Annotated in this window: 55 protein-coding genes; 28 read left to right on the top strand and 27 right to left on the bottom strand. The window is 40.2% G+C overall.

Going from position 1 to position 57,367, the window contains the following annotated elements; genetic code table 11:
• Window positions 1-77: 77 nt before the first annotated feature.
• From KZZ04_RS16695 to KZZ04_RS16685, 3 genes are all read right to left on the bottom strand, one after another.
• On the bottom strand, window positions 78-299 hold the full coding sequence (locus tag KZZ04_RS16695) for a hypothetical protein (protein WP_219423346.1): 222 nt from the start codon (window positions 297-299) through the stop codon (window positions 78-80).
• A gap of 355 nt (window positions 300-654) precedes the next feature.
• The gene (locus tag KZZ04_RS16690; protein WP_219423344.1) at window positions 655-906 is read right to left on the bottom strand and encodes a Rho-binding antiterminator; all 252 of its coding nucleotides are present in this window, start codon (window positions 904-906) and stop codon (window positions 655-657) included.
• 10 nt (window positions 907-916) lie between these two features.
• Window positions 917-1,756 carry a DUF417 family protein gene (locus KZZ04_RS16685; RefSeq protein ID WP_219423342.1) on the bottom strand — a complete coding sequence of 280 codons (840 nt, stop codon included), beginning with the start codon at window positions 1,754-1,756 and terminating at the stop codon, window positions 917-919.
• Between the two features lie 475 nt (window positions 1,757-2,231).
• Between KZZ04_RS16685 and xdhA the strand changes: the two genes are divergently transcribed.
• From xdhA to puuE, 8 genes are read left to right on the top strand one after another with little or no spacing between them, the layout of a single operon-like run.
• A complete protein-coding gene (gene xdhA / locus KZZ04_RS16680; protein WP_219423340.1) occupies window positions 2,232-3,737 on the top strand; it encodes a xanthine dehydrogenase small subunit in 1,506 nt (501 codons plus the stop codon).
• Complete coding sequence (gene xdhB / locus KZZ04_RS16675) at window positions 3,724-6,063, top strand: xanthine dehydrogenase molybdopterin binding subunit (protein ID WP_219423336.1); 2,340 nt, start codon at window positions 3,724-3,726, stop codon at window positions 6,061-6,063. Before xdhA ends, xdhB begins: the two co-directional genes overlap by 14 nt.
• A complete protein-coding gene (xdhC, locus tag KZZ04_RS16670; RefSeq protein ID WP_219423334.1) occupies window positions 6,056-6,946 on the top strand; it encodes a xanthine dehydrogenase accessory protein XdhC in 891 nt (296 codons plus the stop codon). Before xdhB ends, xdhC begins: the two co-directional genes overlap by 8 nt.
• The gene (gene uraD / locus KZZ04_RS16665; RefSeq protein WP_219423332.1) at window positions 6,943-7,443 is read left to right on the top strand and encodes a 2-oxo-4-hydroxy-4-carboxy-5-ureidoimidazoline decarboxylase; all 501 of its coding nucleotides are present in this window, start codon (window positions 6,943-6,945) and stop codon (window positions 7,441-7,443) included. The genes xdhC and uraD overlap by 4 nt, the downstream gene beginning before the upstream one ends.
• Complete coding sequence (uraH, locus tag KZZ04_RS16660) at window positions 7,440-7,790, top strand: hydroxyisourate hydrolase (protein ID WP_257903657.1); 351 nt, start codon at window positions 7,440-7,442, stop codon at window positions 7,788-7,790. The genes uraD and uraH overlap by 4 nt, the downstream gene beginning before the upstream one ends.
• Window positions 7,791-7,792: 2 nt before the next feature.
• Window positions 7,793-9,157 (top strand): guanine deaminase, encoded by a 1,365-nt coding sequence (guaD, locus tag KZZ04_RS16655; RefSeq protein WP_219423330.1) that lies wholly within the window; start codon window positions 7,793-7,795, stop codon window positions 9,155-9,157.
• A 4-nt stretch (window positions 9,158-9,161) separates the two neighbouring features.
• Window positions 9,162-10,373: a urate hydroxylase PuuD gene (locus tag KZZ04_RS16650; RefSeq protein ID WP_219423328.1), complete on the top strand. Its 1,212-nt coding sequence runs from the start codon at window positions 9,162-9,164 to the stop codon at window positions 10,371-10,373.
• Between the two features lies 1 nt (window position 10,374).
• Entirely contained in the window at window positions 10,375-11,307 is a 933-nt protein-coding gene (gene puuE / locus KZZ04_RS16645) for an allantoinase PuuE (protein ID WP_219423326.1), read from the top strand.
• 87 nt (window positions 11,308-11,394) lie between these two features.
• Here puuE and KZZ04_RS16640 read toward each other — a convergent pair whose 3' ends face one another.
• On the bottom strand, window positions 11,395-13,896 hold the full coding sequence (locus KZZ04_RS16640; protein WP_219423324.1) for a S8 family serine peptidase: 2,502 nt from the start codon (window positions 13,894-13,896) through the stop codon (window positions 11,395-11,397).
• A gap of 507 nt (window positions 13,897-14,403) precedes the next feature.
• On the opposite strand from KZZ04_RS16640, the gene KZZ04_RS16635 reads away from it, so the two are divergent.
• The 4 genes from KZZ04_RS16635 to KZZ04_RS16620 are packed head-to-tail and all read left to right on the top strand — an operon-like array spanning window position 14,404 to window position 17,533.
• A complete protein-coding gene (locus KZZ04_RS16635; protein WP_219423322.1) occupies window positions 14,404-15,906 on the top strand; it encodes a curlin in 1,503 nt (500 codons plus the stop codon).
• A gap of 43 nt (window positions 15,907-15,949) precedes the next feature.
• The gene (locus KZZ04_RS16630; RefSeq protein ID WP_058404738.1) at window positions 15,950-16,345 is read left to right on the top strand and encodes a curli production assembly/transport protein CsgE; all 396 of its coding nucleotides are present in this window, start codon (window positions 15,950-15,952) and stop codon (window positions 16,343-16,345) included.
• A complete protein-coding gene (locus tag KZZ04_RS16625) occupies window positions 16,335-16,760 on the top strand; it encodes a curli assembly protein CsgF (RefSeq protein ID WP_006792599.1) in 426 nt (141 codons plus the stop codon). The genes KZZ04_RS16630 and KZZ04_RS16625 overlap by 11 nt, the downstream gene beginning before the upstream one ends.
• Window positions 16,760-17,533, top strand: coding sequence for a CsgG/HfaB family protein (locus KZZ04_RS16620; protein WP_219423320.1), 774 nt, complete (start codon window positions 16,760-16,762; stop codon window positions 17,531-17,533). Before KZZ04_RS16625 ends, KZZ04_RS16620 begins: the two co-directional genes overlap by 1 nt.
• A 78-nt stretch (window positions 17,534-17,611) precedes the next feature.
• On the opposite strand, the gene KZZ04_RS16615 is transcribed toward KZZ04_RS16620, so the two are convergent.
• The 4 genes from KZZ04_RS16615 to KZZ04_RS16600 all read right to left on the bottom strand — a co-directional run bounded on the left by KZZ04_RS16615 (window position 17,612) and on the right by KZZ04_RS16600 (window position 22,428).
• Complete coding sequence (locus tag KZZ04_RS16615; protein ID WP_219423318.1) at window positions 17,612-18,301, bottom strand: helix-turn-helix transcriptional regulator; 690 nt, start codon at window positions 18,299-18,301, stop codon at window positions 17,612-17,614.
• A 170-nt stretch (window positions 18,302-18,471) separates the two neighbouring features.
• Complete coding sequence (locus KZZ04_RS16610; protein ID WP_058404741.1) at window positions 18,472-19,974, bottom strand: trehalase family glycosidase; 1,503 nt, start codon at window positions 19,972-19,974, stop codon at window positions 18,472-18,474.
• Window positions 19,975-19,989: 15 nt separating this feature from the next.
• Window positions 19,990-21,228, bottom strand: a complete 1,239-nt coding sequence (locus KZZ04_RS16605) for a sugar MFS transporter (RefSeq protein ID WP_219423317.1) — start codon at window positions 21,226-21,228, stop codon at window positions 19,990-19,992.
• A 159-nt stretch (window positions 21,229-21,387) separates the two neighbouring features.
• Window positions 21,388-22,428 carry a LacI family DNA-binding transcriptional regulator gene (locus tag KZZ04_RS16600; RefSeq protein WP_268801452.1) on the bottom strand — a complete coding sequence of 347 codons (1,041 nt, stop codon included), beginning with the start codon at window positions 22,426-22,428 and terminating at the stop codon, window positions 21,388-21,390.
• A gap of 246 nt (window positions 22,429-22,674) precedes the next feature.
• On the opposite strand from KZZ04_RS16600, the gene KZZ04_RS16595 reads away from it, so the two are divergent.
• A complete protein-coding gene (locus KZZ04_RS16595) occupies window positions 22,675-24,924 on the top strand; it encodes a TonB-dependent receptor (protein WP_058404744.1) in 2,250 nt (749 codons plus the stop codon).
• Window positions 24,925-24,957: 33 nt separating this feature from the next.
• Here KZZ04_RS16595 and KZZ04_RS16590 read toward each other — a convergent pair whose 3' ends face one another.
• The 5 genes from KZZ04_RS16590 to KZZ04_RS16570 all read right to left on the bottom strand — a co-directional run bounded on the left by KZZ04_RS16590 (window position 24,958) and on the right by KZZ04_RS16570 (window position 28,902).
• The gene (locus KZZ04_RS16590) at window positions 24,958-25,479 is read right to left on the bottom strand and encodes a hypothetical protein (RefSeq protein ID WP_058404745.1); all 522 of its coding nucleotides are present in this window, start codon (window positions 25,477-25,479) and stop codon (window positions 24,958-24,960) included.
• A 67-nt stretch (window positions 25,480-25,546) separates the two neighbouring features.
• The gene (locus KZZ04_RS16585; RefSeq protein ID WP_219423316.1) at window positions 25,547-27,103 is read right to left on the bottom strand and encodes an EAL domain-containing protein; all 1,557 of its coding nucleotides are present in this window, start codon (window positions 27,101-27,103) and stop codon (window positions 25,547-25,549) included.
• A 130-nt stretch (window positions 27,104-27,233) separates the two neighbouring features.
• Entirely contained in the window at window positions 27,234-27,854 is a 621-nt protein-coding gene (locus KZZ04_RS16580) for an SGNH/GDSL hydrolase family protein (protein WP_219423314.1), read from the bottom strand.
• A complete protein-coding gene (locus KZZ04_RS16575) occupies window positions 27,854-28,363 on the bottom strand; it encodes a DsrE family protein (RefSeq protein ID WP_219423312.1) in 510 nt (169 codons plus the stop codon). Before KZZ04_RS16575 ends, KZZ04_RS16580 begins: the two co-directional genes overlap by 1 nt.
• Window positions 28,364-28,428: 65 nt before the next feature.
• Window positions 28,429-28,902 carry a flavodoxin family protein gene (locus tag KZZ04_RS16570; protein WP_219423310.1) on the bottom strand — a complete coding sequence of 158 codons (474 nt, stop codon included), beginning with the start codon at window positions 28,900-28,902 and terminating at the stop codon, window positions 28,429-28,431.
• Window positions 28,903-28,980: 78 nt separating this feature from the next.
• Here KZZ04_RS16570 and soxR point away from each other — a divergent pair, with 78 nt between their 5' ends.
• The 3 genes from soxR (at window position 28,981) to KZZ04_RS16555 (ending at window position 31,298) form a co-directional block, all read left to right on the top strand.
• On the top strand, window positions 28,981-29,442 hold the full coding sequence (gene soxR / locus KZZ04_RS16565) for a redox-sensitive transcriptional activator SoxR (RefSeq protein WP_138529665.1): 462 nt from the start codon (window positions 28,981-28,983) through the stop codon (window positions 29,440-29,442).
• A 139-nt stretch (window positions 29,443-29,581) separates the two neighbouring features.
• Window positions 29,582-30,223: a hypothetical protein gene (locus tag KZZ04_RS16560; protein ID WP_219423307.1), complete on the top strand. Its 642-nt coding sequence runs from the start codon at window positions 29,582-29,584 to the stop codon at window positions 30,221-30,223.
• The gene (locus tag KZZ04_RS16555) at window positions 30,213-31,298 is read left to right on the top strand and encodes a rhomboid family intramembrane serine protease (RefSeq protein WP_058404752.1); all 1,086 of its coding nucleotides are present in this window, start codon (window positions 30,213-30,215) and stop codon (window positions 31,296-31,298) included. Before KZZ04_RS16560 ends, KZZ04_RS16555 begins: the two co-directional genes overlap by 11 nt.
• A gap of 56 nt (window positions 31,299-31,354) precedes the next feature.
• Here KZZ04_RS16555 and KZZ04_RS16550 read toward each other — a convergent pair whose 3' ends face one another.
• On the bottom strand, window positions 31,355-31,741 hold the full coding sequence (locus KZZ04_RS16550; RefSeq protein WP_219423305.1) for a DUF1294 domain-containing protein: 387 nt from the start codon (window positions 31,739-31,741) through the stop codon (window positions 31,355-31,357).
• Between the two features lie 52 nt (window positions 31,742-31,793).
• Here KZZ04_RS16550 and KZZ04_RS16545 point away from each other — a divergent pair, with 52 nt between their 5' ends.
• On the top strand, window positions 31,794-32,324 hold the full coding sequence (locus KZZ04_RS16545) for a hypothetical protein (protein ID WP_219423303.1): 531 nt from the start codon (window positions 31,794-31,796) through the stop codon (window positions 32,322-32,324).
• A gap of 62 nt (window positions 32,325-32,386) precedes the next feature.
• Here KZZ04_RS16545 and KZZ04_RS16540 read toward each other — a convergent pair whose 3' ends face one another.
• On the bottom strand, window positions 32,387-32,929 hold the full coding sequence (locus KZZ04_RS16540; RefSeq protein ID WP_058404755.1) for a carboxymuconolactone decarboxylase family protein: 543 nt from the start codon (window positions 32,927-32,929) through the stop codon (window positions 32,387-32,389).
• Window positions 32,930-33,040: 111 nt separating this feature from the next.
• On the opposite strand from KZZ04_RS16540, the gene KZZ04_RS16535 reads away from it, so the two are divergent.
• The gene (locus KZZ04_RS16535) at window positions 33,041-33,628 is read left to right on the top strand and encodes a TetR/AcrR family transcriptional regulator (RefSeq protein WP_219423301.1); all 588 of its coding nucleotides are present in this window, start codon (window positions 33,041-33,043) and stop codon (window positions 33,626-33,628) included.
• 81 nt (window positions 33,629-33,709) lie between these two features.
• On the opposite strand, the gene KZZ04_RS16530 is transcribed toward KZZ04_RS16535, so the two are convergent.
• From KZZ04_RS16530 to KZZ04_RS16510, 5 genes are all read right to left on the bottom strand, one after another.
• Window positions 33,710-35,830: a methyl-accepting chemotaxis protein gene (locus KZZ04_RS16530; protein ID WP_219423299.1), complete on the bottom strand. Its 2,121-nt coding sequence runs from the start codon at window positions 35,828-35,830 to the stop codon at window positions 33,710-33,712.
• Window positions 35,831-35,933: 103 nt separating this feature from the next.
• Complete coding sequence (arsJ, locus tag KZZ04_RS16525) at window positions 35,934-37,151, bottom strand: organoarsenical effux MFS transporter ArsJ (RefSeq protein WP_058404757.1); 1,218 nt, start codon at window positions 37,149-37,151, stop codon at window positions 35,934-35,936.
• A gap of 29 nt (window positions 37,152-37,180) precedes the next feature.
• A complete protein-coding gene (locus KZZ04_RS16520; protein ID WP_219423297.1) occupies window positions 37,181-38,191 on the bottom strand; it encodes an ArsJ-associated glyceraldehyde-3-phosphate dehydrogenase in 1,011 nt (336 codons plus the stop codon).
• A gap of 38 nt (window positions 38,192-38,229) precedes the next feature.
• The gene (locus KZZ04_RS16515) at window positions 38,230-38,583 is read right to left on the bottom strand and encodes a metalloregulator ArsR/SmtB family transcription factor (RefSeq protein WP_058404759.1); all 354 of its coding nucleotides are present in this window, start codon (window positions 38,581-38,583) and stop codon (window positions 38,230-38,232) included.
• Window positions 38,584-38,760: 177 nt separating this feature from the next.
• Window positions 38,761-39,189: an organic hydroperoxide resistance protein gene (locus KZZ04_RS16510; protein ID WP_058404760.1), complete on the bottom strand. Its 429-nt coding sequence runs from the start codon at window positions 39,187-39,189 to the stop codon at window positions 38,761-38,763.
• 136 nt (window positions 39,190-39,325) lie between these two features.
• On the opposite strand from KZZ04_RS16510, the gene KZZ04_RS16505 reads away from it, so the two are divergent.
• On the top strand, window positions 39,326-39,784 hold the full coding sequence (locus tag KZZ04_RS16505; RefSeq protein WP_219423295.1) for a MarR family winged helix-turn-helix transcriptional regulator: 459 nt from the start codon (window positions 39,326-39,328) through the stop codon (window positions 39,782-39,784).
• Here KZZ04_RS16505 and KZZ04_RS16500 read toward each other — a convergent pair.
• Window positions 39,773-40,672 carry a LysR family transcriptional regulator gene (locus KZZ04_RS16500; RefSeq protein WP_257903656.1) on the bottom strand — a complete coding sequence of 300 codons (900 nt, stop codon included), beginning with the start codon at window positions 40,670-40,672 and terminating at the stop codon, window positions 39,773-39,775. The genes KZZ04_RS16505 and KZZ04_RS16500 overlap by 12 nt on opposite strands.
• 113 nt (window positions 40,673-40,785) lie before the next feature.
• On the opposite strand from KZZ04_RS16500, the gene KZZ04_RS16495 reads away from it, so the two are divergent.
• The 3 genes from KZZ04_RS16495 to astB all read left to right on the top strand — a co-directional run bounded on the left by KZZ04_RS16495 (window position 40,786) and on the right by astB (window position 44,823).
• The gene (locus KZZ04_RS16495) at window positions 40,786-41,796 is read left to right on the top strand and encodes a zinc-binding alcohol dehydrogenase family protein (protein ID WP_219423291.1); all 1,011 of its coding nucleotides are present in this window, start codon (window positions 40,786-40,788) and stop codon (window positions 41,794-41,796) included.
• 2 nt (window positions 41,797-41,798) lie between these two features.
• Window positions 41,799-42,902 carry an L-dopachrome tautomerase-related protein gene (locus tag KZZ04_RS16490; RefSeq protein ID WP_219423289.1) on the top strand — a complete coding sequence of 368 codons (1,104 nt, stop codon included), beginning with the start codon at window positions 41,799-41,801 and terminating at the stop codon, window positions 42,900-42,902.
• Window positions 42,903-43,476: 574 nt separating this feature from the next.
• The gene (gene astB / locus KZZ04_RS16485; protein WP_219423287.1) at window positions 43,477-44,823 is read left to right on the top strand and encodes an N-succinylarginine dihydrolase; all 1,347 of its coding nucleotides are present in this window, start codon (window positions 43,477-43,479) and stop codon (window positions 44,821-44,823) included.
• A gap of 74 nt (window positions 44,824-44,897) precedes the next feature.
• Here the strand turns inward: astB and KZZ04_RS16480 are convergent, their stop codons facing one another.
• Complete coding sequence (locus KZZ04_RS16480; RefSeq protein ID WP_219423285.1) at window positions 44,898-45,752, bottom strand: mechanosensitive ion channel family protein; 855 nt, start codon at window positions 45,750-45,752, stop codon at window positions 44,898-44,900.
• A gap of 281 nt (window positions 45,753-46,033) precedes the next feature.
• Here KZZ04_RS16480 and KZZ04_RS16475 point away from each other — a divergent pair, with 281 nt between their 5' ends.
• Both KZZ04_RS16475 and KZZ04_RS16470 read left to right on the top strand, forming a co-directional pair.
• Complete coding sequence (locus KZZ04_RS16475; RefSeq protein WP_219423283.1) at window positions 46,034-46,714, top strand: SDR family oxidoreductase; 681 nt, start codon at window positions 46,034-46,036, stop codon at window positions 46,712-46,714.
• Between the two features lie 240 nt (window positions 46,715-46,954).
• The gene (locus KZZ04_RS16470; RefSeq protein ID WP_219423282.1) at window positions 46,955-47,635 is read left to right on the top strand and encodes an SDR family oxidoreductase; all 681 of its coding nucleotides are present in this window, start codon (window positions 46,955-46,957) and stop codon (window positions 47,633-47,635) included.
• A gap of 133 nt (window positions 47,636-47,768) precedes the next feature.
• On the opposite strand, the gene KZZ04_RS16465 is transcribed toward KZZ04_RS16470, so the two are convergent.
• A complete protein-coding gene (locus KZZ04_RS16465; RefSeq protein ID WP_219423280.1) occupies window positions 47,769-48,920 on the bottom strand; it encodes a DUF4062 domain-containing protein in 1,152 nt (383 codons plus the stop codon).
• A gap of 237 nt (window positions 48,921-49,157) precedes the next feature.
• Between KZZ04_RS16465 and KZZ04_RS16460 the strand changes: the two genes are divergently transcribed.
• On the top strand, window positions 49,158-50,471 hold the full coding sequence (locus tag KZZ04_RS16460; RefSeq protein WP_219423278.1) for a M20/M25/M40 family metallo-hydrolase: 1,314 nt from the start codon (window positions 49,158-49,160) through the stop codon (window positions 50,469-50,471).
• A gap of 67 nt (window positions 50,472-50,538) precedes the next feature.
• On the opposite strand, the gene KZZ04_RS16455 is transcribed toward KZZ04_RS16460, so the two are convergent.
• From KZZ04_RS16455 to KZZ04_RS16445, 3 genes are all read right to left on the bottom strand, one after another.
• Entirely contained in the window at window positions 50,539-51,336 is a 798-nt protein-coding gene (locus tag KZZ04_RS16455) for a response regulator (protein ID WP_138529647.1), read from the bottom strand.
• A 133-nt stretch (window positions 51,337-51,469) separates the two neighbouring features.
• The gene (locus tag KZZ04_RS16450; RefSeq protein WP_219423276.1) at window positions 51,470-52,186 is read right to left on the bottom strand and encodes a Sir2 family NAD-dependent protein deacetylase; all 717 of its coding nucleotides are present in this window, start codon (window positions 52,184-52,186) and stop codon (window positions 51,470-51,472) included.
• On the bottom strand, window positions 52,183-53,199 hold the full coding sequence (locus KZZ04_RS16445) for a kelch repeat-containing protein (protein ID WP_219423274.1): 1,017 nt from the start codon (window positions 53,197-53,199) through the stop codon (window positions 52,183-52,185). The genes KZZ04_RS16450 and KZZ04_RS16445 overlap by 4 nt, the downstream gene beginning before the upstream one ends.
• A 551-nt stretch (window positions 53,200-53,750) precedes the next feature.
• Here KZZ04_RS16445 and KZZ04_RS16440 point away from each other — a divergent pair.
• Together KZZ04_RS16440 and KZZ04_RS16435 are read left to right on the top strand one after the other, a co-directional pair.
• Window positions 53,751-55,349, top strand: coding sequence for a TonB-dependent siderophore receptor (locus tag KZZ04_RS16440; RefSeq protein WP_257903655.1), 1,599 nt, complete (start codon window positions 53,751-53,753; stop codon window positions 55,347-55,349).
• A gap of 133 nt (window positions 55,350-55,482) precedes the next feature.
• Complete coding sequence (locus tag KZZ04_RS16435) at window positions 55,483-56,124, top strand: EAL domain-containing protein (protein ID WP_257903654.1); 642 nt, start codon at window positions 55,483-55,485, stop codon at window positions 56,122-56,124.
• Window positions 56,125-56,131: 7 nt separating this feature from the next.
• On the opposite strand, the gene KZZ04_RS16430 is transcribed toward KZZ04_RS16435, so the two are convergent.
• Window positions 56,132-56,767, bottom strand: a complete 636-nt coding sequence (locus KZZ04_RS16430) for an isoprenylcysteine carboxylmethyltransferase family protein (protein WP_219423272.1) — start codon at window positions 56,765-56,767, stop codon at window positions 56,132-56,134.
• Window positions 56,768-57,119: 352 nt separating this feature from the next.
• Between KZZ04_RS16430 and KZZ04_RS21295 the strand changes: the two genes are divergently transcribed.
• Complete coding sequence (locus KZZ04_RS21295; RefSeq protein WP_257903653.1) at window positions 57,120-57,242, top strand: hypothetical protein; 123 nt, start codon at window positions 57,120-57,122, stop codon at window positions 57,240-57,242.
• Window positions 57,243-57,367 lie beyond the last annotated feature (125 nt).

Genomic DNA, 57,367 nt, shown 5'->3' with positions numbered 1-57,367 from the left:
TATGGTGAGGGATGGTGTCATGTGGGATCCTAAAATGGTTTGAAATTAGGAATTGACACCATAGTCACTTGTTATATTTAAACTTCTGATTTTTTGGGGCGTATTATCCCTAGCAAAGTAATAAAAGCACCAATACCACTACTTACAAAAAATGGAACGGTATTGAGGTCAATACTACCAGCATAGCCAGATGCCAAAACAGACATCATAGAGCTTACCTGTATGGTGTACCCTAATGTCGCGGCGATAACGATTAATGCTCCTGCGACAATTAGTGAAATATTAATTTTATAATCCATTTCCGATTTACACCTTTAAATATAACATCTTATTGAACACCACTTTGGGGGGTTATAACATCCCAAAACGGCGCATATTACATCGCCCAATAATTCCACTAAATAACTGCAATGTAAACAAGCAATTAGGCATGCAGTGAAAAAGCCTTTGTTACTTTGCACCAAAACGACTTTTAATAATGTTATTGGACAAAGTCAAAATAGCTGTTTATGTGAACAGTTCATTCTAAAGGTAAATTTTGGCTTTGGGCATTTAGCACGTATGAGTTAAAGCATTGGCTAGATAAGCGAGCCTTAACATATTGATGATACAGGCTCGCCGAGGTATTTATGATAAAACGAATAGGTAAGGTATTTACTTTACATCAAAATTCACGTGGTCAAAGTATGGATTACTCTCACGCGCTTTAAGAACGCTGATTGTAGTAAGCACAATAAGTTGCAGCTCGCTATTTACGTTAACAACTATGCATTCGTCTCTATTAGCATTGCGTTTTGTATCAGTTGCTACCCCAGACACAACATCGCCATTTTTTAATATAAGCTCAATGCTTAAATGGTGCATACAGGCAATTTCGATGTAGTCGTATTGGTGACAGCTGATCATACAGTTCTCTTTATTTAGCTGGTTTAAATAGCATTAAAGTGGCAATAACAACTAAGTTGCCTACATACCATAAGTCTTTAATTACAAATTGCCCTAAACGCTCTAATAATGTGCTTGAGCTCAATGCTCCTGTAGCGGTAATTAAAAATGTTTGGGTCATTAAAAACACACTTAAACACGCTAAGCCACTAACAATAATGAGCTTTTTATTGTTAAGTAAAATGCCTATGCCAAGTAGCACTGCAAATAATACATCAAACCCACCAATTACGTTTGATGCGCCTTGTACACTAAATACCGTGTATAACCACGACATAAACGGTGAGGTTTCTACCAGGCTTACAATGGCTTTGGCTTCAAACTCATAAAACTTCATGCCACCAATCCACAGTAAAACCATAGCAATCGGTATAAAGTTTAAAAATACGTGTTGTTTGTCTGTTAGCTTATTTTTATAAAACAAAAATAAATACAAAGGGATGACTGCAAAGTATTTAATAATACCTTGGCCACTGCCAATAATTGGAAAGCCGCCTAACTGGGCCATCCAACGGTTGCTGGCTAATAAAGTAAGTAAAGGCACTATGCTAACAATTAACGCGAGAACCAATGCAGGTGTAGGTTTTATTAATTTTAAATGCGCGGCTAGAGTGGCAAGTGCTAATGCAATCATAGTGCTTCCGGTTAGCAAGCCTATCATTTTATTATTTAGTGAAGTATCGAACCCATAAAATTCAAATGTTGCTACAAGTGAATTTGGGTTTGCACCCAAAGCAAACGATACGCCAAGCAGCCCAAAACTAAGAGCAAGTAAAGTGATCAGTGCGTTATTTGTATGTGTTAAGTTCATTATGTGCCTATTAAATCTGTAATGGCTAACAAAGACCTCGCTTTTCCTAAAAAGCATTCAAACTAGCTAAAAAAATATCCTCGCTTATGTAATTTTAAATAATTATATAAATGCACTTTTTAAAAGCACATAGCTTACAAGAATAAACATATCCTATTGGTCAAGTTAACACATGAAAGCGATTAAAAAGTCATACAAAAAATAACAAATAAAAACTTAACTACTCGATAAAAAACAAATAAAAGCAATAAAAATAAGTAACTTAAAACCTTTTTACAACTTTATAAACTTCTCTTTAATCCTTATTCCCCCTCTTAAAAAGCAAAAAGCTAACCGATCGGTCAGATTTGGCATGTTAACTGCAAAGTACTCATTATAATAAAACAGCTTTTTTCTTACTTGCGCAATAACAATACGAAAAAGCAGACAATAAACCTTATTAAAAACAAGGTGTTAAAAAGTTAAGGGGGTCTGTGTGATTCAGTTTTTATTAAATGACACGCCAATAGAAGTACAAGAATGTTCGCCAAGTCTCACCATTTTGGACTGGCTACGCACCAAAAAAGGGAAAGTGGGCACTAAAGAAGGGTGTGCTACAGGCGATTGCGGCGCGTGCACAATTTTAGTCGGCGAAGAAAAAACAAACTCAAACGGTAACCCAGTTTGGCACTACCAAACCATGAACAGCTGCCTGCTTTTATTAGGCAATGCACACGCAAAACACATAGTAACCGTAGAGGCTGTAACAACGGGGCTGTACCCAACCCTTGATGACTTACACCCAGTACAACGCGCATTAGTAGAGTGCCATGGTTCGCAATGCGGTTTTTGCACCCCAGGTATAATAATGAGCATGTTGGCGCTTTATATTAATAACCCGAGTTACCCAGGTAAAAAAGCCGCTATTCATGCTTTAGGTGGTAACTTGTGCCGTTGTACTGGCTACAGCCCTATTTTACTAGCGGTAGAAAAAGCCTACAGCTATAAGCGCAAAAATGAGCCTTACTCAGCCATGGCAGCTCAGTTTAAAGCCTCACTTAATACGCAATATGATGACGACGTTCCATTTTTAAAAAATGGCCATCGCAAATTCTACTTGCCACAAAATGCTAAGCAGCTTGTTGAACTAAAAGCGCTTTACCCCCATGCACACTTAGTTGCTGGTGGCACCGACTTTGCCATTGAGCTTAGCCAAAATATGCTATTACCCGATGTAATAATATCCCTAAGCCAAGCTAAAGAGCTGTGCACATTAAGCGATAACAACGGCGAGCTACATATTGGTGCAGCACTCCCTTACAGCCAGTTTGTAGATACTTTTTACAATTACTACCCTGAATCTAAAGAGCTGTTTGAACGCCTTGGCTCTAACCAAGTACGTAACAGTGGCACCTTAGGTGGCAGCATAGGAAATGCCTCTCCTATTGGCGATCCAGCCCCTTTATTAATTGCACTTAATGCCACTCTAGATTTATTAAGCGCATCAGGCACACGTACTATAAACGTGGCCGACTACTTTGTTGATTACAAAAAAACAGTCATTAAAAGCGATGAAGTCATTAGTAAAATTACCGTACCTAAACGCCCAGAGTCGTTAAAGCTTGCGTGCCATAAAATTTCAAAACGCTTTGAAGATGATATATCTACCGTGTGTTTAGTACTGGCTATTGAGCAAGCACAAGGTGTAATTAGCAATGCCCGCTGCGCCATGGGCGGTATGGCTGCAATCCCCAAACGCGCCGCACACATAGAGCAAAAGCTTAATGCTCAGCCCTTACAAGTAAGCACGTTTATAGATGCCGCTAATGCTATAAATGATGACTTTACCCCCATAAGCGATGTCCGCAGCAGCGCACATTATCGCACTACGGTAAGCAAAAACTTGCTACAACGTATTGGTATTGAGTTTTGTGGTGCACAACCAAGCAGTAAAAATAATAACAACATTGCCATTACGAGGATTTCACATGCGTCACTTTGAAATGGATAAACTAAAAGCCCAAGGCGGAAGCGTTGGCCAATCTAAGTACCACGAAAGCGCAATTAAACAAGTATGTGGCAATGCAAACTACGCCGACGATAACCCAGAGCCTCATGGCTGCTTACACGCCTACCCTGTACTTGCGCCCATTACCAGCGGCTTTATTACATCAATTGATACAAGTAAAGCGCTTGAAGTTGCAGGTGTTAAGCGTATTTTATCGGCCGATGATGTACCCGGTAAGCTTGATATTGGCCCTATATTTCCAGGTGATGTACTGCTGACCAATCACGAAATTCAATACCACGGGCAACCGGTACTGGTAGTCGTTGCCGACAGCTACGCCATTGCGCGCCGCGCTGCTCGCTTAGTGGTTATAGAGTGCGAGCAAATCACCCCCATACTTGATATTAAAGAAGCCATAAAAAAAGAGCATTGGGTAAGGCCGCCACATTCACTTAACCGGGGCAATAGCGATCAAGCCATAAATAATGCAGCCCACCAGCTTAAAGGCGAAATACACATAGGCGGGCAAGAACACTTTTACCTTGAGGGACAAATAGCACTTGCTCAGCCCGACAACGATGGCGGCATTCATGTGCAATGTTCTACGCAGCACCCAACAGAGGTTCAGCACTTAGTTGCTAAAATTTTAAAAAAGCCATTTAGCTTTGTAAACGTAGAAACTCGCCGTATGGGCGGTGCCTTTGGCGGTAAAGAAACCCAAGGTGCACCGTGGGCTTGCCTTGCAGCGCTTGCAGTTTACTACCTTGGTTGTGCAGTAAAAATGCGCCTTGCCCGCAGCGACGACTTTAAACTTACCGGTAAACGCCACCCATTTTATAACCAATACCATGTAGGGTTTGATGAAAATGGCCTAATTGAAGGCGCTGATGTAACCGTAAATGGGTTTTGTGGTTATTCGCCCGATTTATCTGATGCCATTGTAGACCGTGCAATGTTTCATGCCGATAACGCGTATTACTACCCAGCCGCCACCATTAAAGGTAATCGCTGTAAAGTTAATACCGTAAGCCACACCGCATTTAGAGGATTTGGTGGCCCGCAAGGCATGATTATGGCAGAGCTAATAATGGACGACATTGCCGCTAAATTAGGTAAAGATCCGCTTGAGATCCGAAAACTTAATTTATACAAAAAAGGCCGCGACACCACGCCGTATCATCAAACCGTAGAGCAGCATATTTTAAAAGATATGATAACCCAGCTTGAGGAGTCGGGTGATTACTGGGCGCGCAAAGATGCCATTAAAGCATTTAATGTATCGTCGCCTATTATAAAAAAAGGCCTTGCGATGACGCCGGTTAAATACGGTATATCGTTTACGGTACAGCACTTAAACCAAGCAGGTGCGTTAGTGCATGTATATAGTGATGGCTCGATACATTTAAACCATGGCGGCACCGAAATGGGCCAAGGGTTAAACACTAAAATAGCGCAAATAGTAGCCCATGGGTTTGGTGTTGATTTTGAGGCAATAAGCATAAGCGCAACCCGTACCGATAAAGTACCAAACACCTCGCCAACCGCCGCCTCAAGCGGGACTGACCTAAACGGCATGGCAGCGCTAAACGCCGTAAACACCATAAAAGAGCGCTTAATAAACTTTATAAGCGAGCACTTTGAAGTAGACAGCCAAAGTGTTGTATTTAAAGATAACCTAATTACCTTTAACAAAGGTGAAATTAGCTTTAGCGAACTTGCAAACCTTGCTTATATGAACCGTATATCGCTTTCATCAACGGGTTATTACGCCACGCCTAAAATACATTACGACAGAGCGAAAGGCGAAGGCCGCCCATTTTTTTACTACGCTCACGGCGTAGCACTCAGTGAAGTAGAAATCGATACGCTAACAGGCGAAAACACCGTAACCCGTGTTGATATTTTGCACGATGTGGGCAGCTCAATTAACCCAGCACTTGATATAGGGCAAATTGAAGGGGCTTTTGTGCAAGGTATGGGCTGGCTTACCACCGAAGACTTACAATGGAACGATAAAGGCCAGCTTGCAAGCTTTGGCCCTGCTAACTATAAAATTCCGGCTATTGGCGATACCCCTGCCAAATTTAACGTCAATTTATATAACTCTGCCAACCCAGAAACCACCGTATTTAGATCAAAAGCGGTTGGCGAGCCGCCGTTTATGCTGGCCTTTAGTGTGTGGAGTGCGATTCGTAATGCCATAAGCAGTGTGGCCGATTACAAATACACAGCCCCACTTGATACACCTGCTACACCTGAGCGTGTATTAAATGCAATTGAGCAAACCGCTAGCTGGTTTAAGGAGCATCAACATGGCTAATTTAAATGAGTCGTTTCAGGGTTTTCATACTCAAAATTGGGCGCAAGCTATAAATGAGCACGAACAAAGCGGCACTAACTATGTTATTGCAACGGTACTGGGAACCAATGGCTCAACCCCACGGGGCACAGGCTCTAAAATGGTAATAAGTGGCGAACATATTTACGACACCCTAGGCGGTGGTCACCTTGAGTACGTAGTAATCGAAAAAGCCCGCGAGCTACTTGCCATAGGCGAAGCCGCCCAAGTGATAGAGCAATTTAACCTAGGCGCAAATTTAGGCCAATGCTGCGGCGGAGCTGCCACCGTGATGCTTGAGTGCATGCAAAGTGAGCGCTTTACCCTCGACATATACGGCGCAGGCCATGTAGCACAGGCGCTTATTGCTATATTGGCACAATTACCTATGCGTATACGTTGGATAGATAGCCGCGCCGATGTATTCCCACAGAACATTCCTAATAACGTTATAAAAGTGGTTGATGAAGAGCCAACAGAGCAAGTAAAACGCGCCCCTAAAGCTAACAATTACTTAATATTAACCCATAACCACCAGCTCGATTTTGCACTCACACAAGCCATTATTAAACGCGCCGATGCCAATTGGCTGGGCGTAATTGGCTCTGATACCAAAGCAAAACGCTTTAAGCAGCGCTTAGCTCATCGCGATTTTACCACCGAGCAAATAAAGCAAATGACCTGCCCTGTTGGGCTTAAAAATGTAACGGGTAAGCTCCCAATGGAAGTCGCAATATCAATTAGTGGGCAGTTAATTGGCCTTTATCAGGCTATGCAAGCCCATGCGCCTAAACGCCAAGGTGTTCAATGGCGTGCACTTAAAAATGCCCTAATTAGCACCGCGCAAGAGGAAGAAAACGCATGAGTAGCTTAAAAATTAATAACCTAAATGAAGCGCAAGCTTACCAAGCCTTAGAGCATTGTTGCGCCGCCCCTAATTGGGTAAGCGGTATGCTAAATACCATGCCATTTGAAAATAAAGAGCATCTATTTCAGAGCGCGCAAAGCGTATGGGGTAGCCTAGGTGACAGCGATTATTTAGCCGCTTTTGAAGGCCACCCGCAAATAGGCGATTTATCAACATTAAGTAAAAAGTACGCCGCTACAGCACAAAAAGCGGGGCACGAACAATCAGGAATGAGCGAAGCAAACGAGCAAACCCTTAAAAAAATGATTGCGCTAAATAAAGAATACCTCAGTAAATTTGGCTTTATATTTATTGTGTGTGCCAGCGGCAAAAGTGCTGAGCAAATGCTTGAACTTATTGAGCAGCGTATACACAACACCCGCAGCACAGAGCTTAATATAGCCGCAGGCGAACAAGCCAAAATAACAAAAATAAGATTGGAATCCCTGATATGAATAAAAGTATGAACAAAAGCCCTATCACTACCCATATTCTCGATACAAGCACAGGTAAACCTGCAGCCGATGTAGCTGTACAATTGTTTGTATACACTAATAACAAGTGGGAATTAATTGCCCAAGGTAAAACAAATAGCGACGGGCGTATTACCGACTGGCTAAATACAGACGTAGAGTTTGCAACCTATAAGTTGGTATTTGATTTAGATAGTTACTATGAAAACCAGCCTACCCCAGCGTTTTACCCAGAAGCGCAAATAACCTTTAGATTACAAGATCAAAAGCATCATCACATTCCGTTATTGCTTAGCCCATTTGGCTACTCAACGTACAGAGGTAGCTAACAATGAGCACGCAAAACAATAATAAAATAACCGTAATTTGTGCCAACATACTCGACTTTGTTGACGACCCAGCCATAGCGGGCGACACCGCCCATCGCTATTTTGAAAAAGGCGCGTTAGTTTTTCAAAATGGCAAAGTGGTTAACCTTGGTTACGAGCAAGACATACTGCCAAGCTTAGATAAATCAGCCACTCTTATTCGCCACGATGGCAAATTGGTAATGCCCGGCATGATAGACACGCACATACATTTGCCGCAAACCGAAATGGTCGGCGCGTATGGCGAGCAGCTTTTAAGTTGGCTTACCGAATACGCCTTCCCAACCGAAAAAAAGTTTGCCAGTGAAGTGTACTCAAGTGAGGTTTCAAACCGCTTTTTAGATGAGTTATTACGTAACGGCACCACCACCGCATTGGTATTTGGCACGGTGCACCCGCAATCGGTTGATGCCTTTTTTAGCGAATCTCAAAAACGTAATTTACGCATGATTGCCGGTAAGGTGATGATGGACAGAAACTGCCCTGACGATTTATCAGATTGCGCGCAAACCAGTTACGATCAATCAAAAGCACTCATAGAAAAATGGCACAATGTTGATAGGTTAAGCTATGCGGTAACACCACGTTTTGCGCCTACATCAACCCCTGAGCAACTTCAAAAATGCACTCAACTATTAGAAGAATACCCCGACACTTACCTACATACGCACTTATCTGAAAACAAAGACGAGTGCGAATGGGTAAAAGGGTTATTCCCCGACGCTGATGATTACTTAAGTGTTTACGAGCAAGCTAAAATGGTACGTAAACGCTCGGTATTTGCTCATAGTATTCATTTATCTGAGCGCGAGCTTTGCTGCCTTGCAGATAACAACGCAGCTATTTCGCACTGCCCTACTTCTAACTTATTTTTAGGTTCGGGCCTTTTAAATTTAAAAGCCTGTGAAGAGCACGGTATTAACGTAGGTATGGGTACCGATGTAGGCGCAGGCACAAGTTTTTCTATGCTACAAACAGGTAATGAAGCGTACAAAATTCAACAGCTTCAAGGTCAAAAGTTCTCGGCTTTTAAAGGCCTATATTTAGCGACGCTTGGCGGCGCACGGGCGCTAAATTTAGAAGGCACCATAGGTAATTTTGCAACCGGTTGTGAAGCCGACTTTATAGTTATGGATTACGCGGCTACTTCATTTTTAAAATTTAGAATTAGCCATGCTAAAACACTACACGAGCAACTTTTTGCCATGATGATGCTAGGCGATGATCGCTGTATTGAGCAAACCTACATTATGGGTAAAAGCGTTTACAAACGCGATGATAAAAAACAGTTTACAACCACCCACACACCGCAATTAGAAGAGGCTTAACCTAATGGAAAACTATTTATTTGAGCTTGTTCATTTAGTGCTTCGTTTTTTTCATGTAATTGCTGGCATTGCGTGGATTGGGGCGTCGTTTTATTTTGCGTGGCTTGATAATAACTTACAAACCCCGCCACAATGGAAACAAGACAAAGGCATAAAAGGCGATTTATGGGCCGTGCACGGCGGTGGCTTTTACGAAGTGGCTAAGTATCAAAATGGCCCTGAAGAAATGCCCCACACCCTGCATTGGTTTAAATGGGAAGCCTACACAACGTGGATCACCGGTATTTTATTATTTAGCTTACTTTATTATGTTGGCGCCGATGTTTACCTAATCGATAACAGCAAAAGTGAGCTAAGTAAATTTGCCGCTATTGGTGCATCGCTTGGCTTTATTGGCTTAGGGTATGGTGTTTATCGTTTATTGTGCAAAACCCCGCTAGTTGAAAACGGCAAAGCGTTTATTGCTGTGGTTATTGGCCTATTGGCCCTTTGGACTTACGGGGTTGACCAGCTATTTAGTGACCGCGCTGTGTATATTCATGTAGGTGCCCTTATTGGCACGTGTATGGTTGGCAATGTGTACCATATTATTATGCCAGGGCAACGCTACATGGTAAGCGAAGTAGAAGCAGGCCGTATTCCCGATTCCGCACCGGGTTTAAAAGCAAAACTGTGCTCTATTCATAATAACTACGCCACTTTACCAGTGGTATTTATTATGCTGAGCAACCACTTTCCTTATACCTACAGCCACAGCTTTGGCTGGCTTATATTAATTGCGCTGTTTGGTATTGGTATGTGGATACGCCATTACTTTAACTTAAAGCACCAAGGCGTTAATAAACCTTCAGTTCTTGTAAGTGGGATTGCCGCTTTTTTTGCCCTCATGCTGGCGATAGCTCCGTGGCCTAGTAGCACAACAAATGCAGGCGAAAACGCACCTTTACAAGCGAGCATTACCGACACTCAAGCATGGGATATAGTCAGCAAGCACTGTACACAGTGCCACAGTGAAACACCCACCTCTGAGCTTTTTCAAACAGCGCCGCTTGGCTTTAAGCTCGACTCTATTAATGATGTAAAAAAAGCCAGCACGCTTATTCATACCCGCGCGGTTTTAACCAAAGACATGCCATTGGCAAATATGACCAAAATGACTGATGCTGAACGCGAAAGGCTAGGTTCTTGGCTCACATCACTTAAAAAGGAGCAATAACATGAGCGAGCAATTTAAACACTACCCGCGCGATTTAATTGGTTATGGCTCACAGGTGCCCCATGCAAATTGGCCCAATAAAGCCCGCATTGCTCTGCAAGTGGTATTAAATTACGAAGAAGGCGGCGAAAACTGTGTATTACATGGTGATGCAGCGGCCGAAACATTTTTATCCGAAATAGTCAGTGCCCCGCATGTAGAAGACCGCCATATAAGCATGGAGTCTATTTACGAATATGGCTCGCGAGCAGGTGTGTGGCGTTTACTTAAGCTCTTTAAAAAATACGATATACCGGTCACCATTTTTGCTGTGGCAATGGCCCTTGAGCGCCACCCCGATGTAGCTAAAGCCTTTGTTGATGCAGGACACGAAATAGCAAGCCACGGTCTGCGCTGGATTAATTATCAACATATAGATAAGCAAACCGAGCGCGAGCACATGCAAAAAGCCATTGAAATAATTCAAACGCTTACCGGTAAAAAGCCTACAGGCTGGTACACCGGGCGTACAAGCCCCAATACTGCTGCCCTTGTGGTAGAAAATGGCTCGTTTTTATATGACGCTGACGATTACAGCGACGACTTACCCTTTTACAGTATTAAAGAAGGTAAGCCACAGTTAATAGTGCCCTACACCCTTGATGTAAACGATATGCGCTTTGCTGCTGTGCAAGGTTTTAATGCCGGCGATCAGTTTTATAATTATTTAAAAGATGCCTTTGATACGCTTTATGAAGAAGGCGACCCACAAGGTGAAAATGCCCCAAAAATGATGTCGATAGGGCTGCATTGTCGCTTAATTGGCCGCCCTGGGCGCATTAAAGCCCTCGCACGATTTTTAGAATATGCTAAATCGCATGAGCAAGTGTGGTTTGCCACGCGCGAACAAATCGCCGAGCATTGGCTTAAAACCCATCCCTATAAAAAAGCCTAGATGTAGTCTATTTAAAATTACACTTTAATAACTTAAAACAAAAAAGCCCAGCATAGCTGGGCTTTGGTTACTCTAAGGGGGGGTTACTTAATTAAATGTGACTGTTACTATGTTAGAACATACGTTTTCAGAAACACACAATTGGTAATCGTAGCTTGATAGTGAAGCACCACGCTCATAATCGCGGTAGCGGCCGTTATCCGACGTAGTATCAATTAGTTCACCATTACGGTAAACGTTCATCGATTCAGCTCCCACTGTGTCCCAGCTAAGATCTACACGCATAGTACCCAAGCGTGATTTATTAGCGCGTTTTAATGTAAGCTCAATATCTACATCGCTGACAACAACCGTTTGCATTGACGTGCTAGTATTACCTTCGCTGTCTGTTACGGTTAATTCAACGTTGTAGCTGCCAGAGCCTGCGTACACATGAGTTGGGTTTTGATCAGACGATGTTGCCCCATCACCAAAGTTCCAGCTCCACTGTGTAATATCGTTGTTGGCATCAGTACTTGCATCTGTAAACACGGCCGTTAAGCCTTCTATTTCAGTGTCAAAGCTCGCTTGTGGTGGCTGTGGAGTAACTTCTCCAATCGCACTAAATGTAAGAGACCAACCATTGATGTTACCAACATCCGCACCCGCTGTATCTACAACGTGTAACGTCCAATCACCTGTTGCAACTTCACTGTTGAAGGCGCCTGATGTGAATGTTTTAACAATATCATCGTCACTACCACCTTGGTTACTTTGTAAAGTAACTTCAGAACCTTGAGCTGATGTTAGCGTCAGTATCAAGTCACCAGACCAAGTGTGTGTAATATTTACATCGGCAGAAGTACCAAAAATAGTTAAATCATCAGCAACAGTAATTACAGAGCTTGCACCTTGTGGATCGTTATCTGGAATAGATACGTTATCATCACTGCTATATGTAAAATCGTTTAAGCCTGCAGGCTGTAGCATTAATGACACAGTTTGTGTTTTTAACTGCTGATCTGTACTTGCCTCAACCGTAAAATCATAATTACCCCAAGGCGTGTCATCAAACGTATTTACAGTTAAAACAACCTCATCACCTGGGCGTGCCGTAGAAGCACTAAGTGAAGCCCCCTCTAAACTAGAACTAAGCGAAAGCGCTACATCGCCATCCCATTGCGCAATCGACCCAATCTCAAACGTGTAGGTAACTGTATCGCCTACGGTTGCTTGCTGAGTTGTAGGAGTAACCGATAATTTAAAGCCAGGTGTAGGATCAGCATCTAATAATGCTTGGTTTGCATTTAAACGCGTACCTGCAACTGTTTTACCTGTTAAAGCAGTATTAGCATCGCCGCTGCTCATTAGCAGCTCTTTTAACTCTACTGTTGTTAAATCTGGGTTTACTGAAAGAACAAGAGCAGCCACACCTGCAACATGTGGTGTTGCCATTGAAGTGCCAGAATAAGTAGCGTAACCGCCACCTGGAATAGTTGAAAGAATAGCGCTACCCGGCGCGCCCATATCAACACTTTCTAGGCCCCACTGCGAAAAACCAGACATATTATCACTGCTATCTGTACTTGCGATTGATAGTACACTGTCGTTTTCGTAGTTAGATGGGTAGTGCGGGTTTACATCGTTATCTACTGCGTCATTCCCTGCTGCTGCTACGAATAAAATGTCTGCGTCTTCACTGGCCGTTATTGCATCGGCTAAAGCTTGGCTATAACCGCCTCCACCCCAACTATTATTTAGTACGCGAAGGTTAACACCTGAGTTTTTAAGACCAACCATGTAGTCAATACATTTAATGGCATCTGACGTTGAACCACTACCTGAAGCATCTAAAAATTTACAACCAGCGATAGATACATCATGGTTTACACCCACAATACCTTCGTTATTGTTGCCACTTGCACCAATGGTTCCTGAAACATGCGTACCATGCCCTTGATCGTCCATTGGGTTGCCTGAGTTAGTAATTGCATTGATGCCATGAACATCATCAACATAACCGTTACCGTCGTTATCAATTCCATCGCCAGCAATCTCACCCGGGTTTACCCAAGCATTAGCTAAAAGATCGGCATGATTATAGTCAACACCGGTATCGATCACACCAACAACCACATCTCTACTACCCGTAGAAATTGACCACGCTTCAGGTGCATCAATATCAGCGTCAGCTACACCACCGGTTTGACCTTCGTTATTTAAACCCCATAGGTCACCAAAACGCGGATCATTTGGCGTAGTGGCAATACTTACACGGTAGTCTGGTTCAACATATTCAATAGCCTGATGAGTTTTAAGGCGTTTTATTGCCTCTTTAGTACTCATACCCGTTACTTTAAATTTAGCTAAGCGGCCTGAAAGTAAAGACTTATAGTTATCATCAACCTCATCGCTGTTCATGTCAGAGATTTTAGCTCTCACTAACGAACGAGCTTGCTTACGCATTTTAGCTGACACATTTTTTTTGTATTTAACAATAAGTGAATCACTGCTTGCAGTTACTGATTGTTTAATACTTGTTTCAGGTAGTTGCGCAGCAGCCAAACAAGGAACAAGCGCAAGTGTAATAATAGATAATTTTGTTTTCATTGTTCTATCCATAGTTGATTGAGCTTAAAAAATTTTAAGCAAGTTTACAGACAACATCGAATAAGAAAGATCACATGGCATTTACCCAGCAAACTAACAAATCAAAAATTACTCAAGTATTTAAATTGGAAACAACAAAAAATCAACATTTTTGACCAGAGTCGTCATTAAAAAAACATTCAAGGCAGCCTTTTTTATGAATTTATTAATTACAAGCAGCCAGTCAAGTAGCTCAACAATTTTTACTGGTTTTTTAGCAAAATACTAAAAATAAAAATAAAAACAGCATAACTGATTGTATTTAAAAGATATAAAAATCGGTAAAAAAAGATGATTTAAGAATTTATAATTCAAGAATACAGTGAATGTGCATTTAGAAAACGCGACACAACATTGAATAACGTTTGATCACAACATTATACCGGCACGGCATGCTGGAACTACGAATACTCTATAAAAACAAAATAACGTAGAGCATTCAGAATTTTTATTTCAAGGAGAATAATAATGAAGTTAAACAAATCACTTATAAGCTGTGCAGTAGCAATTGCAATGGGCACAAGCTTCTCTTCCTTTGCAGATACAGCAACTAAATCAGGGTCAGTATCTGATTTAAGTACAAAAGTATCTGTACAAAGCACGAGCAATTCAATGGTCCTTGCACAAACTCAAGTAGGTAATACAGCATTACTTTTACAAGATGGTGATGGTAATACAATGCAAGTTACCACTATTGGCAACGACAACACGACCGAGGTGTCGCAATTCCAAACTGGTAACTTTGTAGAAGTAACCACCGTTGGCGACAATAATGTGCAAACATACTCACAAGATGGTTTATACAATGGTGCGTTAACTACGGTCACCGGCAACAATAATCAGCTTTATGTTTCACAAGAAGGCGAAGGTTTATTTTTTAACAATGAAGCAATCAATTCTATTGTGGGTGATGACAACATTGTTGATATTGAACAAGGTACAGGTGGTCATTGGTTTTACAACATGGACATGCAAGGCAGTGGCAATGAGGTAAGTGCATTACAAACTGGTGAATGGCATGAAGCTGTAATTACAAGCGCTACAGGCGACGATAATGCAGTAATGGTAGAGCAAAATGGCTTTTATAATACATTCAGAGTGTCCTCGCTACAAGGTAACGATAACGAGTTAGATATTGAACAAGACGGCGATCAAAATGCTGTAACACTAACAGATCTTTACGGTGACAATAATGAGTTTGGTGTTGAGCAAGAAGGTGCTGACAACACTGTTAATTTCACTGCTATTGTAGGTAACGATAACGAAGTAGGCATAGACCAAGAAGGCTTGGCTAATAATGTTGATTCAGCTTTATTTGAAGGCGAAAACAACGAAGTAATGGCGATGCAAAATGGTGACTTTAATACAACAACTGCTGAGTTAATTGGTAATGATAACGAACTTACAGCCATTCAAAATGGTAGCGAGAATGAAGCATACATGGGCGTGTTAGGCTCAGATAATGAATTTACAATTAGCCAATTTGGCGACGTTAACTCTGCTCATTTAGTGAACTTTAATGGCTTAGGAAATGATGTAAACCTTACCCAACTGGGTGAAGAAAACATCGCGGTTGTTGAATCGTCTTACCCTGACGTTTCGCTGACATCTAACGAAAACGACATCGAAATTACGCAAGACGGCCTGCAAAATGAAACCATGGTGACACTTGCAGGTATTCTTGATAGCAACTTCAACCAAATTGATATTGCGCAAAATGGCGACTTTAACCTTATCGACATGATGGTAGAAGGCAGTGGCCACAGCATAGATATTTCACAAGAAGGTGAAAATAACTGGGTTGTAGGTACTGAACAATCACCGTTTTTAGTAGGTGGTGAAAACGTCACATTCAATGTCACTCAGCTAGGCAATGACAATATTGTTGAAGGGGGTGTTATTGGTGTTAATAGTACCGTAACGGTTACTCAAATTGGTGACGGTAATACAGCCACAATTACACAAATGTAATTAATAACAATAAAGGGGAGCTTCAACTCCCCTATTTTAAACTATGAAAATAAATAAAAAAATCAATCTCCTGCTCTTACTCGCTTTGTATTTGGCCCCTCCAGGTGTTGCTGCAGATGAACTTGAAATTGACGGGTTATTACTTGATAGAAGCATTAGCCGATTTGGTCATCAATTTTACTATGAATTTTCAAATTACTGGCGAGACTTGCCTTCAACCGCTGGTTTTAACATTGAAATCAAAGAAACGGTAATACCCAAAGCTGGCACAAAGCTTACTCTTGTAATGAACAATCAAACTATATATGCAACCTATTTAGGACGCAGATTAGAGCCATTAGACGCACGCGTTGAACAAGCGGTCTATACGGTAATTGATGCAATGGCTCGCTCAAACATGGCTACATCTTCTAAAGATATGGCTTTAAATGGATGGTAAAATGAAAAAAATAATATTTACAATAATAACAACATTATCCTTTTGCGCATCAGCAACTGAAATGGTTTACACCCCTATAAACCCTAGCTTTGGTGGCAACCCACTCAATGCCAATATGTTATTGAGTAAAGCGCAAGCTCAAAATAAACACAAAGCGCCTTCAATCGAAAAAGGCTATGCTGAGCAATTTCAGGACTCGCTTGAGCGCACCTATCTAAACCGTATGGTTCGTGAAATAACAGACATGGCCTTTGGAGAAGACATAGAAGATAGTATTTTTGACCAAGACTCAATTTTTATGAGTGGCGATTATCAAATTGAAGTCATCACCAGCACCGCTGATACCATTACAGTCAAAATAACAAATATTATTGATGACACCGTCGTGATTATTGAAGTACCGAGGTTTGGATAATGAAAAAAATAATAACAATAGCAATACTATTACTGTTAAGCGGATGCTCAACACTGGGCAAATTAATTCCACCTTCTCAACAAAGTGCCATGAGCCTTGAGCCGACAGAAATATTTAGCGACTTAAAAAACTTACCAAAACCAGCAGGCAGTATACCCGTATCAGTTTACTCATTTAGAGATCAAACAGGCCAATACAAACCACAAACAAATGTAAGCTCTTTTTCTACTGCCGTAACACAAGGGGCTAATTCTATTTTAGTGCAAGCGCTTCATGAGTCAGATTGGTTTACGCCGGTCGAACGTGAAGGTCTGCAAAATATATTAACAGAAAGAAAAATAATTAGAGCAGCCCAATCAGAAAACCCTAACAGTGTTGAACTCCCTCCATTAACCACCGCTAAAATAATTTTAGAAGGGGGTATTATAAGCTACGATACCAACGTAAAAACAGGTGGTTTAGGGATGGAATATTTTGGTATTGGTGCTTCTGAACTTTACAGAGAAGATGCTATATCAATATATTTACGTGCTGTAGACGTACGAACAGGCCAAGTACTCTTGAGCGTTGCCACCAGCAAAAAAGTACTAAGCCAAGAAATGAGAGCAGGCTTTTTTAGATATGTAAGTTACAAGCGCCTAGCCGAAGCTGAAGGTGGCTTTAGTGACAACGAACCCATGAGTATATGCGTTACTCAAGCAATAGAAAAAGCACTAACCGACCTTGTTACAAAAGGAATCGATAAAGGGTTGTGGGCTCAAAAAGCAGCGTAATATTTAAATTTAAAATTATAAAGGCTACTTAATGTAGCCTTTTTTATTTAATGGTTACTGAATTTTTGCCGCAACTAGCTACTTTGCCATTGGCAATAATACTGCCACATACCGCTGGGCCCAATTTGCAAGCTCTACCCTATTGCGTGAATTTGTTTTTTTAAAAGCACTGTATAAATGCGTTTTAACAGTGTGATCGCTTATATTAAGTTTATCCGCAATTATATTATTACTAGCCCCTTGAGCTATTAAATGAATAACCGATTTTTCTCGCTTAGTTAAATGAGCGTAGTCATCCTGCTTTAAACTAATATCGTCTTGTAAAGAATTAAAAGATGAAGCAACTAATAAAATATCGCTAAACGCTTTAGAAATTACTTTTCGGGTAAACCACAATTCATCCGATGTGACCCTAACTAACCCTTTAAAAATAACTTCTGGGGCATCCGATTTATAAAAAACGCCATTTATATGGTTCATTAATAAATTTTTTTCGCAAACGGCTTCTTGCTCAACATTGAATAATACTACCTTATGCTTTTTAGCCAAACAGAGTAAATCAGCAGGAAGTAAATCTAACCAATTATTTTTAGCACCATCAATTAAATATAAATCAAACTTCTCGCGTGCGTCTTGTTTAGGTAATGCATCATCCATTTTTATGTCACCAAAAATAGCCTGCATTGTTTTTAGTATAATGGTATAGCTTTCACAATGAAAAGAAGATTGAAAGGTTGTTTTTACAAATACGGTGTGAGGTTTGAGCATAAATTTCATCCTTGAAACATTTACACCACACTACCTAATTTAAAAACAACTTACAATGCGATTTTGGTATTAAATGAAAACGATAAAAATTTATAAGTAATATTAATTTATTAAAAATCAATTAATTAAATAAATTCATTTGAATTTTGTATAGTAAACAACTGCTCTGATCAGTCATCACAGAGCGTATAAAAGCGCGAAGTTACGCCATTTGTCCAACCAAAACCTTGCTGTACTGCATACTCACCGCCACCTGCTTTTAGCTGTGGCTCACACACATTATACTTTTCTAGTAAGCACTTATTTTGAGCAAAGTCTTGCTCGACCATAGTTAACCAATTTTGCATAATACGCTTACTAAGGCCGCTAAAGCCGTAGTTATTAAGCCCTTTTACGCTAAACCATTGAAGCGGAGCCCAACCATTTGGGCTATCCCATTGCTGTGGCGTATCTGTAATAGTGGTCACTACACCACCATCTTTTAAAAAGTCTTGCTCTATAAGTTTAGCAACCTGCTTAGCTTGTTCATCACAAGCCACATTTACAAACAGGGCTGTACTTGCTGCAGCGCTTAATACGTCAGACTGACTCGCTTTACTGTGATTGTAATCAACAAAAAAGTGATGCTCATCGCTCCATAAGTACGTATTTATAAGCTGTTTTCTATTAGCGGCATAGGTATTAAATACCTCGGCTTGCGTGTTATTACCTAATAAAGTGTAAAACTCACTAAGCTGATTTTCTAAGTTGTACATTAAGCAATTTAAGTCAATTGGCACTATATCTGTTGTTTGTATTGAACTTAGCGAAAGCGGCTCGGCTAACCAGCGAGAGCTAAAATCCCACCCCGATTCGCACGCGGCACGAATATTGCGATAAAAATCAGGCTTTTCATGATCTGCAAAATCATGGGCTAACTCTAAATCTTCCCTAAGCGACTCGGCCCTAGGAGCAGCCTCATCGTCCCAGTAACGATTTAAAACGCCACCACAATTGAGCTTTACTACACGCTTAACGGCTGTTTGGTCAGTATTTAAATTATCTGCACCTTGCATCCAAAACGCATACTCTTTTTCAAGCGCGGTAACACAACTTTTAAGCCAGGCTAAGTTATTCGATTTGCTGTGCACATGTTGCCATAATAATTGCACCATAAGCGCTAAAATTGGCGGCTGGGAGCGAGATAAATAGTAGCGACGGTTACCATTTGGAATGCACCCAAAATCGTTTATTAAATCAATAAAGTTTTGCAGCATATCTTCAACAATGTCGGCTTTATTAGCGTCAATTAAGCCAAGCGCTGTAAAGTAACTATCCCAATAATATATTTCCTGAAAACGCCCACCCGGTACAATATAGCTGTGCTTAAGTGCTAATAATGAATCGGCTTTAGGCGTGTCTGCTTCGCGGCGTAAACCATCCCACAGCGAGTTGATGTAACTTTTTACACTTGAAGTATTTACCTCAGTACTCATTTTTAATAGCGAGGTTGTTAAAAAGTGAGCGTTTACAAACTCTTTAAGATCAATGTTGCTAAGTGGTGCTACTTGCTCGTAACTTTCACACGCACTTTGCCAATTGGTACGTGCGGTAGCATCTGCAAATGTTTTACAGTCACTAAAAATATGCTGTGTTTGTACATCTTTAAATAATTGGCTATCAAAAAAATTCATAACAATCCTAAAAATTTAAGCATTAGCTGTATGTTGAGAAATGGCATGGGTGCGTTTTTTAAAAATAATCACGCTAATAAAAATCAAACTAATGGGTATTAAAGAAAGGTAAAATGCATGTTGCCCGCTAAAGTGCTCAAACACATAGCCTGTGATCATTGAACCCGTTGTGCCACCCAATGCAGAAAATACAACGATTAAACCAGTCATGGCCGCATGCTGATATTTTGGTAGCGCATTTAACATCACAGAATTTAATACTGGGTAAATAGGTGCCATAAAAAAGCCAATAAGAGGCAAAATAAATGCCGCTAACGGAGCGTCAAATAAGCTTTTAACCGCAGCAGTTGGTAAGTTTTCAGTAAGCGGCAACGTAATAATAATAAGTGATGCCATCGCAACAAGGCAGCCACATAAAACAAAAAACCAATTAATGTGTTTAAGCACCTGCCCTGCAACTAATCGACCCAGCGCAAGAGCGGCGGCAAATATGCTAGCTAACTGAATGCTTATAGCTACAGGTAACTGTAATACTTGGTTATTAAAGGTTGGTAACCAAGTTCCAACTCCTTGCTCTATAAGTACATATAAAAAAGCACTTATAATAAAAATAACAACAAGTGGTTGGTAAGTTAGCTTTAACATGGCCACAAAGTCACTTAAGCTCGAACTACTCTTATCGCTTTGAAGCGCAGGCTTAATAGGTGCAGCTACAACGCCTACAATCACAACTAAAGTAAGTGCCGCCAGTGCATAATATACATTTAGCCATGCACTAGGCTCATTGGGATTTATAAATGCCGTAAAAATCCAGTAGCCGCTTAATACACCCACCATAAAAATACCTTCTATGGTGTTTAATAACGACGAATGGCTATTTGCATCGTCTGTTACTTGGCCAATAATTGAATAAACAGAGACTTTTACTACAGCAAAACCACAGCCAATAGCCGCAAATAGCACTTTAAACATATAAAAGTCACTAATCATTGCGGTGCTTACACAGGCCGCTGCAACCACAGTTAATGCGCCAAGCATAGCGAGTTTATAACCCAGCCTAGGGATAAACGATGCAACAGCAAAAGACATTATCGCAATCGATAAATCTTTAAATCCTTCCAGTACCGATGCTTCTGTTTTACTAACGCCTAGCGTATTTATTGCCTGCAAAATAACGGTACCTACGCTATTTAATAATATTGCAAAAATAAAATAGCTTGCAGCAATTGCCAGTGTGATTTTTGTTTTACTCATAGCTTGCCCTACTTACAACGCAATGCATTGTAACTTTATAAGCTAATGACCTTAGGGTATTAGCGTGTGTGTGTCAGTGAAGCTTGAGTGTAGTGTAGAATAAAATTCATTGCAATCGTTTGCATTTCAACTTTAACAATTAATACACATAGCTATAAATTAGCGCTTGCTAGACTGGCGAGTTATTAATTCTATATCAATAACTTGAGACTCTACTTTTTCGCCTAAAAATTGTTGCATCAACTTTTTAACTATCAAAGAGGCAGCTAACTGGGTGTTTTGTTTAATTGTAGAAAGTGATGGGTGGCTTATATCTGCCATTGCAATATCGTCAAATCCAACAAGAGCAACATCGTTTGGAATACTCACATAACGCTCTTTTAAGGCTTTCATTGCCCCGAGTGCAACCATATCACTACAGGCAACAATAGCATCAAAATACAGGCCTTTTTCACGCAGTAAATGGTTTACTGCTTGATAAGCAGAACCACTTGTAATATCAATTGAAACAACGTGTTGCTCTAGTTTATGTGTTGAAAGCGCAGCAGCGTAGCCGCGGTGTCTTTCGCTAATTTCGCCGTGTTCTGGGTCACCTAAAAACACAATATTTTTAGCACCATGCTCTATTAAATGCGCCGTTGCTTGCATACCGCCCAGGTAATTATCACTGCCTACTATAGGGTAGCTGCTAGTTGTTTTAGGGTCTCCCCACACCACTAATGGAATACCAGCTTTAGCGGCAGCCTCTATATTGCGCTGGTCTTTACCTTGTCCAACAACAATGATTCCGTCGGCTCTGCGTCCGTTAATAAAATAATTGGCCCAATCGTGTTGCGCCATTATGGAATTAGATAATAAAAGCTCTAGCCCTTGTTGATTTAGTGCTAGGTTAATTTCGCTGACTACTTTTAATAAAAACGGATCACTAATTGACTGCTCTGTTTGCACATCAAGGTTAATAATAACAGCAACTACATTTGTTTTTTGGGTGCGCAAACGACTGGCTGCCGTGTTTAGGCTAAAATTATGCTTTTTTGCGAGCTGCTGAAGTTTGTCGCGTGTTTCTTGCTTTATCAATGGGTTGTCATTTAATGCGCGCGAAACGGTAGAGGTAGATACGCCTGCTAATTTCGCTAAATCAGCTAATTTAATTTTTTTATTGTTCATGAAAACCTTGAGCCGCTTTGAGTTCGCTAATATAAATTGTAACTAGCTGACAATATAGCATTATTAATTTTTACTGGCGCGTTCCAGCTACAAAAAATCAATTCATTTGGTATTACGCTTAATAATCCAACAAATTAAATTCATAAATAATTTACAAATAAGTATTGCAAACGTTTGCATTTATCTCTAAGGTTTCACCATATACAGCCTGTTTACATTAACTTTTACTAATGGCGCTGTAAAAACACACTGTTTAACACACTAAAAACGGGATCACACATGAAATTCAATAAAGCAAAAAGCACACTAGCGTGTGCCATAACTTTAGCCCTAAGCTCACACGCTGCGTTTGCCCAAGAGCAAGCACAAGAAACCAAGGTTGAGCGCATTGTTGTTTCAGGCACGCCCACTGGCGTTGGTATCAGAAAAATTGATGCCGGCTACGCTGTAACAAATATTGATAGCCAGCAAATTATTAAACTGTCACCTAAAAGCACCGCCGACCTTTTTAAAGCCGTGCCGGGTGTATGGGTAGAAAGCTCGGGTGGTGAGTCGGGCGCGAATGTATTTGTACGTGGTTTTCCTGGCGGCGGTGACGCCCCGTTTTTAACGTTAAGTATTGAAGGTTCGCCTGTTTACCCTGCCCCTACATTATCTTTTTTAGAAAATTCATCGTTGTTTAGAATTGATGAAACAATAGAGACAATGGAAGCCTTACGCGGTGGTCCAAACCCTGTTTTATCTAACGGGCAACCAGGTTTAACAACAAATTTTCGCTTAAAAAGAGGCAGCGAAGATACCGAAGGCTTATTTAAATACACCACATCAGATTACGACTTACAGCGTGTAGATGCGGTTATGAGCGGCGAAATCACCGACGATTTATACTTTATGGTAGGTGGATATGTTAAAAGCTCACCCGGTATTCGTGATGCAGGCTTTACCTCTGAGAAAGGCAGCCAATTCACAATTAATATAACTAAAGATTTAGATAACGGTGAGCTTAACTTTTACACTCGCCAAACAGATGACCACGGTGCATGGTACCTACCTACCCCATTAAATATAGAAGGGATAGATGCAGAGTACACACAACTTGGCACATTAAACCGCCAAGCAACAATATTCACCGGGCCTGATGCACAAGCACATGATATAGACCTAGGTGATGGCCGAGGCTGGGATGGGCATGTTTCGGGCGGTAGCATTAAATTAGAGTTTGATAATGGTTGGCAATTTTCAGATCGTTTTAACATAACCAAAGGCGATGCGAATACGTTTGGCCTAGTACCAAGCGGCTCAGCTACAACAGTTGGGGACGTTGCTGATAACGGCCAAACCGCGTTTGGCGCAGTAACCAATACAGAATACGCAAGCAATACCCCTATACAACAGCTTGGACGCTGGGTTGTACTTAAAGAAATTAGCTCATTTACTAACGATTTAGCGTTTTCAAAGCAATTTGATGACTTATCAGCCTCGTTTGGTTACTACACAGCAAGCACATCGGCAAACGATTGGTGGAGTTTAGGTAATACGGCTTACCACGTATTAGAAGCAGGCGGTGAGTCGTTGACTGGTATTGAGTGTAATCAAAGCACCGACGGCTGCGATTTTAACTACGATATAAGCTCAACAGGTGATGCACGCACCAACGCATTTTATATTACCACTCAATATAAATTTGCCGACGACTTTACCTTAGATGTAGGCATTCGCCACGAAAACCATGAAGTAGAATACAGTGTTGATGAAGGCCTAGACGGTATAATCACAAAGACTGTTAACTACGATGAAAGTAAGACCTCGTGGACAACCGGTATTAACTACTCTATTAACGATGATATGGGCGTATTTGCCCGTGTTAACCGAGGCTATAAAATGCCTTACTTTGACGACTTTAGAGATAACTTTAGCGCTTATGAAGGCGGCGAGAAGCTAATTAAAGAAGTAACTCAAGGTGAATTTGGCTACAAACTTATTTCAGACTCTACCGACTTTTACGCCACTTTATTTGTGAATGAAGTAAAAGGCGACACATTTGTACGCCGCCCAGGCGTACCTGCTGAAATTTTAACAAATGAAGCATATGGTGTTGAGCTTGATTATAACTTTAATCATCAGTCGGGTTTTTCGGTTAATTTAAATACCACACTACAAGAAACCGAAATTACGCAAAGCCCTACAAATGAAGGCAATATATCGCAGCGCCAGCCTAAATGGCAAGTGCGTGTAACGCCAAGCTACGACTTTGAGCTACAAGGTATGTACGCCACGTTATACGGTACACTTTCGGCAGTTGATGACCGTTTTGGTAACAACGAAAACACAGTGACACTTGATGGCTACGAAAAAGTAGACTTAGGCTTAATTTTAGAGCCAATGGAAGGTATAAAGCTTCAAGTAGCTATTGATAACTTAACTGATGAGCAAGGTATTACTGAGGGTGACCCACGTAATGCCGACGCGCCAAACGGTCGCTATATTATGCCGCGTACTACGCGCTTTAGTATAAGTTACGAATTTTAAATCCACTTAATAACAAAGGGAGCTTAGCTCCCTTTATTTTATTTTTTCTTTAAGTTTATTAAGCGCGTCAACCGAAAAACCACGGTCGTAAAAATGCAAAATTTTACCTGCTTTATCAATTAAAATTACACGAGAATTATTTGGGTTTTGATTGCCCGTAAATTTTTGTACTGCCTCTCCATCTTCATAAATGGTAATAACTCCGCCCCACAGCTCCTTTGGAATACCTTTGCGCATACCATTATCAATGAACGTACTAAACATACGTGGTGCCATGCCCGCAATGGTAGGTAGCTCATAAGTAGGGAGTGTTACACCGGCCATATCTAGGCCAATTAACCAGCGATCAATATCAAACTGGCTGTCTTGTTTATAGCCTATAAGCAGCAAGGTTTTTTCAGTGGTAAAATCACTCGGAATAACAAATTCTTTTTTCTCTAAACTTTCACCAGTGATTATTGGAAATTGCTTTCCAACAACTTGCTGATTGGGATATTGCGATGCACAACCACTTATAAGTAGTAGCAAAAATACTGTTATTACTGGTTTAAACATTTTATTTGGCCTATTTTTACAATAAATTTAGTGACTTATACGCAAACAAAAAGAGCGTCGATCTTTTTTAAAGCGCATGCTGCGCAATATAATGTTTAAATTTATCGACCCTCATTGGCCGGCCATATTTCCACCCTTGCCCGTAATGCACACCAGCTGTTTTTAACATAGTCTCTTGCTCTGTTGTTTCTATTCCTTCAGCTACGCAGGTGTAGTTAAACTTACGCACTAACTCCATAATATTCGGGATCATAGACGCTTTTAAACCTTGTGTTGCTATATCTTGAACAAAGGTGCGGTCTATTTTTAACTGATGAAAACTTAAATTTTGTAAGTTTCTCAAATTGGAGTAACCCGTTCCAAAATCATCAAGCGACAAATTAAAGCCAGAGTCAACCAGCGTTCTAAAATGAGCATGCGCAATGCTAGTATCGAGGTACTCGTCTTCTGTTATTTCTAAGCAAATAGTAAATCGCGAATTAATAAGTGCAGGCTCTTGTGTCAACAGCGATACATTGCCAAGTTCTACATCACAAGGAAATATATTAATAGACACTTTAAAACCCGTTGGTAAATCGTCCAACTCTGTAAGCTCTTTAAGTACTTTTGCTACCATTGCTTGAGTAAACGACCACGTTAAATTATTTTTTCGTATCACCGGAATAAACTCATCGGGGTAAAGTGGTCCGTATTTGTCTTTAAACCGAGCTAGCACCTCACAACCAATTACTTTACCTGTGTGCAAACAAATAATAGGTTGGTAAGTCCAATAAAATGAGCCCTTTGTTAAGCCTTTACGCACTCTATTATTAGTAGAGCGACGAGCGGCTATTTGATAATCCACTATTAGCGCGCTCGACACCCCCGTTAGGCAGGTTAATATAAGAGAAATAATCAACAAAAATTGATTGTCAGCGAAAAACTCACTCCATGGCGTTCTAACTGCAACACAATATCCTTTATTTTTTTCGCTGCACATAAATGCGGTTTCAAATGGTATTTGTTTGTGGTTTGCAAGCTTTTTACTTAATCCGCTTTTACCCGCCAAATGAAATGTATCTGAACCCGACTCATAAGTAATTTCCCAATACGGAGCTGCAATATTGCTGCGACTGATAGCTGCGGTATCCATAATTAAATTATAATTACCCTGCCTTACAATCACGACCTGCATTATTCGTTCTTCAAAAAGTAAAATTTTCAACTTAGGCTCAAACCGAACTCTAATGTTATTGTCGTTATTACTTTCGAGGTTGTTGCGAATGTAGTCGGGGGTTCTATCGTTTATGGGGGTTTTTAGTACACCCGAGCCCGTTGTACAGACAAGCTGATTATTTTTAAAAAAGCCAATATCTACAACATACTTGGCATCAAAAAGTGCACGTCGCATTTCAAGGAGGTTTTCGTTGCTACATTCTGAGAAATTAAATGAATTTAAAGGAAAAAGAATTTGACGACGCTCGCTTACAGCAGCGTCTATGTGGCTAACAATTTGTTTTGCATCTTTTTGTATTGCAGCTGCTAATTTGTGCCCAGCAAAATACAATAAAACTAAGCTACCCACTACAAAAACCAAAACACCGGTTAAAACTGCAATTAATGACTTTTGTTGGTATTTTTTCATTATGTCCTTATTGCCTATAAAGCATTCACTATCAGTGTGTTCTCCATCATTGCATAATCAGCCTTAAATGCAAATAAGCTCACAATATTCATAGTAAATAGCATACTCATAATTTAAACGTTAGCGTTCATTACGCATAAGCTTCATTTATTAAATTACACATCAAAGCCGCTACTTTAGCGTGCCCATCAGCATCAATATGCCCCCCATCAATAGCTGAAACAGTAATACTTTGCTGTAAGTCACAAAAGTAGGCTTTTTTAGCACGGGCAATATTTTCAAACTCTTTTTTTAATGCCTCGTTTTTACTCGGTGCGCCCTCGTAAACATGTTTATATTGCCCTACACACTTTACATAAGCAGGGCTTAAAATTATAAGCTTGGGTTGTTTATTACCTTCATAAAACTCTTCAATACTGTCTAGTAAGTTTGTTAAGCCTTGACCTATTTGCTCAGGCGTTAATTTAAAGCGCTGTTTTAAATCGTTAGTACCCAAGGCAATAATTATAACAGCCAAAGAGTGCGCTTCTAAAAGCGGCTTTAAATAACTTACACCCGATAACTCCCCAATAAATGGCGGGTTATTTACAAGCGTACGGTTAGGTTGCCCCGCCTCTATTACTGTAAATTGATCGCCCAACATTTCAGCTAACACCAACGGCCATCTAACCTTGCCCTCAAAACGCTTTCCCGTTACGGGGTTTAACCCCCACGTATTTGAGTCACCAAAACATAAAATAGCTTTTTTCATTAAAATGGATTCAAAGTGTAGCCTTGCTGCTGAAGTTGAGCATGCGCGGTCATAGCAGATAAAGACATGTTAACACCCTGCATAAGGTGTTTCGGCGCTACTTTAAAATGCGTAGCCGACTGCCCGCATACAAATACTTGCGTGTTGTTTGCCAATAATTGTTTTATTAAGCTCGTGTTTTTATTATTAACGTTAAAGCGTTTTTTATATTCATCGTTCGATAAAACATCTTCACTTGCACCACCATGAATAACTAACGCTAATTTAATGTTCTCTGGTTTAACGCCATGTGCTACATGCATATTTATAAAGCGAGCAAGTGAGTTCATTGCATTATTTTGCTCCCCTTTTTTAGCGCCATCGGCCACATCAAACGCTATTTTGAATTGAGTCGAATTATTAATTGCCGCATGTTCTGGCACGTTATAATAAAAACCAAAACCACTAATAGGCTGCTCATTAGCGAAAGATAATGGGCTTAATATTAAAAATAACAGTAAGTATTTCATAAACAATCCGTTTGTTTTTTTGTTTATAAATAAAGTACCAGATGCGTTGAACAAAAGGCAGTTATTCACGCTAAAGTTTGCGAACTTTTATGGTGGTGCGTTAAAAACTGCATCCCTAAATAACTAAATGTATTTTTAAACATCGCAACAAAGGCATCTGGCGCCTCACTCGACGACGCATTAGACAACAGTGAAAAATCTTTACTGCGCAGTAAACGCAACTTTGGTTTTAAATGTTCGTCATCCATGTAGTCGGTAATTCTATCTATAAATGTTTTCATTTGTGTTGTGGTGCTGTACCAATACACTGGCGAGGCAAATACCCAATGGTCGTAATATAAAAGTGACTCAAAAAGCGAGAAAAATTCATCATCACTGTAGTTTTTACTGTAACTGTAAGGCGGTATTTTAAATTCATCTAAACACACAACATGCAGCTCATTTTGCTCAGCAAAACTTTTAACATGTGCGGCTGTGTTACCATTTTTTCGTGCCGATGAATAAATAATAACGGTGTTACGACTCAGTTTTTGTTGCATTTTTCCAGCTCCTTTTTTAATGTTGAAGAAAGCTTAAAACCTCAAGTTATATTGAGGTCAATACAAGGAAAAAGATTAATGCCTGCTGAGCAAAAAAAACTTATCGACGCCACTTTAACAGTAGGTTACGTAGCAAAAAGAAGTGGTGTGAAGGTGTCTACATTACACTTTTACGAAACCAAGCAATTAATAAAAAGCTGGCGCAACAGCGGCAATCAACGCCGCTACAAACCCGACGTACTTCGCCGAGTGGCCGTAATAAAAGCGGCACAAACAATGGGCATTTCGCTAGACGATATTAAACAAACACTTGCCTCACTCCCCGATAACCGTACGCCCACTAAAAAAGATTGGTCTGCGCTTTCAAAACGCTGGCAAGCTCAACTAGATGAACGCATAGCGTATATGCAACTTATACACGACCGCGTAGATGGATGTATTGGCTGTGGGTGTTTATCACTCAACAGTTGCCCTATTTATAATAAAGACGATCATTTAGGGAGTGAGCAAAGTGGAGCAGTATTGTTAAACACAGGATAATTTAATCCAAAAAATTATGATTGACCTATAAAATAATAAACCAGTAATAATTATAATTAGCTAATACGATATTGATTATAGGCAGAGCATTCTTTAGAATGCTCTGCCTAAAAAGGAAGCAATACAAAAGGATTTTGCAATGACCCCTACAACTCCCTCTACCCAGAGTGAAACAAAAAGCCCTGCAGCTACTCAAAAGTTAGCTCAGGCTCTCAGAACCGTTGATAATAAAGAACTAAAAAGTACAGGCTTTTGGTTAAATCAGTTTTTTATGGTGATCTCGACAATTTTTGGTGTTTATCTGGCCGCACAAAGTGGCTTAGAGCAAGCCTTAAAATTTGATTCATTTAGTAAAATAGAAGATAACTACTACCTCAGAACATCTTTATTTGATGAAGTTAATGATAATGCAAATACCGTTGCAGAGTACGCCGAACGCTTATCAAAAAGCCCACCAAAATCTGAAATGGAATTTTTTAAGCCTACCTTAGAGAAGTATATTTGGAAAACAATGCAGTTTTCGCCTACTACACTCGAAACACCCAGTGAATTTTTGACTAAAATTCGTAGGTTTTATTCTAGAGCCGAATTTCTAATTAACGCTTCCATTGAAAGAAAAATGTCAGCTAAACAAGCTGCAATAGAGCTAAAAAAAATAACTAATTTAATTAAAAATGAAACATTACCCGCCTTAAAACAAAACGCGGAACAATTAAAAATGGAATTAAAACAGAATAATATTTCTGTCGGATCACTAAAGGAATTAACAAATGCCAATTAAACATTGCCCTCATTGTAAAACCCATGCTTTAGAAGTCACAAATTATCAAGGTGAAGAAATAGATATATGCCGTGAATGTGGCGGCCTTTGGTTTGAAAAAAATGAAGTTAATCGCATGATTGACGAAATTAACGATGGTCCTGTAGGTGACAAATTTGAAACAAGCTTTGGTGATTCATTAGGTATTTCAGAACTTGACTGCCCTGATTGTGATAAAAGCTTGGAACGTTTTCATCTTCTAGAAGATTTTCACACCGAAATTGATATTTGTAGGCATTGTGATGGTACCTGGATTGATAAAGATGAACTAGAAGGAGTTGAAAACAGCCCAGAATTAAAAGCGAGCCTAAACGAGCTAAATCAAGGAACAAGCTGGAAAACGTATTTTTTTCAATTTTTAACTCAAATGCCTGTTGAATATAATATAAAACCTCAGCGAAAAGCATGGGTCACTTTCGGTTTAGTTGCACTCAACACATTAATTTTTACTTTATACTTTTTCAATAAGGAAACATTTGGCATTGCTCTTGAACTTTTTGCCATGACGCCCGCAGATATAAGTCAAGGTAATAAGGTATGGACCCTACTAACTTGTGTGTTTCTGCATGGTTCAATAATGCACCTACTTGGTAACATGTACTTTTTATATGTTGTTGGTGACAACTTAGAGGATGTTTTAGGGCATAAGCGCTTTTTAATCTGGTATTTAGTGTGTGGGCTAATTGCTTCTCTCTCCAGTTACCTTGTTAGCCCTACATCTGCAATACCTAGCGTAGGTGCAAGTGGTGCAATTGCAGGTTTATTTGGTATGTACTTAATGTGGTTTAGGCATGCCAGCCTCACTTTTATGATTATCATTTACCAGAAAAAACTTTCTGCAGCTTGGTTTTTTGCAATTTGGTTGATTATAAACATATCTGGTGCGTTAAGCGGCCCTGATGGCATTGATTATGGCGCACATATTGGGGGCTTTGTTGCCGGATTATTGATTGGATATTTCTTAAAAAATAAAATTTTACAACAAAACCCTATCATTCGCTTACTCAATCAAAGCGAAGCACAGCTAAAGCGCTAATATTGTGATTCAATCACCTCCCCACTGATTCAGTTGTTTCTCAGTGGGGGAGGGGGTTAAAGGCTTAACTTAGCCATTTCCAAATACCCAAGAAACTCTAAAGCAAAAAAATATAAAACTATATTTAATAAAATGCACACCCAAAGTACCGTTATAAAACGCTTTTTTTGTGATTTATGACGCAATAATTGCTGAGCAATTAACGCCCCTGGCCACCCTCCACATAGTGCTAATAAATGAAGAGTTCGTTCGCTCGTGCGGCTTACTTTTTTATTTACCGACTGCTTAGCTTTTTGTTTATCCCACGCATACATAATAAATGTTATGGCACTAATAACCGTTATATAAGTAGGCGCAAAAATAGTTATGCCCCATTTAAAATGTGCAACCCATGTTATGAATATAAAAAATAAGGATAGAATTATTAAGGTTTTCTTTATCAAGTAATTATCGCCTATACTGGTCTGTATCAGTTCAAATAATAAGAGAATAATTATGACATATTTTAAAGCGCTCCTTTTTACTTTATGCTTTTTAGCTTTTACAACCCACGCAAAAGAACAACCACTTAAACTTGATAAACACCTCAGTGTATTTCAGCCTTATTTAGGGTCGTGGCAGGCTGATTTTGATGTTGCACCAGGCGCTAAACCGGTTCAAGACGTGGGCTTATGGGAGCGTGCACTCAATGGTAAGGCAATAAGAACAAAGCACTCTATTAATGAGGGTGAATATGGTGGCGAGTCGATGATTTTTTACGATAGTAAAAAAGAGTCATTGGTTTTTTATTATTTTACAACAGCCGGTTTTTACACAAAAGGCACTATAAAAGTACTCAGCCCTACGCAGTTTGTTGCTTACGAAGAGGTTACTGGTAGCAAAGAAGGTATTACTAAAGTGAAGTCGACCAGTGATTTAAAAGATGGAAAGCTAGTTGTGTCTACCTCCTACTTAAAAAAAGGTGAATGGACTAAACCAGAGTCACGTATTTATACACGTAGCAATCAAGCCGTTAAATTTAAATAGCTATCATTGTTTACATTACAAAAAAGGCAGCCCCGCTGCCTTTTTTGTTAATTAATACACGATTATTTTGCGAATTTTTTAAATGGTTCGTCCACTGGCGTATTTGCTAGATGGTTAGTGTAGTTGCTCATTACCTTTTGCGATAAACCTACAATAATTTCTAGTAGTTGCTGTTGGCCGTAACCGGCTGCAAAAAACTTTTCAATTTGCTCATCGCTAATTACGCCACGTTCGCGCGTCATAGCCAGTGTTGTTTCACGTAGTGTTTCTAGTTTTGCATCTGCAAGTGGTGTTTTGTTTACTAGTGCATCAACAATACCTTGGTCAACTTTCATTGAAGCGGCAATTGCGCTGTGCGCTGGCACACAGTAATGACACTCATGCTCAACGTTAATTGACTGCCATACTACTGTTAGCTCTTCTGCGTTAAACGATGTTTTTTGAAATAAGTCGTGCAGTACTTGGTAACCTTTTAATAGCGTTGGTGCTTCAGCCATTACTGCATGTAAATTAGGTAGCATGCCAAATGCAGCAACTGAATCGGCTAATAAAGGTTTTGATTCTTCAGGTGCGTTTTCTGCTGTGTATAAAGTAAATTCTGCCATTGTTAGCTCCAAAAATGAGTTGTTTATGTAACGTCAAAATACATACTATTTGATTTTGAGCGATTGCTCAAGTTAAAATTGAGCGAATGTTCAAATTAATTGAGAAACAGCATGGTCAATAAAGTAAAGTTTGAGCGCGAGAAGGTTGTTCGCCTTGCCAGTCAGCTATTTTGGGAAAAGGGGTTTAACGCCACTTCTACTCGTGATCTACAAGATGCAATTAATATGCGCCCAGGCAGTATTTATTCTGCGTTTGGATCAAAGGAAGGGCTTTATATTGAGTCTTTAAAAAATTATACCGTTCAAATAGAAGACCAAATAAAAGCCTGTTTATTGGCGTCACCTACTATTATTGGCGGTTTACAAACGTTTGTTGAAAACGTGATTATTAAAGATAAAAAAAATGCCCCGAGCGCTATTTGTATGTTGGTAAAAGCAAATTGCGAATTTGCCGACGAAGACAGCTGTTTGTATTCATTGAGCCTTGATTTATCAGATAAATTTGAAGCCTATTTAAGCGATTTATTTGCACAAGCCATTGCGCGTGAAGAGCTAAAAGGCGAGGTTAGCCCAAAAGACTACGCCCGCTTTTTTAAAGTGCAATTTACAGGCCTACGCGGCTATTTTAACCGCCCGGGTGTTGAGGAGCTTGCACAACCTATGATCGATCAAATGTTTAAAATTATGAAAACGCTCTAAACCCTTTAGCTCAATTAATGGCAAAAAAAACGGCGGTAATGTAATTACCGCCGTTTTTTATTTTTAGGAATTATGTACCTGTTAGGTTTTTAACTTATTGAGTTCGCTATCTTGTTGAGCAACTAGCTTATTGAGAACTTCGCTGCTGTCGCCAGCCTGCGAAGATAAACCAGACAACTGAGAAGCTGCATCAGAAATAAGCGTTAAATTACGGTTTATTTCCTCTGTTACTAGGCTTTGCTCTTCAGCGGCTGTTGCAATATGCGTAATTTGATTGGTTATTTCATCCACTTTTACAACCACACTGTGCAACGCGTCAAAGGCAACAGAGGTTTCGTCAACCGCGTTTTGTGCTCTTACAACGCCTTTTTCTATTACAGTGGAAGCATTGCCAACCTCATGCAGTAGGCTGTCTATAAGGTTGCTAATGTCATCGGTAGATGAACGGGTTTTAGAGGCAAGTGCTCGTACTTCATCAGCAACAACGGCAAAACCTCGGCCGTGTTCGCCAGCACGTGCAGCTTCAATGGCTGCATTTAGTGCCAGTAGGTTAGTTTGCTCTGAAATAGTTCTGATCACATCTAAAATTTGCGTTATGTCTTTACTGCGCGTGGCTACTTTTTCAACCGCTTGGTTTGCCTCTTTTATTTCTTCTGACATGGTTTTAACTTGCGTCATAGCCGACGACAAGCTCGACTCACTGCTTACCACTAAGCCGTTTATTTCGTCAGCTTGCTGCGCCGATTGCTCAGACGCTCTTGCGACTTCAAGTGCCGTTGCGCTCATTTCGTTCATAGCGGTAACAACGCTTTCTATTTCTTTAAACTGCGCCTGCACATTATGTTTTGTGTCGATGGCTATATGCTGGGCAATTTCGCCTTGTTGCTTAGTCTGATCTGATACGGCTTTAAGCTCAGCAATTAGGTCGCGTAATTTGGTTAAAAAGCGGTTAAAACCACCAGCCAGTGCAATTAGTTCGGCATGGCTGTCTACATGTAAGGTGTGTGTTAAGTCGCCTTCTGAACTGGCTAGGTTATCAACGCGTTCTTGTATTTGTTCAAGTGGGGCAATAACACCTGCTACAACAAATTTCATAACTACAAAAGCAACACCCGCAATAATTAAGCCGGTTACTAAAATAATAGTGCCCAATGCTGCTGCGGTGCTTTGCATATTTTCGCTCAAAGCTTGTGGGCCAGCCAGTGCTAAATTTGCAGGTACTTCAATAATAAGCGACCACTGAGTGTCTGCAAGCTTTATATTTATGGGGTAATTAACCAGGTAAGTGTCATCCGCTTTTAAAAGATTGTTTTCACCTCGTACCTTTTCAACTTTACTGGTAATCGTGGATGACATGGCTTCTTTGTAAGGTCGGCCAAGCTTGGTTTTGTAGTGGCTACTGCCTACTATTAAACCAAAATCACTTAACAATGTTACCTTAGCTTGACCATTATAAAGCTCTTTTGAAAGCTGCTCTGTTAACTCTTGAAAAACCGGTAACGTTAAATCAACGCCAGATATACCAACAAACCGACCATCTTTGACAATAGGAACCGTAAGAGACGTCATCATTTCTGAGTTGCCTGGCGTAATTTCGTATAGGTAGGGTTCCATAATACAGGGCTTAACGTTGTCTTTAGCACACAAATACCATTCAGACTCTCGCAGGCCAAATTCATTAAGCTTAGTGAAATATTTTTCGGCAGGGTCGTCTACAACTTGCTGCTCAACCACGCCTGCTTTACTACGCGTAAAATAAATTTCGAGTGTACCAGCACCATCAACAGAGTGACTGTAGCCGCTTGTAAATTGAGTATCTTTAGAATCATAACCGTTTACTTCAAACTGGGAGTAGATGGAAGAAAGCGATTCATTATTATTTAATATGGATTGATTAAGATTAACAACGGATTCGCGACTAAGTGCATCATTACCCGCCGTGCCACTTAATATGGCAGCGAGAGAAAAAGGGACACGGTATGCCTCGTTAATAAACCCTGCAATTCTTTCACCATATACAGCCGCATTAGCACTTAGCTTTTCTTCAACCTCTGCTACTATGTATTTTTCTGACTGGGTTGATAGCTCATCGTTGCTTGATGATAGCTGCCACCACAAAACACTAGAAAGCACCAAAACTGTTATAAATATACTGCCTACTGTAATCCACAGTAGTTTTTTTGCTAACGATATTTCTCGCATTGACCCGCCCTTTGTTTAAACTACAAATACAGTTTAGACGATTTTATTAATCAAGCTATCGATAACCGTTAACAAAATTTAATTTAATACAATACGTTGAGTTTTAACGCTTGGCTAAAAAAGCAGTCGTCACTGAGGCACTTAGTAATAGCACCACACTCACCCACAAACAGGCACTTAATCCATAAACTTGGAATACCCAACCAGACAACACAGTCCCTAATAAACGCCCCATTGCATTGGCCATGTAATAAAAGCCCACATCTAACGACACCCCATCGTCTTTAGCAAAACTTACAATTAAAAAGCTGTGTAGCGATGAGTTAATTGCAAACACAGCCCCAAAAATAAGTAGCCCAACTATTAAGGTTATGTGTACCGCTAAGTTAAGTTGCATTAAAACGGCTAATACTAAAGTAACCATGCTCAGTAACACCACCCACCAATATGCAGTGGCACTTGCTTGTTTATGAGATTGGCTGTGTCCTGTAATACGTGGTGCCTGAGATTGCACTAGTCCGTAAGCAATAACCCACGTTGCCATAAACCCACTTACCCACCAATGATCCCACTTAAACTGAGCCGCTAAATAAACCGGTAATGCAACCACAAACCACACATCACGCGCTGCAAATAAGCACAAACGCGCTGCACTGAGTAAATTAATTGCACGAGATTTTGAAAATAACTCTTTAAACTTAGGTTTAGTTTTAGCTTTACCCATGTCGCCTTTTAAAAACACTAAACTTATTACCCACGCTATGCTGAGTAATACAATAAGCCCAACTAAAGCGCCAATAAACCCAAATAAACTTAATAGCAAGCCACCTAAAAAAAAGCCTACGCCTTTAAGTGCGTTTTTAGACCCCGTTAAAATAGCAACCCATTTATATAATTGCGCTTGCCCGCTGTCGCCTTGAGGAACTAAATACTTAATCGCGCTTTTGGCGCTCATTTTATTTAAGTCTTTTGCAATACCACTTAGTGCTTGCGCTACCATGACATACGCAACTGTGAGCCAATCACCCGGTACACACAGCATGCCTAAGGCAACAATTTGCAGCCCTAAGCCTATATTCATAGTTTTATTTAACCCAAGTTTGACACCTAACCAACCGCCCACTAAATTGGTGATCACACCAAAAATTTCGTAAAACAAAAACAGCATGGCAATAGCCAACGCACCATACCCTAACTGATGAAAATGCAGCACCACCAGCATACGCAGTGCCCCATCGGTTAAGGTAAATGCCCAATAATTACCGGTAATAATTAAATACTGTTTTATTGCTGTAGGTAAATTAGCAAGCTGCTCAAACATGGTTAAAGCCCTTTAAACCTTATAAATGGTTAAACCAAGTCGCTTTTAGCAACTTTAAGCATAAGCTCGGCGGTACGATTAGCGTAGCCCCATTCGTTATCGTACCAAGCGTATAATTTAAGCTGTGTATTATTAATAACCATGGTAGAGAGTGCATCAATAATGCTACTACGTGGATCGGTTTTGTAATCAATCGATACCAGCGGTTTTTCTTCGTAGCCTAATACACCTGCAAGCTCGTTTTTAGACGCCTGAGCAAACCATTCATTTACCTCAGTTGCAGTTACACCACGCTCAAGCTCAAATACACAGTCGGTAATTGATGCGTTAGTTAACGGTACGCGCACGGCGTGGCCATTTAACTTACCTTTTAGCTCAGGGAATATATGCGTAATAGCTGTTGCGCTACCTGTTGTGGTGGGTATTAAACTTGTCCCGCACGAACGAGCACGGCGTAAGTCTTTATGTGGCGCATCAATAATAGTTTGGGTATTGGTAATATCGTGAATAGTGGTCATTGAGCCGTGCTTAATGCCTACTTTTTCTTGTAGTACTTTTACAATAGGCGCTAAACAGTTAGTCGTACACGAAGCCGCTGTAACAATTTTGTGCTCATCTGGGTTATATAAATTATCATTAACGCCCATAACCACATTTAAAATGCCGTCTTCTTTTACTGGTGCGGTTACCACAACGCGCTTAACACCTTGTGCTAAGTATTGATTTAACAACTCAGTGGTTTTCATTTTACCGCTGGCTTCTATTACTACATCGCAATCAGACCAATCGGTGTCGTTAATAGTTTTGTTATTGGTAACCGCAATAGTGTGTTTACCCACACTAAAGCTATGTTCGTTTGCTGTTACGCTGTGCGCTAAACGCCCATGCACTGAGTCAAACTCTAATAAATGGGCATGTGTTTTAGCATCACCAGCAATATCGTTTACTTTAATAAATTCTACTTCTGGCCATTCTAATGCCGCGCGCAGTGTTAAACGTCCCATACGGCCAAAGCCGTTAATACCTACTTTAATTGTCATAATAAATACCTTTCGTAAAGTTATATCAATTTGCTTAATTAACAGCAGCTTGCTGCACGCTCTGGGCGATTACCCATTGCATTGAGTCGATTTAAATCGTCGTTATAAAACGAAGAATTTTCGTTTCGTGTTTGTGTTATTACGCTAAGAGACCACTCTGGCAGGGCTTTATTAATGCTGTAGTACACCCATTGATTTTGCTTACGGTCGCTCAATAAGCCACATTGCCTAAGCTGCGCTAAATGGCGCGATACTTTAGGTTGGCTAAGTTCAAGCGCAGCAACAAGCTCACACACACATAGCTCTTGCTCATGGCTAATTAATAACATGGCTTTTAAGCGCGTATCGTCGGCTAAGCACTTGTAAAATTGTAGTGGGTTGAGTTGTTCCATAGCATCCTCGTTTAGTTAGTGTGCATACAATAAAACAAAACAAGAATATATGAAATAGTGAATATACGATTTTTCGTATATTTATTTATAAGCGTGGAAACTCAGCTAAATTGCAACGCACAAAAAAAGCCCAGTGGCAAAACCCCTGGGCTATTACAATGCTAAGTAATCAGTTAACTAAATAACCGAAAGTTCCACCTCAATATTCCCGCGTGTAGCGTTTGAGTATGGGCATACTTGGTGTGCTTTATTTACCAGCTCTTGCGCTGCTGCTTTATCCATATCACCTAGTGATACCGCTAATTTAACTGCAATGCCAAAACCGCCTTCAATTGCGCCAATAGATACTTCAGAATTAATGTGTGTATCACTTGGTAGCGCAATTTTTTCGCTACCTGCTACAAATTTTAGTGCGCCAATAAAACACGCTGCATAACCTGCTGCAAATAGCTGCTCTGGGTTAGTGCCTTGTCCGTCATCACCACCTAGCCCTTTTGGGGTTGATAGCTTCACATCTAAACGGCCATCGTCAGATTTAGCTACACCTTCACGGCCACCGGTTGCAGTTGCTTTTGCTGTGTAGGCAACGTTTTGTAATACATTCATAGTGAACTCCAAAGTTTATCAATTAATTTATTTTGCATGCAAAATAATAGGGTAAGTAATTAGAGATTGCAAATACTTTGCATGCAAATTAAAATGTTTTTTTGAGTTAAAGGTATTATCGCGTTGGGAGTTAGGTATGTCGTTTGAGCAATTAAAATTAAAAAATCAGCTGTGTCATAGGCTATATATGGCATCAAATAGCATTGCACGCGCTTACCGTGAGCCTTTAGCTGCACTTAATTTAACGTATCCGCAGTATGTAGTAATGATGGCGCTGTGGGAGCAAGACGAAATAACCATCGCGCAGCTAATAGATAAAACCGCTATTGATGGCGGCGCTATGACCCAAATACTCAAAAAAATGACCGAAAAGTCTCTGCTAGCTGTTATTAAAGACGAACACGACAAGCGTAAACGCCTAATTCAGCTTACCCACAGTGGGCAAGCCCTTAAAAACGACGCCGCTGATATTCCAAAAAATATACTATGTAAGTTTGAAAGTGTAGACCCCACACAAGCCAAACAGCTTATGCAACTACTTGATTTAGTAGTAAACGATTTACATACTAAAAGCGATGATGAGTTAGCCAACTAACGCGGTTATTTTTTGTTGAATAAACGCCCTGAATGCGCTGATCACCGGGGTCATTTGGCGCCGGTCAGCGTACATCATATAAAGCGGTAGCGGATCGCTTTGCCACTCTGGGCATAAATGAACGAGTTGCCCGCTTGCTAAATTATCAATTACATCCAAGTACGACTTATACGCAATGCCTTTGCCCTCTAGCGCCCAGCGCCTAACCATTTCGCCATCGTTTACTATGTGTTGGCAATTTAGCTGCACTTTTTGCACCGCGCCATTTTTATAAAATCGCCACTCTTTAAACACTTCACCAAAACGCATAAAGGTAATGGTGGTATGCTGCGTTAAATTAAGGGGGTGTGTAAGTAATCCATTGTTTACTACATATTCAGGAGAGGCCACTAAAATACGCGCATTATTTAAAAAAAGCGGCGCTGCAATTAACTGCGAATCTTTTGGTACGCCAAAGCGAAGCGCAATATCAATTGATTGGCTGTAAATGTCGCTTACTTCGTCACTTAAATGCAGTTTAAGTTTTACATGCGGATATTGCGCTAAAAACTCATTGAGCCATTCACTTAGTTTATTTCGCCCTAAATCGCAGGGGGCCGATACCTGTAGCGTCCCTGTTACTTCGCCTACTGCAGTTTGCACTGCGGCTACACCTTGTTGAATAAGCGAAAGTGAATCTTTGGCGTAACTTAAAAACTGCTCCCCTGCCACACTTAATCGTAAGCTGCGGGTAGAGCGAATAAACAGCACGTTTCCTAAATCTTTTTCTAGGCGTTTAATAGCGGCACTTACCGCCGCTGGTGTTTGCGCGTTTTGCCGTGCGGCTTCAGAAATACTGGCGCAACTAGCTACATCTATAAAAGTTTGAATATCGTTAAATGATCGCATATTTTCAATTAAAATTTGAAAGTGCTTTAGTTTTTCATGTCTTTTTCTATTTTTCAACTGAGCTATAGTGCTTATAAGTTAAAAATACTTAGTTAAAATCATCAGGAACGCACATGAAAGCATTTGGCTACACCAAAAACTCTAAAACGCTTACACCCAGCTCTATACAAGCAATTGAACTCGATACCCCAACCGCTACCGGGCACGACCTACTTATTGAAGTAAATGCTATTTCGGTAAACCCTGTAGATACAAAAATACGTGCCAATGTAGCGCCAGAGCAAGGCTACAAAGTATTAGGCTGGGACGGCGTAGGTATTGTAAAAGCCATTGGCGAGTCGGTATCGTTATTTAATGTGGGGGATCGTGTATTTTACGCCGGCGATTTATCGCGCCAAGGCAGTAATGCGCAATTTCAATTAGTCGACGAGCGTATTGTAGGCCGTGCGCCTAAAACATTAACCGACGCACAAGCAGCAGCGCTGCCGCTAACCAGCATTACCGCCTACGAAATGCTGTTTGATCGCCTGCAAGTGCCTAAAAATAAGCAAAATACTCAGCAATCTATTTTAGTTATTGGCGCCGCAGGTGGCGTTGGCTCTATTTTAGTACAGCTTGCCAAGCAGCTTACTGGGCTAAACGTAGTAGGTACTGCATCACGCGAGCAAAGCGTAACTTGGCTTAAAGAGTTAGGAGCCGATCACGTGCTCGATCATTCTAAAAACTTAAACGAGCAGCGCAAAGAGCTGGGTTTAGCTGAGTTTGATTACGTTATTGGCTTAACCCATACCGACCAATACCAAGACCAAATAGTGGAGTGTATTAAACCCCAAGGTAAATTTGCGCTAATAGACGACCCTACATCGTTCGATATTTTAAAATTTAAGCGTAAGTGTATATCGGTACATTGGGAGTTTATGTTTACCCGCTCGCTATTTACTACCGCCGATATAACAGCGCAGCACACCTTACTTAATGAAATTAGTGAGCTTATAGACTCAGGTACGCTCAAAACCACACTTGGGCAAAATTTAGGCCCAATAAACGCCGCTAATTTATATAAAGCGCACCAAATTTTAGAATCGCACACATCACGCGGTAAACTTGTTTTAGAAGGCTTTTAAACATGATCGAGATTAAAAAAATACTTTTAGTTGCAGCCTGCAGCACCGCGTTTTTAACCAGCAGTGTGTTTGCTAATACCGCTAATCAAAATGCTGATTTAAAAACAGTCGCCACTTTCGTCGCGCAACACCCACCGGGTAACATTGCTATTACGCCATCGGGTCGTAAGTTTTTGTCGGTACATGGTTTTTACGGCCAAAAACAAAAAATTATGGAGCTATTAAGCGATGGCACCATCCAACCGTACCCTAATGAAGAATGGGCATACGCGTATAATAACGGCAAAGGGTTTTACGATGTACTGGGCATAAATGTATCAGCCGATGGCGTGTTATGGATGCTTGATACATCAGGCCCTGATCATGCTGGTCGTTTAGTCGGATGGGATACCCATAAAGAGCAGCTGCATAAAATAATTTACTTAGCTAAACCCACCATTACCGACACCTCGTTTTTAAACGATTTAGTCATCGATAATAAACACGGTGTTGTATACATTGCCGACACCGCACAAGGCAGCCAAGCCGCTATTATTACCGTAAATTTAAAAACTGGTGAGGCGCGCAGAGTATTACAAAATAGCCAATACACCACAGCCGAAAACATCGATATGGTCATTGAAGGGCGCACCATGAAACTAGGCGGACAGCCAGCTCGTTTAGGCGTAAACCCAATCACACTCGACCCAAGCGAACAGTGGCTTTACTTTGGCTCTATGTCTGGCACGTCGGTTTACCGTATTGCCACAAGCGATATTAACAATAAAAGCCTGAGCGCAAGCACCCTTGAGAGTAAAGTAACGCGTTACGGCACTAAACCCATTTCAGACGGTATTATTGTTGATGGCGGCGGCAATGTGTATGTTACCGACATAACCAACGGCGCAATTGGCGTAGTAAAACCAAGTGGTAAATACCAGGTATTATTTAAAGACGAGCGCTTAAGCTGGCCAGATGGCTTTAGTTATGGCGCCGATCATAAAATATATTTTACCGTTAACGACCTACATCATTCGCCAGTATTAAATAATGGTCAAAACGAGAGCCACGGTAAATTTAAAGTCATGTCGTTCAAACCAATAGTAAAAGGGCAAGTTGGTCGTTAAACACGCTTATGCTTGTATTTTACTTCAACCAGCCCCGCTTACTTTTTGCAGGGCTGAGTTGTTTTTATGATCCAAAAAAGTGCAAATATTGACTATTTTTACCTATTTTGGTGCTAGTTTAATTGCACAAAATAAAGCAAATAAATTAAATAGCTGATTTATATTCATAAAATATTCAACTTAACATTGGCACAATTCTTCCTTAATTAAACACGTGTTTAGTGATTCAATAAGGAATAACCATGATCAGTTTTTACCATACCCTTTATCTTTTGTGGCGTTTAGACATTAGCGTTTGGCAGGTAAACGAGCCAACCAATACACATACTACTGCCGACAAAGAACGTGCCTATGTTAAGTAACACGGTAATGTACAAAAACGCAGCGTAAGCTGTGTAAATAAGCCCAACTGCATTTTTGTACATTATTTAATTTTATACCCTGCCTATAAAATAAAACCTTCCTACTAAATACAACGTATTAAATTAAATATTTAAAACCACTGACTATACGCTTTGCAAGCGCAGCTATTGCGTTGTATTGTTGTTATATATTAATTATTTTTGGAAAAAGTATGCGCGCCTTAGAAGTGAATTTTGATGGATTAGTGGGCCCAACCCATAACTATGCCGGTTTATCGTATGGTAATGTTGCCTCATTAAATAACGCGACAAGCTTTTCAAACCCGCAAGAGGCCGTATTACAGGGCCTAGAAAAAATGAAAGCCATGCACGATAAAGGCCTAACACAAGGTGTGTTTGCACCTCACGCACGCCCTGATTTAAACGTGCTTCGTCGTTTAGGCTTTACCGGTAACGACGCACAAGTCATTCATAAAGCATTTAAAGCCGACCCTATTTTATTACGTGCATGTTATTCGGCCTCTGCAATGTGGACCGCCAATGCAGCAACTGTTTCACCTTCTCCAGATACACTCGATGGCAAAGTGCATTTTACGTCGGCTAATTTAAATAATAAATTTCATCGCTCGCTAGAGCCTGCTACAACTACCCGCTTATTAAAAGCCATGTTTAATAACGATAGTTATTTTACACACCATACTCATTTACCTGATCAAGGCTTTTTTGGCGACGAAGGCGCTGCAAATCACACCCGTTTTTGCGACAGCCATGGTGAGCAAGGCCTAGAAATGTTTGTATTTGGCGCTAGCGCCTTTAACAGCCAATTACCTAAACCTGTTAAGTTTCCTGCAAGACAAACACTCGAAGCCTCAGAAGCCATTTGCCGATTGCATAACTTAAAAGAATCGAGCCAAATTTTGCTTCAGCAAAACCCGGACGTAATAGACCAAGGTGTGTTTCATAACGATGTAATTGCCGTTGGCAACGCAAATGTATTACTTTGCCACCAGCAAGCATTTTTAAACCAACAAGATGCCCTGCAAGAAATTCGCGATGCCTACACCGGCAGCAAACAGCTATACATAATTGAAGTACCTACCGATAAAGTAAGCATTAGCGATGCAGTAAGCAGTTACTTATTTAATAGCCAATTAGTAAGCTTAGATGATGGTTCAATGCTGTTAGTTGCCCCCCAAGAGTGCCAACGTAATAGTGCAGTAAATGCCTACATTGAAGAAATGATTATGGCCGATAACCCAGTAAACCAAGTACAGTTTTTTGACCTGCGCCAAAGCATGCAAAATGGTGGCGGTCCTGCCTGCTTGCGTTTACGTGTAGCTCTTAACGAGCAAGAACTTTCTGCGATAAACCCAGAGGTTATTTTAACCGATACTAAATACACTCAGCTTTGTGACTGGGCAAAGCGTAACTACCGCGATAAGCTAGGTGCAAGCGACTTTGCCGACTCAGCCCTCCTTACCGAAAGCTACCAAGCACTGGATGAACTAACCCAGCTGCTTAACTTAGGCTCAGTATACGACTTTCAATTAGAAGGTTAATACCTCAGCCAACACAAAGGCTAATACAAAAATAGCGAGCCTTGGCTCGCTATTTTTATTTATGCTAATAGTGTTTAAATATCTTTATTAACCGTTACTGCCGATGCCATCGACTCAGATATATGCAAAGTACGCTGCGGAAACGGAATACTCAGCCCTGCACCTTCTATAGCTTCTTTGACGCGTTTATTTAAATCCCACACAGTTTGCCAGTAATCGCCGTTTACCGTCCATGCACGTAATTGAATGTTCACCGCACTTTCGCCTATTGAGGTAACCATTACTTTAGGTGCAGGCTCTGCAAGTAGTCGGCCTTCTGATTCGGCGAGTTCTTTAAGTACATTTAAACCTACATCAATAGAGTCGGCGTACGAAATTCCCACCACTATATCCATGCGCCTTTTACCGTTACGGGTAAAGTTTTTAATGTTGCCGCCCCATACTTTACCGTTAGGCGATGCGATATAAAGGCCGTCGGTGGTTTTAAAAATGGTCGTAAATAAGTTTATTTCTTTTACTGTGCCAAGCGTGCCGCTCGCATCTACAAAGTCGCCTATTTTAAATGGCCTAAGTATTAGTAACATAATGCCAGCGGCAATATTACTTAATGTATTTTTAAGCGCCAAACCAATCGCTAAACCCGCCGCGCCCATTAGCGCTATTAAACTTGCCGTATTAACGCCAAAAATATCTAAAATAAACAGCCCAGCAATTATGTAAACTAAATACCCTGCAATGCTCGATAGAAGCGGCAGTAGCGTTTCGTCTACTTTTTTTAATGGCGACTTAGAGTTTTTAATCGCTTTTTTAATCGAGCGCGCAATAAGCGCACTCGCAACTAAAATAGCCAACGCTAATACCACTTTGTAACCTAAAGTGATGATAGTTTCTGAATGGCTTTGCCAAAACACAATAAGTTTATCTTTCATACATATTCCAAAAACGGCTGACACTCAGCACAATTTAAAAATGAGCAAAGCTAAATGCGCTAAACCCACAATTTAGCCTTAATGGCTAAAAAACCGCGCGAGTATATAGCTATAAATTAGTTATACCTATTGTTTTTGTATTAAATTAAAGCATTAAATAAAAGCTATGTTTCTCTGACGTTACTATTCAATTTAGGTTAACCACACACTGTTAGTGTTAGTACACAAGTTACCGTAAATACTTTCCTCATTTTGAATAGGCTCACATAGGAGAAATAACCATGGCGAACAAAAAAGTAATCCTCATTACAGGTGCCTCTAGCGGTATTGGCAAAGCAACCGCCAAAACGCTGGTTAATAACGGCCACAAAGTCATACTTACCGCCAGAAGCGAAGACAAACTAACAAAATTAGTTAAAGAATTAGGTGAAGATAACGCACTCAGCGTACCGGCAGATGCAACCAATTTTAACGAGCTTAAAAACGCAGTAACAAAAGGGCTTAACAAATTTGGCCGCTTAGACGCTACATTTGCAAACGCAGGTAAAGGGCTAAACACATTAGGAATAGAAAAAGGCGACCCCGACGAATGGGCAACTATGCTTGATATAAACATAAACGCCCTGCTGTGGAGCGCTAAGCTTGCCCTGCCCCATTTACGAATAACCAAAGGCCATTTTATTATAACCAGCTCAGCGACTGGCCGCAGAGCTGTTAAAGGCTCAATATATGGTGCAAGTAAGTGGTTTACTTATGGCTTTGGCCAAAACCTAGCAGCAGAAATGAGCGAATGGGGTGGGCGCTGTACCACCATAACCCCAGGTGCTGTAAATACCCCATTTACCGATGAAGCAAGGCCCGACAAATTATACCCACAAGATGTTGCCTACGCCGTACTCTTTGCACTTGAAGCAAACCAGCGTAATAACATCAGAGAAATACACCTAAGGCCAACCAATTAATGGGGCCTGACCTTTCAGAATTAAAATTGCTTCTACCCAATAAAGGTTTAATCGTTCTGTGTTTATGCCCCTTGCCCAAATACCAAGCACTCTGATGCAAACTCAACCTCAACCTCAACCTCAAAAGATAAACAGGCTTCTCCATTCAAGCCCTGTTAACCCTATACTGTTACAGTAAACAGCACGTATTAGTTAAACCGTTCTTATCATTTTGAATATGTAAACATAGGAGAAATAATCATGGCGAAAGAAAAAATAGTCCTCATTACAGGTGCTTCTAGTGGCATAGGTGAAGCAACTGCTAAAACACTGGTTAATAACGGCCACAAAGTAATACTTACAGCCAGAAGCGAAGACAAATTAACTAAATTAGTACAATTATTAGGTGAAGATAACGCACTGAGTGTACCTGCAGATGCCACCGACTTTACCGAGCTTGAAAACGTAGTAACAAAAGGGCTCGAAAAATTTGGCCGACTAGATGCCGCATTTGCCAATGCAGGTATGGGCGTTTCAACCGCAGGCACCGAAAAAGGCGACCCCGATGAATGGTCAACCATGATAGACATAAACATTAAAGCTCTGCTGTGGACGGCAAAAGCAACACTGCCACATTTACGCCAAAACAAAGGTCACTTTATATTAACCAGCTCAGCCGCTGGTCGTAAGCCTATTAGAGGCTCTATTTACGGTGCAACCAAATGGTTTGCTTACGGGTTTGGGCAAAACTTAGCTGAGGAAATGAGCGAGTGGAATGGCCGCTGTACCACCATAGCCCCTGGCATGGTAAATACCCCATTTTTTGATGAAGCTAAGCCCGACAAACTCGACCCACAAGATGTAGCCGACGCGGTATTGTTTGCAATAGAAGCAAACCAGCGCAACAGCGTACGCGAAATATATTTAATGCCAACTAACTAACGTTGATTGGTTGAGTTTGAGCTGTCAGGTTTAATGCTAATGCGTTAAACCTGATGGTTGTTTGTATTTAATGAAATAGAAAGGTGAAATAGCATAATTTCAATCAACAAAAGATGCAAAAAGCAAAGTCCTGTTAAAGCTTGCCTTCATCTAGTTCCAACTTTTGTTGTAAATATATCTCTTCTAAATACTCTTCAAATTGCTTATTAACGTGAGCCACAGGTCTGTATCTTCTACTATCTCGATCTTCTAGGGTCACATCAATAATCGCTTTACGGCTTTCTTGATCAATTTGTATAAAGCTTCCCCAATCTGTCTGTATTTCTTCCATAATTCCAAAATGATATCGACACTTATAAAATGTACCATCTGTCTTGATTAAGAATAATTCTGGTCTCATCCGTTCATCACTCTCAACCTGCCTGATGCCAGTGATTCCAAACTCTTTCAGAAGAGCTGTCCATGACAAGTCTGATGTTAAGAGCTCCTTAATATTTGAGGCCGGCAATGAAGAAAGAAAGGTAAGCAAATGCCTATAACGAATAGCTCCCCTAGCAGTATCTCTAAGATCAGGAGTCGCGATAGATGCCATTACTACTGACTTCAAATCTTCTAGTCTTTCAGAAAAATCTCTATAACGCCTAGACTCAACTTCCCTATTTCGGTGTTCAGATAACAACCTTTGGAAAAGTTGTGACCATTGACCAACAAGATTATCCTTTATCTCATCAAGCCTAGAAAAAGGTAAGATACTGTTATTATGAGTCCGGTGTGTAAGGTAGTTTATGAATTCAAAAATATATTTTGCTGTTTCTTTCTTTTGTATCGAAGGGAACTCTATTGCATCAATAACCTCAGGCTTCCCTTTATTCTTTTCATAAACATGATGATCATGAAAAACTTTCTCATCAACAAATGCATATATAGGAATTGAATGTTCAGCTGCTTTTAGTATTTCAAGCTGTGTAATCGACAATTTATCTTTAGACTCTAGTAGCTCTGCTTTTGAAGAGGTACTTTTCAAGTGTTCAAAGTCGAAGTTTTCTAATATAGATGGTATACCCGTACCTCCAAACCTCGAGCCTATAATTAGGACAACCATATCGCAGTTTGGTACTTCCTTTATGCAACTATCATGAGTATGAGATCTTGGGTCGTACAAGATATCAGCATAATCACTCATTACTGGTTCATGCCCAAGTGATTTTATAAATGGGCGAAGTTCTGAGCGTACCACTCCCAGATCGTAACAAGTAGACGAAACAAAAACTCTTAATTTTGCCAATTTATCCTCCTTGACAGCTAATAAACGTAGTTCGGAGAACGGATAACCCTCCCCCAAAGTAACAATCCTTTATTATTAGCAAATACAGTAGGTGATTACCATTTATAAATATTATGATATCTCTATCTCGCGCTAAGTTACTATTAAAGTTTGCTACTCCCTCTTCTGCTTCCCCTATTGAATACTCTGTATTTTTACTTCATATTAGCTGAACTATTCTCCAATTATTAGGCTGTTATGTCACTTTTAAAATTTAGCCAAGCACTTATATTTATCCTTGCGAGTACCCTACCGCTTACAAGCCATGCGGCGCTTAATAAAAACGAGCGTGAAATAGTAAAACAGGTCGATAAAAACATGCCGCAAGCGCTTAAAGAAATAGAACAAGCGGTAAATATTAATAGCGGCTCACTTAATATTGAAGGCGTAAAAAAGGTAGGCGCGCTGGCAAGCGAGCAATTAAAAGCGATTGGTTTTAAGGTTGACTGGTTAGATGGCAGTGCGTTTAACCGTGCAGGGCATGTACTCGCTACGCATGAGAGTAAAAACCCCGAGGCAATAAAAATACTGATGATCGGCCACCTTGATACTGTGTTTGCCAAACACGATAACTTTACTACCTATAAACAAATTGATGAGAACACCGCGAGTGGCCCGGGTGTAGCCGATATGAAAGGCGGCAATACCATTATAATTACCGCCCTTAAAAGCTTACAAGCCCTTAATTTACTTGAAAACGTAAGCGTAAAAGTACTGCTTACCGGCGATGAGGAAAGCAGCGGTCGCCCACTTAGCTTATCTAAACAGGCCATTGTTGATGGCGCAATATGGGCAGATGTAGCGCTTGGCTATGAAAATGGCGATAACAATATTAAAACCGCGATGGCAGCGCGCCGTGGTTATACTGGCTGGACATTAAATGTAACGGCCAATGCTGCACATTCATCGCAAATATTTAGTGACAATGTGGGCTATGGCGCTATTTACGAGGCGTCGCGTATTCTAAATGACTTTAGAGAGCAACTTGCCACGCAACCTAATTTAACCTTTAACCCGGGGCTTATTGTCGGTGGCACTGATGCACAGTACAACAGTGCTAACTCGTCAGCCACGGCGTTTGGTAAAAGTAATGTAATTGCACAAACCGTGCATGTAGCGGGTGATTTACGAGCGCTTTCGCCAAAGCAGGTCGAGGGCGCTAAAAAAGTGATGCAGCAAATAGTGGCTAAAAGCTTAAATGGCAGCCAAGCCGAACTTATTTTTGAAGACGGCTACCCACCAATGGGACTCACCGAGGGTAATACAAAGCTGCTTGCACTGTATAGCCAAGCAAGCCAAGACTTAGGTTATAACAAAGTGGTGGCTGCAAACCCTCGTAATGCCGGCGCTGCTGATATTTCGTTTGCTGCAAACCATGTTGATATGGCGCTTGATGGCCTAGGACTAATGGGAAGTGGCGCGCACACTAAAAACGAAACCGCCGATTTAACCAGTTTAAATAAAAACACCGCTAAAACAGCGCTGCTTATTTATAGATTAGGGAAAATGTAAAAGTATTTAAAAACGAGTGCTGTTATTTTTGCACTCATTTTAAATACATGTGATGAAAAAATGTCTATCACGACATTATTTTAAAGAGTAAATCTCGCACTGTTGCGGGTTCAAACGGTTTATCACAAATGGCATCAACGCCCGCTTGCGCAATATTAGCTAGATGGGTGTCGTTTGCCTCTGAGCTCACCATTAAAATAGGAATATGCGAGTAAGCATTTGAGCCACGTACTGTTTCGGTTAACTCACGCCCATCCATTTCCGGCATGTTATAGTCGGTAACAATCAAGTCGAACGACTGCTCGTTAAGTTTTTCAATTGCTTGTTTACCATCTTCTGCTTCAACCGGGGCTGGAATTCCCATACCAGCAAGCACACGAATAATATGCTTGCGCGCAAAACGACTATCATCAACAACAAGTACACGTAAAAGTGTGACATCAAAGTGCTCTAGTTCTACCTCTTCTTCTGTAATTATATCGAGCGTTGCTTTTAATGCGCGTGTAATTGCATCTGCACTGAATGGTTTAGGTAAAATAGCTAATACGCCCGACTGCCTTAATTGCTCAAGGTATTTTTTATTTCTTTCGCTCGAGATTAACATAAACGCTTGGCTTTCTGTGCGCGGATTTGAGCGAATATTTTGTAACAGAGAATCTGCAGTACCATCGGCTAGGTACATGCTACTAATAACTAAATCTGGGTGATACTTTTCTAGCAATGCTAACGTTTGCGCTTGATTACTTGCAGTTTCTACTTGCGTTACACCACATTGAGTTAGTGATTTGATTATCAGTTTTTGCTGAACCTCTGACGGCTCTACTAATAATATTGATAAATTGGCTATTGCAGTTAAATCACTCATGTAACTCTCTTAGGTCATGTTATTTTAAACGATTTCGGTTTACAGTTTCATTATAAAACAACATGTATCACTGGGGTTAACAAAACGCATATTTTTATGTATTTATTTGTAAGTTTTAAATTACATAAATAAATTAGCAATGCTGGATATACTCAAGTGCAGTCATTTTTTTATAGCTTACATTTGGGTGTAAAACATGCGCGGGATTAGGATCTACCACCTCAATAGGTATGCTGTAAGTACGAGCTATTTCAATTGCCATTTGAGTGATATTGACACTAAATGAGGTGCCTATAAATACAATTTTATCGGCATTGAGCATACGCTGCTGTGCTTCGGATATTCTGTAAAGCTCGGTGTAGTATTCATCAAATAATAAAACAAAGGGCTTAAATGAATGGTTTAACTCAGGCGTTTGGTTTTGAATATTAAATAGCTCAAAAAGAGAGTCATGCAGGCGGCTTTCGTCTACGCTATCCCATGGGGTCATTAGCGGTTTAACTGCTTCGCCTTGTTCATGAAATAACGTCATTTGATCGAGCCTGCCATGTATAGCAATGTAATTTTTATTACCCGCTTTGCCATCAAGCCCATCTATATTTTGGGTTATTAAGTTTTTATCGCTAAGCCAGTGGTGTACGTCGTTAGGGCCATGGTTACGATACGTTGCAAAGCGGTTGTAATACCAGGCTAAAAACTCGTGCGGATTGTTTTGATACATAGCACGCGTGGCCATTTCCATAGGCGTATAGTTTTTACTGCCTATAGTCCAAAAGCCATCTTCGCCCCTAAAAGTAGGTATACCACTAGCAGCACTTACCCCTGCGCCTGTAATATAAAGCGTATTCACTTTGCTACCTCATAACCTGTTACATCGCTTATTACTTGTTGTTGGTTGTTCATACCTCCAACACGATATAAAGCCCCGTTGTGCTCAAGTAGCCCGCGGTGATCCATAGTGCCTCCGGCTAAAGGCGATAAAACTTGCCATGAATTTTGCTCAATATTAAAACACCACACGTGTTTACTTGCCGGTGCTGGCTTTTTATCATAACCAATGCCGTTATAGTTATAGGGGTTGTTAGAACCAGCCATCATGTAAATGTTGCCATTGTAGCTAGTAGCAGCCATACGGTAATGCGACTCACCTGTAGGATGAGGTAACGTGCGCCAATCTATTTTTTGCACATTGTTAGCATCTATTGTGCCTTTTAAACACTGCGCAACACCTGCAAAAGAGCGGCGTGAATCTGGGTTTGCTTGGGTTTTAACGCCATCGCATATAACAATAGTGTTACCACTAATAGCAGCAGCCTGGCCAAATACTGGCTCGCCTAAAAAAGGTGATGCCTGTTGCCATGTGTTGGTTTGGGTATCGTATACCTGTACTAAATTTACGTTACCATCGTTATGCCAGCCGCTAATCAGGTAAATGTAGCGCTCTTTGTAGCTCAGCGCTACACTGTCATCTACCGGTACTGGCATGCTTGCAAGGTGTTTGTATGTATTGCTTTTTATATCAAAACGGTAAACATCGGGACTTGAAATTTCAGTATGGTCGCTATCTACCGTATAACCACCAAATACATAGGCGTATTCACCTAAGCCCACAGCAGTACTTGCTAAGCGCCCTTTTAGTGGCAAACTTGAAGGCACACTCGCTTGCTGCTGCCATGCGCCCTCACCTAATTTAAGAGAAAATACCTTGTTGTGTACATCGGTATGTTGTTTGTTTTTACCCAGCCCCATAAAACTTAAAAAGTAGCTTTGGTTTTGTACTGTAACCTTAGCTACGGCATTGTTTGCAACGGGCTCAGGTAAAACAGGAAGACTAGCTAGCAGTGCAGAAAAAATAAAACTCATATAATATTCTGATAATCGTTAAATGCAGCAAGATTAATTTATTTTTTAACCCTGAACCAGTATTGATAGGCTTTATTGAGAATAAATTTAATTACGCCACCATTAGGGATCACCATCATTTTAATTTATCAAAGCATTTTTATGCGAAACAACCTGATTTAGGTGGCAAAAAGCAATCAAACATGGGCTTAATACTTTCGTTATAAGATAATATATATAATCAATCATTTAAACCTACACTTAGTAATGATGTTATTTTAACCAAAATTGCTATATGAGCTAATGATATACGAATAAAAGTAGTCTCGATTTTTATTAATGACGATAACGTATTTTCTATGTTTAAAGCTTTTACGATGTTAATGTAATGTTTTAAAAAGCAACCTCGCTTATATAATCTTTGACTAGGTAGGAGATCCTTAGTGAAATTTTCGTATCAATCACTATGGCCATTTTTATTATTATCGCCGCTTGTGATTGCAGACCCTTTTGAAGACACAGAGCTAAACCTTAGCGCATTAATGGAAATGGATGTGTAAGTAACGTCTGCAATGAAGCGAGCACAGTCTGCATTTAATACCGCCTCGTCAATCTATGTATTAAGCAAAGAACAAATATATAAGTCGGGTGCAAACTCAGTACCTGAAGCGCTAAAAATGGTGCCAGGTCTTATAGTTAGGCAACTTGATAATAACCAATGGGCAATTTCTTCGCGCGGTGTTGCTTCTCGATTTTCAAGTAAACTTTTAGTTATGGTGGATGGGCAAAGCTTATATACACCTAAATTTGCTGCTGTCTACTGGGAAACACTTAACGTCCCACTTTATGATATAGAACGAATAGAAGTTATTCGCGGTCAAGGCGGCTTATTGTGGGGCACAAATGCAAATAATGGTGTTATCAATATTATTACTAAAAACAGTATTGATACCCGTGGGGCCTATGCAAATGCTACTACGGGTAATCAAATAAACATTAATACCAATGTACGCTATGGTAACGATTTAGCTAATAAAGGAAGCTATCGTATTCATGGCCATGTAAAAAATGCCAATGAATCAAAAAAAGGAATTTCGTTAGAGCCTACCGACACAGCAAAACAACATTCTTTTGGCTTTCGTACTGACTTTACACCTAGCGATGATTGGTCGGCATTGGTTCAAGGCGACGTTACTCACTCAAACCTTGGCCAAAACTTTCGTGGAGTCATTGACGCAACTAATAAAAACGTTTTATTTTCGGATGACTTATCACGCACAGATTCGCGTGTTATGGCGCGCCTTGAAAATAGAATATCACCAGATGCCAATCAAATGTTGCAGATATCGTGGTTGAAACAAAGTGGTAATCAGACCTATATAAAAGAAAATTTTGAATCTATAGACATAGACTACCAAATGAACTTTTTATATAACTCTTTGCAGCTAGATTGGGGGCTAAATTATAGGTATAACAATATCTCTTTTGACGAGAGCCTATTTTTAGACAGTGATAAAAACCTTAACAACCTACAACAGTATGGCGGGTTACTTCAGGCTCAATACAATGTAATACCTAACTCTCTAGACCTTACTATTGGCACTAGGCTCGATCACAATGACTTAACTGGTTGGGAAAACCAACCATCAGCTAGGGTTATTTATAAGCCACAAGAAAACCACCTAATTTGGGGAGCCATATCTAGAAGTGTTCGTACACCAACCCTTATAGAGTTTAATGATGACTATAAAGTGAATGCCACGGTTGTAGAAGAGGCGCTCGGAGGAAGTGCTGGGATTAGAGCTATTGATGAATATGCGATTGCAACTTTCCTCAATGGCAACGACAACGTTGAATCAGAAAATTATGTTTCATACGAGTTGGGCTACCGCTTTGAAAGTGAAAACACCTCTGTGGACTTTTCTGCATTTCATACCGATGCCGATAATATAGCTGCAATTAGATTTAACACCGATCCTAATCAGTTTTTGCCCGCGATACGTTTTTTTCAACTCGGTCAATTTGAACAAGCCGCATTTGCGCTTACTCAAACCCGTGTTGACCTTGATATTGTCTCAGAGGGTGAAACAACAACTAACGGGGTTGATATAGTCGCCACTTGGCAACCTTTTAATAACCTAAGTACAGAACGAGGGTATAGCGCCAAATAAATCTGAGGTTAGATATCAAGATTCTAAAACTGTGGCCAAATTTTATTGACCACCTGTATCTTGAGGCTTTGGATGATTAGCTATCTCCAAGCTCTAAAATCAGTGAGGATGTTGTACCACGTAATGTTTAACATTGAGCTGTAGATTATCCCCTGATTTTACTTTCTACATACCCATAGCAGAAAAAAATGGATTAATAACTGATATTGGTAAATGGGTTGAGTCTCAAGCAATACAAGACTGTATTTTATTTAATACACTTTCAAATAAGCTGATCCAAGTAAGCGTCAATACCTCACCACTTGAAATTGATCGTTCAGGAGAATGGGTTGGTGGATGGATACAGGCTAGTAAGCAATATAACTTACCCGCTCACTCAATTTTAATTGAAGTAACAGAGAATACTTTAATGGGTACTGACGCAGAGTTTAAAAGACAGTTAAAGCACCTAAGTGAATTTCAGATAGATGTTGCTATTGATGACTTTGGTGTAGGGTATTCATCACTGGCTTATTTACAACGGCTAGATATCGACATACTAAAAATTGATCGCTCGTTTATACAAGACATAGAAACAAATGAAAACAGCATTGCTCTGGTAAAAGCTATTATTACAATGGCTCATAACTTAAATGTAGAAGTCGTTGCTGAAGGCGTAGAAGATCAAAAACAATATTTGTTACTGAAACAGTTAAATTGTGACTACATCCAAGGATACTTTTTTTCAAAGCCTGTATCAAGACAAGAATTTGTTAAATATTTTATCGATAAATAAGCACTCTCTAAAACCAGCGGGGTACAAGCTGCGAATATTGCTTATACTCAGCAGTAAAGCTCTCGGATAAATGCTTTTCTTCTACCAATGTTTGCCTGTGAATAGCTACAACTCCAACTATTAAACATACCAAACTAAATATACTCGGTAATGCTAAGAAAAACCCTACTTGAGCTGCTACAATACCCAAATACATAGGGTTTCTTGAAAACTGATAGAGTCCTTTTGTTTTTAGTATCCGTGGACCGTTTGGATCAACTCCTGAGCGCCATAGTGAGGCCATATTAAAATGAACTATCATTGACAAAGCAAACCCAGCTGTAAGCAGCGCATTACCAAACATAACGCCAGGCCAGCCATTCAGACCAGTAAAAACACCTAGGTAATTATCAAGCGATGGTATAAACACCCGCAATACACAAATAAACCATATTAACGCCCTAAAAAACTTAAACGCAGTGTGATTCCACCAACTTGCACAATACTTAACTCCAGGAAAAACAATGCTTTCTTTAGAAGTACGTGTCACATAAATAATTCTAAATGTATAAAAACCAGCTACAAAGGTATAAAACAAAGCAAGATAAATACGAGTAAACTCTATTAAAGAAGATGAGTCATCAATAAGTAAGGAGAAAGGCATAGAAGACCCTGAATGAGTAAAAGCGTTAACGAAAGAAGAGCATAAAGCCCATAAGGCTTATTAACAAGTAAAGTTAAACAAAATCTACAAAAACTTACTTTTATAGCAAGTACATATTAATCACTACGCTTTATTAAATCGCTAGTATTTTTTTTTATATTATTACGCTCCTTAAGTAATTACATGGGAAAATAAAGCTGTAAAATAACAACACCATTATTGTGTTAGTACAGCCTTGCGGAGATTCACCTTTCGCTGTTTCGTTTGATTACTGGGCTCGGCATGAAAAACCTTAAACAACAAACAACCCGTCACATTGCTGTAACGGGTTTTTCTTATTTGGAGCCTTGCAATGCAGAAGTGCCCACAGCGTTGGAAGGTCACAGTGGAATGGGTTACTATCATGGCCAATGCATTGGATAGCCAAAACATTGTTCACAAAGAGGCGCTTCGCTTAAGAAACGCTGCGCTTTAGAGAAAGAAATACTTAATTTTACTTTTCTATAGACTTAAAAAAGCCCGGCTCTTTCGAATCGGGCTTTCTTGTATTTGAAGTCGGTGCGCTACGCAGTAGAATGTCCTACTTTCACATAGCAAATG

Origin of the sequence: Pseudoalteromonas sp. CR1 (assembly GCF_019392235.1) — a bacterium.
Lineage (GTDB): Bacteria > Pseudomonadota > Gammaproteobacteria > Enterobacterales > Alteromonadaceae > Pseudoalteromonas.
This window is presented reverse-complemented; position numbering and strand designations above follow the sequence as displayed.

What these genes read in the sequence shown, in the direction of transcription:
- KZZ04_RS16505 (WP_219423295.1), top strand. Translation starts at nt 39,326, where the DNA reads ATGTCGTTTGAGCAATTAAAATTAAAAAATCAGCTGTGTCATAGGCTA.
- KZZ04_RS16455 (WP_138529647.1), bottom strand. Translation starts at nt 51,336, where the DNA reads ATGAGTGATTTAACTGCAATAGCCAATTTATCAATATTATTAGTAGAG.
- KZZ04_RS16620 (WP_219423320.1), top strand. Translation starts at nt 16,760, where the DNA reads ATGAAAAAAATAATAACAATAGCAATACTATTACTGTTAAGCGGATGC.
- KZZ04_RS16520 (WP_219423297.1), bottom strand. Translation starts at nt 38,191, where the DNA reads ATGACAATTAAAGTAGGTATTAACGGCTTTGGCCGTATGGGACGTTTA.
- KZZ04_RS16445 (WP_219423274.1), bottom strand. Translation starts at nt 53,199, where the DNA reads ATGAGTTTTATTTTTTCTGCACTGCTAGCTAGTCTTCCTGTTTTACCT.
- KZZ04_RS16540 (WP_058404755.1), bottom strand. Translation starts at nt 32,929, where the DNA reads ATGGCAGAATTTACTTTATACACAGCAGAAAACGCACCTGAAGAATCA.
- soxR (WP_138529665.1), top strand. Translation starts at nt 28,981, where the DNA reads ATGCCTGCTGAGCAAAAAAAACTTATCGACGCCACTTTAACAGTAGGT.
- KZZ04_RS16460 (WP_219423278.1), top strand. Translation starts at nt 49,158, where the DNA reads ATGTCACTTTTAAAATTTAGCCAAGCACTTATATTTATCCTTGCGAGT.
- KZZ04_RS16590 (WP_058404745.1), bottom strand. Translation starts at nt 25,479, where the DNA reads ATGTTTAAACCAGTAATAACAGTATTTTTGCTACTACTTATAAGTGGT.
- KZZ04_RS16650 (WP_219423328.1), top strand. Translation starts at nt 9,162, where the DNA reads ATGGAAAACTATTTATTTGAGCTTGTTCATTTAGTGCTTCGTTTTTTT.
- KZZ04_RS16690 (WP_219423344.1), bottom strand. Translation starts at nt 906, where the DNA reads ATGATCAGCTGTCACCAATACGACTACATCGAAATTGCCTGTATGCAC.
- KZZ04_RS16495 (WP_219423291.1), top strand. Translation starts at nt 40,786, where the DNA reads ATGAAAGCATTTGGCTACACCAAAAACTCTAAAACGCTTACACCCAGC.
- KZZ04_RS16695 (WP_219423346.1), bottom strand. Translation starts at nt 299, where the DNA reads ATGGATTATAAAATTAATATTTCACTAATTGTCGCAGGAGCATTAATC.
- KZZ04_RS16440 (WP_257903655.1), top strand. Translation starts at nt 53,751, where the DNA reads ATGAAGCGAGCACAGTCTGCATTTAATACCGCCTCGTCAATCTATGTA.
- astB (WP_219423287.1), top strand. Translation starts at nt 43,477, where the DNA reads ATGCGCGCCTTAGAAGTGAATTTTGATGGATTAGTGGGCCCAACCCAT.
- xdhB (WP_219423336.1), top strand. Translation starts at nt 3,724, where the DNA reads ATGCGTCACTTTGAAATGGATAAACTAAAAGCCCAAGGCGGAAGCGTT.
- uraH (WP_257903657.1), top strand. Translation starts at nt 7,440, where the DNA reads ATGAATAAAAGTATGAACAAAAGCCCTATCACTACCCATATTCTCGAT.
- KZZ04_RS16530 (WP_219423299.1), bottom strand. Translation starts at nt 35,830, where the DNA reads ATGCGAGAAATATCGTTAGCAAAAAAACTACTGTGGATTACAGTAGGC.
- KZZ04_RS21295 (WP_257903653.1), top strand. Translation starts at nt 57,120, where the DNA reads ATGCAGAAGTGCCCACAGCGTTGGAAGGTCACAGTGGAATGGGTTACT.
- KZZ04_RS16580 (WP_219423314.1), bottom strand. Translation starts at nt 27,854, where the DNA reads ATGAAAAAAGCTATTTTATGTTTTGGTGACTCAAATACGTGGGGGTTA.
- KZZ04_RS16570 (WP_219423310.1), bottom strand. Translation starts at nt 28,902, where the DNA reads ATGCAACAAAAACTGAGTCGTAACACCGTTATTATTTATTCATCGGCA.
- KZZ04_RS16510 (WP_058404760.1), bottom strand. Translation starts at nt 39,189, where the DNA reads ATGAATGTATTACAAAACGTTGCCTACACAGCAAAAGCAACTGCAACC.
- KZZ04_RS16595 (WP_058404744.1), top strand. Translation starts at nt 22,675, where the DNA reads ATGAAATTCAATAAAGCAAAAAGCACACTAGCGTGTGCCATAACTTTA.
- KZZ04_RS16615 (WP_219423318.1), bottom strand. Translation starts at nt 18,301, where the DNA reads ATGCTCAAACCTCACACCGTATTTGTAAAAACAACCTTTCAATCTTCT.
- KZZ04_RS16605 (WP_219423317.1), bottom strand. Translation starts at nt 21,228, where the DNA reads ATGAGTAAAACAAAAATCACACTGGCAATTGCTGCAAGCTATTTTATT.
- uraD (WP_219423332.1), top strand. Translation starts at nt 6,943, where the DNA reads ATGAGTAGCTTAAAAATTAATAACCTAAATGAAGCGCAAGCTTACCAA.
- KZZ04_RS16685 (WP_219423342.1), bottom strand. Translation starts at nt 1,756, where the DNA reads ATGAACTTAACACATACAAATAACGCACTGATCACTTTACTTGCTCTT.
- KZZ04_RS16630 (WP_058404738.1), top strand. Translation starts at nt 15,950, where the DNA reads ATGAAAATAAATAAAAAAATCAATCTCCTGCTCTTACTCGCTTTGTAT.
- guaD (WP_219423330.1), top strand. Translation starts at nt 7,793, where the DNA reads ATGAGCACGCAAAACAATAATAAAATAACCGTAATTTGTGCCAACATA.
- KZZ04_RS16480 (WP_219423285.1), bottom strand. Translation starts at nt 45,752, where the DNA reads ATGAAAGATAAACTTATTGTGTTTTGGCAAAGCCATTCAGAAACTATC.
- KZZ04_RS16585 (WP_219423316.1), bottom strand. Translation starts at nt 27,103, where the DNA reads ATGAAAAAATACCAACAAAAGTCATTAATTGCAGTTTTAACCGGTGTT.
- KZZ04_RS16545 (WP_219423303.1), top strand. Translation starts at nt 31,794, where the DNA reads ATGACATATTTTAAAGCGCTCCTTTTTACTTTATGCTTTTTAGCTTTT.
- KZZ04_RS16575 (WP_219423312.1), bottom strand. Translation starts at nt 28,363, where the DNA reads ATGAAATACTTACTGTTATTTTTAATATTAAGCCCATTATCTTTCGCT.
- KZZ04_RS16500 (WP_257903656.1), bottom strand. Translation starts at nt 40,672, where the DNA reads ATGCGATCATTTAACGATATTCAAACTTTTATAGATGTAGCTAGTTGC.
- KZZ04_RS16610 (WP_058404741.1), bottom strand. Translation starts at nt 19,974, where the DNA reads ATGAATTTTTTTGATAGCCAATTATTTAAAGATGTACAAACACAGCAT.
- KZZ04_RS16560 (WP_219423307.1), top strand. Translation starts at nt 29,582, where the DNA reads ATGACCCCTACAACTCCCTCTACCCAGAGTGAAACAAAAAGCCCTGCA.
- KZZ04_RS16470 (WP_219423282.1), top strand. Translation starts at nt 46,955, where the DNA reads ATGGCGAAAGAAAAAATAGTCCTCATTACAGGTGCTTCTAGTGGCATA.
- KZZ04_RS16535 (WP_219423301.1), top strand. Translation starts at nt 33,041, where the DNA reads ATGGTCAATAAAGTAAAGTTTGAGCGCGAGAAGGTTGTTCGCCTTGCC.
- arsJ (WP_058404757.1), bottom strand. Translation starts at nt 37,151, where the DNA reads ATGTTTGAGCAGCTTGCTAATTTACCTACAGCAATAAAACAGTATTTA.
- KZZ04_RS16475 (WP_219423283.1), top strand. Translation starts at nt 46,034, where the DNA reads ATGGCGAACAAAAAAGTAATCCTCATTACAGGTGCCTCTAGCGGTATT.
- KZZ04_RS16430 (WP_219423272.1), bottom strand. Translation starts at nt 56,767, where the DNA reads ATGCCTTTCTCCTTACTTATTGATGACTCATCTTCTTTAATAGAGTTT.
- puuE (WP_219423326.1), top strand. Translation starts at nt 10,375, where the DNA reads ATGAGCGAGCAATTTAAACACTACCCGCGCGATTTAATTGGTTATGGC.
- KZZ04_RS16515 (WP_058404759.1), bottom strand. Translation starts at nt 38,583, where the DNA reads ATGGAACAACTCAACCCACTACAATTTTACAAGTGCTTAGCCGACGAT.
- KZZ04_RS16490 (WP_219423289.1), top strand. Translation starts at nt 41,799, where the DNA reads ATGATCGAGATTAAAAAAATACTTTTAGTTGCAGCCTGCAGCACCGCG.
- xdhC (WP_219423334.1), top strand. Translation starts at nt 6,056, where the DNA reads ATGGCTAATTTAAATGAGTCGTTTCAGGGTTTTCATACTCAAAATTGG.
- KZZ04_RS16555 (WP_058404752.1), top strand. Translation starts at nt 30,213, where the DNA reads ATGCCAATTAAACATTGCCCTCATTGTAAAACCCATGCTTTAGAAGTC.
- KZZ04_RS16625 (WP_006792599.1), top strand. Translation starts at nt 16,335, where the DNA reads ATGGATGGTAAAATGAAAAAAATAATATTTACAATAATAACAACATTA.
- KZZ04_RS16640 (WP_219423324.1), bottom strand. Translation starts at nt 13,896, where the DNA reads ATGAAAACAAAATTATCTATTATTACACTTGCGCTTGTTCCTTGTTTG.
- KZZ04_RS16635 (WP_219423322.1), top strand. Translation starts at nt 14,404, where the DNA reads ATGAAGTTAAACAAATCACTTATAAGCTGTGCAGTAGCAATTGCAATG.